The organism is Peribacillus glennii, from assembly GCF_003429105.1.
Classification (GTDB): domain Bacteria; phylum Bacillota; class Bacilli; order Bacillales; family DSM-1321; genus Peribacillus; species Peribacillus glennii.
Window position 1 is genome coordinate 173,015 of the sequence record NZ_QVTD01000008.1, and the last position, 57,155, is coordinate 230,169.

Annotated in this window: 62 protein-coding genes, 2 pseudogenes and 1 riboswitch (2 of these 65 running past the window's edge); of the genes and pseudogenes, 48 read left to right on the plus strand and 16 right to left on the minus strand. The window is 43.1% G+C overall.

The window, feature by feature from the left end; all coding sequences use genetic code 11:
• The 4 genes from D0466_RS13515 to D0466_RS23330 all read left to right on the plus strand — a co-directional run.
• On the plus strand, positions 1 to 979 hold the 3' portion of the coding sequence (locus D0466_RS13515; protein WP_117323086.1) for a XylR N-terminal domain-containing protein. 821 nt of this gene lie to the left of the window's left edge; 979 of the gene's 1,800 nt are visible here — the last part of the coding sequence; its start codon lies off the left edge, out of view; the stop codon is at positions 977 to 979.
• Between the two features lie 382 nt (positions 980 to 1,361).
• A complete protein-coding gene (locus tag D0466_RS13520) occupies positions 1,362 to 2,909 on the plus strand; it encodes a 4-hydroxyphenylacetate 3-hydroxylase family protein (protein WP_117323087.1) in 1,548 nt (515 codons plus the stop codon).
• A gap of 147 nt (positions 2,910 to 3,056) precedes the next feature.
• Complete coding sequence (locus D0466_RS13525) at positions 3,057 to 3,602, plus strand: FAD synthetase (protein ID WP_117323088.1); 546 nt, start codon at positions 3,057 to 3,059, stop codon at positions 3,600 to 3,602.
• A 31-nt stretch (positions 3,603 to 3,633) separates the two neighbouring features.
• Positions 3,634 to 3,768, plus strand: a complete 135-nt coding sequence (locus D0466_RS23330; RefSeq protein ID WP_267897390.1) for a hypothetical protein — start codon at positions 3,634 to 3,636, stop codon at positions 3,766 to 3,768.
• A 191-nt stretch (positions 3,769 to 3,959) separates the two neighbouring features.
• Here the strand turns inward: D0466_RS23330 and D0466_RS13530 are convergent, their stop codons facing one another.
• Positions 3,960 to 4,766: an IclR family transcriptional regulator gene (locus D0466_RS13530; protein ID WP_117323089.1), complete on the minus strand. Its 807-nt coding sequence runs from the start codon at positions 4,764 to 4,766 to the stop codon at positions 3,960 to 3,962.
• A 208-nt stretch (positions 4,767 to 4,974) separates the two neighbouring features.
• Here D0466_RS13530 and D0466_RS13535 point away from each other — a divergent pair, with 208 nt between their 5' ends.
• The 7 genes from D0466_RS13535 (at position 4,975) to D0466_RS13565 (ending at position 11,246) form a co-directional block, all read left to right on the plus strand.
• Positions 4,975 to 5,748 carry a dioxygenase family protein gene (locus D0466_RS13535; RefSeq protein WP_117323090.1) on the plus strand — a complete coding sequence of 258 codons (774 nt, stop codon included), beginning with the start codon at positions 4,975 to 4,977 and terminating at the stop codon, positions 5,746 to 5,748.
• 203 nt (positions 5,749 to 5,951) lie between these two features.
• On the plus strand, positions 5,952 to 6,791 hold the full coding sequence (locus D0466_RS13540) for an alpha/beta fold hydrolase (protein ID WP_117323091.1): 840 nt from the start codon (positions 5,952 to 5,954) through the stop codon (positions 6,789 to 6,791).
• Between the two features lie 42 nt (positions 6,792 to 6,833).
• Positions 6,834 to 7,556 (plus strand): carboxymuconolactone decarboxylase family protein, encoded by a 723-nt coding sequence (locus D0466_RS13545; RefSeq protein WP_117323155.1) that lies wholly within the window; start codon positions 6,834 to 6,836, stop codon positions 7,554 to 7,556.
• Between the two features lie 21 nt (positions 7,557 to 7,577).
• A complete protein-coding gene (locus tag D0466_RS13550) occupies positions 7,578 to 8,264 on the plus strand; it encodes a CoA transferase subunit A (RefSeq protein ID WP_117323092.1) in 687 nt (228 codons plus the stop codon).
• Positions 8,261 to 8,902: a 3-oxoacid CoA-transferase subunit B gene (locus D0466_RS13555; RefSeq protein ID WP_117323093.1), complete on the plus strand. Its 642-nt coding sequence runs from the start codon at positions 8,261 to 8,263 to the stop codon at positions 8,900 to 8,902. The genes D0466_RS13550 and D0466_RS13555 overlap by 4 nt, the downstream gene beginning before the upstream one ends.
• 13 nt (positions 8,903 to 8,915) lie before the next feature.
• On the plus strand, positions 8,916 to 10,028 hold the full coding sequence (locus D0466_RS13560; protein ID WP_117323094.1) for a muconate cycloisomerase family protein: 1,113 nt from the start codon (positions 8,916 to 8,918) through the stop codon (positions 10,026 to 10,028).
• A gap of 24 nt (positions 10,029 to 10,052) precedes the next feature.
• Positions 10,053 to 11,246: a thiolase family protein gene (locus D0466_RS13565; RefSeq protein ID WP_117323095.1), complete on the plus strand. Its 1,194-nt coding sequence runs from the start codon at positions 10,053 to 10,055 to the stop codon at positions 11,244 to 11,246.
• A 112-nt stretch (positions 11,247 to 11,358) separates the two neighbouring features.
• Here D0466_RS13565 and D0466_RS23760 read toward each other — a convergent pair.
• The 3 genes and pseudogenes from D0466_RS23760 to D0466_RS13575 all read right to left on the minus strand — a co-directional run.
• Positions 11,359 to 11,605 (minus strand): annotated as a pseudogene (locus D0466_RS23760) (transposase); the annotation flags it as partial.
• 213 nt (positions 11,606 to 11,818) lie between these two features.
• The gene (locus D0466_RS13570) at positions 11,819 to 12,607 is read right to left on the minus strand and encodes a HipA family kinase (protein WP_117323096.1); all 789 of its coding nucleotides are present in this window, start codon (positions 12,605 to 12,607) and stop codon (positions 11,819 to 11,821) included.
• A 99-nt stretch (positions 12,608 to 12,706) separates the two neighbouring features.
• Positions 12,707 to 13,324 carry a polysaccharide deacetylase family protein gene (locus D0466_RS13575; protein ID WP_117323097.1) on the minus strand — a complete coding sequence of 206 codons (618 nt, stop codon included), beginning with the start codon at positions 13,322 to 13,324 and terminating at the stop codon, positions 12,707 to 12,709.
• 276 nt (positions 13,325 to 13,600) lie between these two features.
• Here D0466_RS13575 and D0466_RS13580 point away from each other — a divergent pair, with 276 nt between their 5' ends.
• From D0466_RS13580 to D0466_RS13600, 4 genes are all read left to right on the plus strand, one after another.
• Positions 13,601 to 14,329: a glycosyltransferase gene (locus D0466_RS13580; RefSeq protein ID WP_117323098.1), complete on the plus strand. Its 729-nt coding sequence runs from the start codon at positions 13,601 to 13,603 to the stop codon at positions 14,327 to 14,329.
• Positions 14,330 to 14,863: 534 nt separating this feature from the next.
• Positions 14,864 to 15,043, plus strand: coding sequence for a tautomerase family protein (locus D0466_RS13585; RefSeq protein ID WP_117323099.1), 180 nt, complete (start codon positions 14,864 to 14,866; stop codon positions 15,041 to 15,043).
• Between the two features lie 148 nt (positions 15,044 to 15,191).
• Positions 15,192 to 15,635 (plus strand): hypothetical protein, encoded by a 444-nt coding sequence (locus tag D0466_RS13590; protein WP_117323100.1) that lies wholly within the window; start codon positions 15,192 to 15,194, stop codon positions 15,633 to 15,635.
• 632 nt (positions 15,636 to 16,267) lie between these two features.
• On the plus strand, positions 16,268 to 16,603 hold the full coding sequence (locus D0466_RS13600) for an alcohol dehydrogenase catalytic domain-containing protein (RefSeq protein WP_117323102.1): 336 nt from the start codon (positions 16,268 to 16,270) through the stop codon (positions 16,601 to 16,603).
• Positions 16,604 to 16,715: 112 nt separating this feature from the next.
• Here D0466_RS13600 and D0466_RS22240 read toward each other — a convergent pair whose 3' ends face one another.
• Complete coding sequence (locus tag D0466_RS22240) at positions 16,716 to 16,886, minus strand: hypothetical protein (RefSeq protein ID WP_158555908.1); 171 nt, start codon at positions 16,884 to 16,886, stop codon at positions 16,716 to 16,718.
• 281 nt (positions 16,887 to 17,167) lie between these two features.
• On the opposite strand from D0466_RS22240, the gene D0466_RS13605 reads away from it, so the two are divergent.
• The 15 genes and pseudogenes from D0466_RS13605 (at position 17,168) to D0466_RS13670 (ending at position 31,021) form a co-directional block, all read left to right on the plus strand.
• Positions 17,168 to 17,797, plus strand: coding sequence for a protein kinase family protein (locus D0466_RS13605; RefSeq protein ID WP_117323103.1), 630 nt, complete (start codon positions 17,168 to 17,170; stop codon positions 17,795 to 17,797).
• Between the two features lie 30 nt (positions 17,798 to 17,827).
• On the plus strand, positions 17,828 to 18,274 hold the full coding sequence (locus tag D0466_RS13610) for a DUF6376 family protein (RefSeq protein WP_117323104.1): 447 nt from the start codon (positions 17,828 to 17,830) through the stop codon (positions 18,272 to 18,274).
• Between the two features lie 156 nt (positions 18,275 to 18,430).
• The gene (locus tag D0466_RS13615; RefSeq protein ID WP_117323105.1) at positions 18,431 to 18,814 is read left to right on the plus strand and encodes a MerR family transcriptional regulator; all 384 of its coding nucleotides are present in this window, start codon (positions 18,431 to 18,433) and stop codon (positions 18,812 to 18,814) included.
• Positions 18,811 to 18,948, plus strand: coding sequence for a hypothetical protein (locus D0466_RS22245; RefSeq protein ID WP_158555909.1), 138 nt, complete (start codon positions 18,811 to 18,813; stop codon positions 18,946 to 18,948). Before D0466_RS13615 ends, D0466_RS22245 begins: the two co-directional genes overlap by 4 nt.
• A 4-nt stretch (positions 18,949 to 18,952) precedes the next feature.
• Complete coding sequence (locus tag D0466_RS13620; protein ID WP_117323106.1) at positions 18,953 to 20,626, plus strand: acyl-CoA dehydrogenase family protein; 1,674 nt, start codon at positions 18,953 to 18,955, stop codon at positions 20,624 to 20,626.
• Positions 20,627 to 20,717: 91 nt separating this feature from the next.
• The gene (locus tag D0466_RS13625; RefSeq protein WP_325048726.1) at positions 20,718 to 22,127 is read left to right on the plus strand and encodes a Gfo/Idh/MocA family protein; all 1,410 of its coding nucleotides are present in this window, start codon (positions 20,718 to 20,720) and stop codon (positions 22,125 to 22,127) included.
• 27 nt (positions 22,128 to 22,154) lie between these two features.
• On the plus strand, positions 22,155 to 23,123 hold the full coding sequence (locus D0466_RS13630; protein WP_117323107.1) for a sugar phosphate isomerase/epimerase family protein: 969 nt from the start codon (positions 22,155 to 22,157) through the stop codon (positions 23,121 to 23,123).
• Between the two features lie 249 nt (positions 23,124 to 23,372).
• Positions 23,373 to 23,942: a hypothetical protein gene (locus D0466_RS13635; protein WP_117323108.1), complete on the plus strand. Its 570-nt coding sequence runs from the start codon at positions 23,373 to 23,375 to the stop codon at positions 23,940 to 23,942.
• Positions 23,943 to 24,045: 103 nt separating this feature from the next.
• Positions 24,046 to 24,954, plus strand: a complete 909-nt coding sequence (locus D0466_RS13640) for an HD domain-containing phosphohydrolase (protein ID WP_117323109.1) — start codon at positions 24,046 to 24,048, stop codon at positions 24,952 to 24,954.
• 197 nt (positions 24,955 to 25,151) lie between these two features.
• Complete coding sequence (locus tag D0466_RS13645; protein WP_117323110.1) at positions 25,152 to 25,919, plus strand: 3-hydroxyacyl-CoA dehydrogenase; 768 nt, start codon at positions 25,152 to 25,154, stop codon at positions 25,917 to 25,919.
• 37 nt (positions 25,920 to 25,956) lie between these two features.
• The gene (locus D0466_RS13650; protein WP_117323111.1) at positions 25,957 to 27,102 is read left to right on the plus strand and encodes an acyl-CoA dehydrogenase family protein; all 1,146 of its coding nucleotides are present in this window, start codon (positions 25,957 to 25,959) and stop codon (positions 27,100 to 27,102) included.
• Between the two features lie 29 nt (positions 27,103 to 27,131).
• On the plus strand, positions 27,132 to 28,283 hold the full coding sequence (locus D0466_RS13655) for a thiolase family protein (RefSeq protein WP_117323112.1): 1,152 nt from the start codon (positions 27,132 to 27,134) through the stop codon (positions 28,281 to 28,283).
• Between the two features lie 76 nt (positions 28,284 to 28,359).
• Complete coding sequence (locus D0466_RS13660; RefSeq protein WP_117323113.1) at positions 28,360 to 29,919, plus strand: fatty acid--CoA ligase; 1,560 nt, start codon at positions 28,360 to 28,362, stop codon at positions 29,917 to 29,919.
• Between the two features lie 160 nt (positions 29,920 to 30,079).
• Positions 30,080 to 30,274: a hypothetical protein gene (locus D0466_RS13665; protein ID WP_117323114.1), complete on the plus strand. Its 195-nt coding sequence runs from the start codon at positions 30,080 to 30,082 to the stop codon at positions 30,272 to 30,274.
• A gap of 276 nt (positions 30,275 to 30,550) precedes the next feature.
• Positions 30,551 to 31,021 (plus strand): annotated as a pseudogene (locus D0466_RS13670) (DoxX family membrane protein).
• Positions 31,022 to 31,084: 63 nt separating this feature from the next.
• On the opposite strand, the gene D0466_RS13675 reads toward D0466_RS13670, so the two are convergent.
• The 3 genes from D0466_RS13675 to D0466_RS13685 form a co-directional block, all read right to left on the minus strand.
• Positions 31,085 to 31,276 carry a YfhD family protein gene (locus D0466_RS13675; RefSeq protein ID WP_117323115.1) on the minus strand — a complete coding sequence of 64 codons (192 nt, stop codon included), beginning with the start codon at positions 31,274 to 31,276 and terminating at the stop codon, positions 31,085 to 31,087.
• Positions 31,277 to 31,375: 99 nt separating this feature from the next.
• Positions 31,376 to 31,513, minus strand: a complete 138-nt coding sequence (locus tag D0466_RS13680) for a YfhE family protein (RefSeq protein WP_117323116.1) — start codon at positions 31,511 to 31,513, stop codon at positions 31,376 to 31,378.
• 106 nt (positions 31,514 to 31,619) lie between these two features.
• Positions 31,620 to 32,525, minus strand: a complete 906-nt coding sequence (locus D0466_RS13685) for a TIGR01777 family oxidoreductase (RefSeq protein WP_117323117.1) — start codon at positions 32,523 to 32,525, stop codon at positions 31,620 to 31,622.
• An 89-nt stretch (positions 32,526 to 32,614) separates the two neighbouring features.
• On the opposite strand from D0466_RS13685, the gene recX reads away from it, so the two are divergent.
• Positions 32,615 to 33,427: a recombination regulator RecX gene (gene recX / locus D0466_RS13690; protein ID WP_117323118.1), complete on the plus strand. Its 813-nt coding sequence runs from the start codon at positions 32,615 to 32,617 to the stop codon at positions 33,425 to 33,427.
• A 55-nt stretch (positions 33,428 to 33,482) separates the two neighbouring features.
• Here recX and D0466_RS23640 read toward each other — a convergent pair whose 3' ends face one another.
• Positions 33,483 to 33,641 carry an SDR family NAD(P)-dependent oxidoreductase gene (locus D0466_RS23640; protein ID WP_117323157.1) on the minus strand — a complete coding sequence of 53 codons (159 nt, stop codon included), beginning with the start codon at positions 33,639 to 33,641 and terminating at the stop codon, positions 33,483 to 33,485.
• 197 nt (positions 33,642 to 33,838) lie between these two features.
• Between D0466_RS23640 and D0466_RS13700 the strand changes: the two genes are divergently transcribed.
• Complete coding sequence (locus D0466_RS13700) at positions 33,839 to 34,159, plus strand: YfhH family protein (protein ID WP_117323119.1); 321 nt, start codon at positions 33,839 to 33,841, stop codon at positions 34,157 to 34,159.
• A gap of 111 nt (positions 34,160 to 34,270) precedes the next feature.
• Here the strand turns inward: D0466_RS13700 and D0466_RS13705 are convergent, their stop codons facing one another.
• Positions 34,271 to 34,435 (minus strand): small, acid-soluble spore protein K, encoded by a 165-nt coding sequence (locus D0466_RS13705; protein ID WP_117323120.1) that lies wholly within the window; start codon positions 34,433 to 34,435, stop codon positions 34,271 to 34,273.
• A gap of 119 nt (positions 34,436 to 34,554) precedes the next feature.
• Here D0466_RS13705 and D0466_RS13710 point away from each other — a divergent pair, with 119 nt between their 5' ends.
• Positions 34,555 to 34,821, plus strand: a complete 267-nt coding sequence (locus D0466_RS13710) for a YfhJ family protein (RefSeq protein ID WP_117323121.1) — start codon at positions 34,555 to 34,557, stop codon at positions 34,819 to 34,821.
• 89 nt (positions 34,822 to 34,910) lie between these two features.
• Here D0466_RS13710 and D0466_RS13715 read toward each other — a convergent pair whose 3' ends face one another.
• The gene (locus D0466_RS13715; RefSeq protein WP_117323122.1) at positions 34,911 to 35,891 is read right to left on the minus strand and encodes a metal-dependent hydrolase; all 981 of its coding nucleotides are present in this window, start codon (positions 35,889 to 35,891) and stop codon (positions 34,911 to 34,913) included.
• Between the two features lie 260 nt (positions 35,892 to 36,151).
• Between D0466_RS13715 and mutY the strand changes: the two genes are divergently transcribed.
• Entirely contained in the window at positions 36,152 to 37,267 is a 1,116-nt protein-coding gene (gene mutY / locus D0466_RS13720) for an A/G-specific adenine glycosylase (protein WP_117323123.1), read from the plus strand.
• Between the two features lie 71 nt (positions 37,268 to 37,338).
• Here the strand turns inward: mutY and D0466_RS13725 are convergent, their stop codons facing one another.
• Positions 37,339 to 37,563: a hypothetical protein gene (locus D0466_RS13725; RefSeq protein WP_117323124.1), complete on the minus strand. Its 225-nt coding sequence runs from the start codon at positions 37,561 to 37,563 to the stop codon at positions 37,339 to 37,341.
• A gap of 91 nt (positions 37,564 to 37,654) precedes the next feature.
• On the opposite strand from D0466_RS13725, the gene fabL reads away from it, so the two are divergent.
• The 5 genes from fabL (at position 37,655) to D0466_RS13750 (ending at position 42,779) form a co-directional block, all read left to right on the plus strand.
• Entirely contained in the window at positions 37,655 to 38,404 is a 750-nt protein-coding gene (gene fabL / locus D0466_RS13730; RefSeq protein WP_117323125.1) for an enoyl-[acyl-carrier-protein] reductase FabL, read from the plus strand.
• Positions 38,405 to 38,481: 77 nt separating this feature from the next.
• On the plus strand, positions 38,482 to 39,042 hold the full coding sequence (locus D0466_RS23335) for a gamma-type small acid-soluble spore protein (RefSeq protein ID WP_117323126.1): 561 nt from the start codon (positions 38,482 to 38,484) through the stop codon (positions 39,040 to 39,042).
• Between the two features lie 758 nt (positions 39,043 to 39,800).
• Positions 39,801 to 40,055 carry a YgaB family protein gene (locus tag D0466_RS13740; protein ID WP_117323127.1) on the plus strand — a complete coding sequence of 85 codons (255 nt, stop codon included), beginning with the start codon at positions 39,801 to 39,803 and terminating at the stop codon, positions 40,053 to 40,055.
• Positions 40,056 to 40,336: 281 nt separating this feature from the next.
• Positions 40,337 to 40,864, plus strand: coding sequence for a nucleoside tri-diphosphate phosphatase (gene ntdP / locus D0466_RS13745; RefSeq protein ID WP_117323128.1), 528 nt, complete (start codon positions 40,337 to 40,339; stop codon positions 40,862 to 40,864).
• 166 nt (positions 40,865 to 41,030) lie between these two features.
• The gene (locus tag D0466_RS13750) at positions 41,031 to 42,779 is read left to right on the plus strand and encodes an ABC transporter ATP-binding protein (protein ID WP_117323129.1); all 1,749 of its coding nucleotides are present in this window, start codon (positions 41,031 to 41,033) and stop codon (positions 42,777 to 42,779) included.
• Between the two features lie 137 nt (positions 42,780 to 42,916).
• On the opposite strand, the gene D0466_RS13755 is transcribed toward D0466_RS13750, so the two are convergent.
• The 3 genes from D0466_RS13755 to D0466_RS13770 all read right to left on the minus strand — a co-directional run bounded on the left by D0466_RS13755 (position 42,917) and on the right by D0466_RS13770 (position 50,405).
• Positions 42,917 to 43,999 (minus strand): FUSC family protein, encoded by a 1,083-nt coding sequence (locus D0466_RS13755; protein ID WP_117323158.1) that lies wholly within the window; start codon positions 43,997 to 43,999, stop codon positions 42,917 to 42,919.
• A gap of 272 nt (positions 44,000 to 44,271) precedes the next feature.
• On the minus strand, positions 44,272 to 48,744 hold the full coding sequence (locus D0466_RS13760; RefSeq protein WP_117323130.1) for a glutamate synthase-related protein: 4,473 nt from the start codon (positions 48,742 to 48,744) through the stop codon (positions 44,272 to 44,274).
• Positions 48,745 to 49,097: 353 nt separating this feature from the next.
• Positions 49,098 to 50,405: a glutamate-1-semialdehyde 2,1-aminomutase gene (locus tag D0466_RS13770; RefSeq protein ID WP_117323132.1), complete on the minus strand. Its 1,308-nt coding sequence runs from the start codon at positions 50,403 to 50,405 to the stop codon at positions 49,098 to 49,100.
• Between the two features lie 168 nt (positions 50,406 to 50,573).
• Between D0466_RS13770 and D0466_RS13775 the strand changes: the two genes are divergently transcribed.
• The 5 genes from D0466_RS13775 (at position 50,574) to D0466_RS13795 (ending at position 54,428) form a co-directional block, all read left to right on the plus strand.
• Positions 50,574 to 51,599 (plus strand): ABC transporter ATP-binding protein, encoded by a 1,026-nt coding sequence (locus tag D0466_RS13775; RefSeq protein WP_117323133.1) that lies wholly within the window; start codon positions 50,574 to 50,576, stop codon positions 51,597 to 51,599.
• Positions 51,600 to 51,772: 173 nt separating this feature from the next.
• Positions 51,773 to 52,564 carry an ABC transporter permease gene (locus tag D0466_RS13780; protein WP_117323134.1) on the plus strand — a complete coding sequence of 264 codons (792 nt, stop codon included), beginning with the start codon at positions 51,773 to 51,775 and terminating at the stop codon, positions 52,562 to 52,564.
• Positions 52,565 to 52,568: 4 nt separating this feature from the next.
• Positions 52,569 to 53,354: an ABC transporter permease gene (locus D0466_RS13785; protein WP_117323135.1), complete on the plus strand. Its 786-nt coding sequence runs from the start codon at positions 52,569 to 52,571 to the stop codon at positions 53,352 to 53,354.
• A gap of 251 nt (positions 53,355 to 53,605) precedes the next feature.
• Positions 53,606 to 53,705: riboswitch (guanidine-I (ykkC/yxkD leader) on the plus strand.
• A 64-nt stretch (positions 53,706 to 53,769) separates the two neighbouring features.
• The gene (locus tag D0466_RS13790; RefSeq protein ID WP_117323136.1) at positions 53,770 to 54,114 is read left to right on the plus strand and encodes a DMT family transporter; all 345 of its coding nucleotides are present in this window, start codon (positions 53,770 to 53,772) and stop codon (positions 54,112 to 54,114) included.
• The gene (locus D0466_RS13795) at positions 54,114 to 54,428 is read left to right on the plus strand and encodes a DMT family transporter (RefSeq protein ID WP_117323137.1); all 315 of its coding nucleotides are present in this window, start codon (positions 54,114 to 54,116) and stop codon (positions 54,426 to 54,428) included. Before D0466_RS13790 ends, D0466_RS13795 begins: the two co-directional genes overlap by 1 nt.
• On the opposite strand, the gene D0466_RS13800 is transcribed toward D0466_RS13795, so the two are convergent.
• Positions 54,411 to 54,560, minus strand: coding sequence for a response regulator (locus tag D0466_RS13800; RefSeq protein WP_117323138.1), 150 nt, complete (start codon positions 54,558 to 54,560; stop codon positions 54,411 to 54,413). The genes D0466_RS13795 and D0466_RS13800 overlap by 18 nt on opposite strands.
• A 179-nt stretch (positions 54,561 to 54,739) precedes the next feature.
• Here D0466_RS13800 and D0466_RS13805 point away from each other — a divergent pair, with 179 nt between their 5' ends.
• The 4 genes from D0466_RS13805 to D0466_RS13820 form a co-directional block, all read left to right on the plus strand.
• Positions 54,740 to 55,114, plus strand: a complete 375-nt coding sequence (locus tag D0466_RS13805) for a potassium channel family protein (protein ID WP_233522652.1) — start codon at positions 54,740 to 54,742, stop codon at positions 55,112 to 55,114.
• A gap of 63 nt (positions 55,115 to 55,177) precedes the next feature.
• On the plus strand, positions 55,178 to 55,642 hold the full coding sequence (gene bcp, locus D0466_RS13810; protein WP_117323140.1) for a thioredoxin-dependent thiol peroxidase: 465 nt from the start codon (positions 55,178 to 55,180) through the stop codon (positions 55,640 to 55,642).
• Positions 55,643 to 56,136: 494 nt separating this feature from the next.
• Positions 56,137 to 57,087, plus strand: a complete 951-nt coding sequence (locus D0466_RS13815) for a D-2-hydroxyacid dehydrogenase (protein ID WP_117323141.1) — start codon at positions 56,137 to 56,139, stop codon at positions 57,085 to 57,087.
• A 2-nt stretch (positions 57,088 to 57,089) separates the two neighbouring features.
• Positions 57,090 to 57,155, plus strand: the 5' portion of a protein-coding gene (locus tag D0466_RS13820) for a cob(I)yrinic acid a,c-diamide adenosyltransferase (protein WP_117323142.1). Its footprint extends 492 nt past the window's final position; 66 of the gene's 558 nt are visible here — the first part of the coding sequence; the start codon lies at positions 57,090 to 57,092; its stop codon lies off the right edge, out of view.

Below are 57,155 nucleotides of genomic sequence, written 5' to 3' on the forward strand. Positions count from 1 at the left end.
GAGATGGATCAAAAGTGAGGGCCGGTATGAAGCGTTAGATACATACATTGATACATTCCCCATCCGGACTCATGATGTGAACCTAGGAAGAATGGTTGTCATAGGTGATAAACCACTTAGTAAAAGGGAACAAATGATTATTAAAAGATCAGTTACTGTATGTACTGTTCAATTGTATCACCAGAGGAAAATCACGCAATCTATATGGAGAAAACGGGAGGATTTCTTTGATGAATTATTAAATAACAAAATTGATGAAAACACTCTTCAACGACATATGCCTGTATTTGACTTTGATCCCCGGGAACCAAACCGCATCCTCACATTGAAGATAGAACCTTTTGATAATAAGAAAGATATTCTTCAATACATAGGTTTAATTTATCCAGATATTGACGCTTTCATAAAAGATCAATATATCGTTCTTCTATTAACAGAGAAAGAAATTGAGATAGAAACCTTTACATCGAAACTCCAGAAAGTTATTCAGGAAGAATTCAAACATATAAAAACCTATATTAGTGTCGGGCGCATAGCAAAAAATCTCAAAGATTTAGCAAAAAGCTATAAAGACGCATGCCGCATATGTGATTTTATACAGCTTGCCTATCCCACTGACAGCAGGGCTTCTTATTACGAAGAATTGGAACCTGTCATTATGTTCCTTAAAGGGATCGATCAGGAGGAATTGATTGATTTTTGTAAAGAAACCATCGGTAAATTGGTTGAATATGACGATACAAACCAAGGGAATTTAGTTATTACATTGAAGTCTTATTTGGATCATAACGGGAATCTTCAGCAAACTGCAGATGACCTGCATCTTTCCATTGCGGGTTTGCGTTACCGGATAGAAAAGATAGAATCTTTTTGCAAGGCTGACTTAAAAACGGGAACTGGACGTTTTAAATACCAGTTGGCTATTCGCATTTATTTCGCGATGCAAATCATTAACAATAGACCAGCTTTGACAACCTAAACTTCTAATCATTTTAAAACAAGAGTTTGGATGTTTTTTACTGCTATGTTTATACCGTTTTGTAAAGATCATGAAATGAAGCGGCTTCCATTGCTTCTTTAGTGGTCTTTTTTTAATGATCCATACAAATTTTTAAGGATATCTGCTTAAACCAATCTGTAAACAATAGGCTGTTTCTTATAGTGATTCCATACGACTCATTACTAAAGAGTCTAACATCCGGGATTCATAAAGCCCAATTGACGCGGAGGAGTAATACCGCAAAAACATAAAATAGAACGATATTTGTCAGTATATTTTTGCAGTTCAAAAAATTTAAAAAACTATTCATAATAAAAATATGAAATGAAAGCGCTTCAAAAACATTCAAGGAGGCTAGAAAATGAAAGTTGATCAAAAAGTATTAACAAAACGGCCATTAACTGGACAAGAATATTTGGAAAGCCTGAGGGACGGCCGAGAGGTTTGGATTCATGGCGAGAAGGTGGAAGACGTTACCACTCATCCGGCTTTCCGGAATTCTGCACGTTCCATTGCAAGGCTTTATGACGCTTTGCATGATGAAAAAACGAAGGATATTCTAACGGTACAAACTGATACAGGAAATGGAGGTTATACCCAAAAGTTCTTCCAATTTGATCAAAGTGCCGAGGATTTGTTGAAATCCCGTAATGCGATTGCACAATGGGCCAAATTAACATATGGGCAAATGGGCAGATCACCAGATTATAAAGCCGCCTTCCTGGCTACGCTCGGCGCAGATCCTGATTACTATGCGCCATATCAAGATAATGCAAGAAGATGGTATAAGGAAGCTCAGGAAAACAATTGGTTTTTCAACCATGCGATCATCAACCCGCCGGTAGACCGACATAAACCATTGGAAGCCGTGTCAGATATTTTTATTAGGGCTGTAGGGGAAACCGAGGAAGGAGTAATTGTAAGTGGTGCCAAGATGGTTGCCACCGGATCGGCCCTCACGAATTACAACTTTGTCGCCCACTATGGTGCAGCTCCAATCAAGAAAGAGGAATTTGCCCTTTGCTTTATAGCCCCAATGAATACTCCAGGCGTAAAGCTTGTTAGCCGAGCTTCGTATGAAATGAACGCGGCCGTAATGGGCAGTCCGTTCGACTACCCTTTAAGCAGCAGGTTCGATGAAAATGATGCTGTTCTTATCTTTGATGAAGCTTTGATTCCATGGGAAAATATCTTGATTTATAAAGACGTCGAGAAAATCAATAATTTCTTTGCTGAAACTGGTTTCCTAAATCGCTTTACATTCCATGGAGTAACAAGATTGGCCGTCAAGCTGGATTTTGTGTCAGGTCTACTTTTAAAAGCTGTAAAGGTGAATGGGACAGATCAATTCCGGGGAGTACAGGTTAACGTAGGAGAAGTTTTGGCATGGAAGAATATGTTTTGGGCTTTAAGTGATGCTATGGCACTTAACCCTAACGAGGGAAGAAATGGAACAGTCCTGCCAAATTTAAATTATGGATTAGCCTATAGGGTCTTTATGTCAGAGGGCTGGCCAAAGGTGAAAGAAATCATTGAAAACGTGGTGGCAGGCAGTTTGATTGTCCAGCCTTCCAGCTCACTCGACTTTAAAAATCCGGAGCTTCGTCCTTTTCTTGATAAGCTGTACAGGGGGTCCAATGGTGTTGAGTCAGTGGACAAGATCAAGCTTATCAAGCTGCTGTGGGATGTTGTAGGTACGGAATACGGCGGCAGGCATGAACTGTATGAACGGAATTATTCAGGAAATCATGAAAACATTCGTCTTGAAAACCTTATCGTAGCGAATCAGAATGGGCAAGCAGAAGAGTTTGAGAAATTCGTGGAAGAATGCCTGAGCGACTATGACCTGAACGGGTGGACAAATGATACATGGATCAATCCAGATGATATCAGCTATTTTTCTAAATAAATAGATTCTCACTGCACCACACAAAATGCAGGGTCATTCGTTCTTAAAAAATGGCCCTGTACTCTAAATTCACAGTTATTAAAGTCGAATGTGTTACGGGATTTGCAAATTCCCTTATGAAAATTCACATTAGCTGGAGGACTCACCATGAAAGTAATCAGAAATGGTATATTGTCGCTTAAACACTCCGTCCTAACTATCGGTGCTTTTGATGGCATTCACCTTGGGCACCAGTCATTGATAGTCAAAACTGTGAATCGTGCTCGTGAACTAGCTGTCCCGTCTGTCGTCTATACATTTGATCCACCGCCCCGAGTGTATTTCCAAAAGCAAATGTTGTTGACTACTGTTCAAGAAAAGCTGGTTTTCCTCCGGAAACTGGGGGTGGATTATACAGTCATAGCTAATTTTGACACTTACTTTCTTTCAAAAAGTGCAGCGGAATTTATTGAAGAGTTGAAGAGTTTAGCACCACATGAGATATGGATAGGCCCAGACTTTCAGTTCGGGAAAGGAAAGACAGGTTCGATAAAAGATCTTTCAGAACAGTTTAACACCTATACATTTCCGGTTGTGAAGTGTTCCAAGGGGGAAATCATTTCCTCCACCCGCATTAGGAAATTGCTCGGAAATCAGCAACAACAGCTTGCACATGAGCTGCTTGGAAGAAACAGGTTGCAGAAAATCGATTAGGAACTTAGGGGATATACAAAAGGGGGATTACATGTTTTCCATAGACCCTGCGACATTAAGTGAGAGAGAAATCTACAAGCTGCTCATTGGAAGTATCATTCAGTACCCTTTCAAAGCTGAAGTATATGAAAAATGGAAAATCAGACATGAGGACTCTCTGCTGTAAGCCGGTTAGCCGATGATAACTATGCAGTAGTCGGACATGTATTTTCTCTAAAAAGACCGGTTTAGTGCGGAAAAATACGCCGAAGTGATACTCCCTTCTGGATTAATTCTCTAGCTCGTCTTGCCATAAGAAAACAATCTTTCTTTTCCTATGACAAGATACATTAGTAACAAAGGATTTAAGCCCTATTACTAATACTGCGCTGAGTTATAAGCAGCGGTAATAGTCCGGCTGATTTTTTCTGCAGTTTCAAATAAGAGTGGCAGAAATTCTTCCCGGACCGTGTTTTCACTAATACGACCGGCGTGGGCGGAACAGTTAATCGCAGCTATTACATTTCCTTCTCCATTTTGGATTGGTACAGCGATGGAACGGAGTCCTTCCTCGAATTGCTGGTCAACACCGCCCCACCCATTTTCCTGAACGGTTGCTAACACCTTTTTTAATTGTTCTTTATCGGTGATGGTATTGTTTGTAAATTGTTTGAAGCTTACTTTGTTTAAATAATCTTCAAGTTCGTCCTTTGGTAAAAACGCCAGCAATACATGGCCCATTGATGTGGCATAGGCGGGCAGGCGGGATCCGACTTCGAGATTGATCGTCATGATCCTTTTTGTATGAACACGAGCGACATATAAAATATCGGTACCATCCAGTATCGAAATAGAGCAGGATTCACCCGTTTTTGCGACAAATTCCCTCATGATCGGTTGGGCAATGTTCCATATGTTTTTGGAGGAGATATATGCATAGCCCAACGTAAGAGCGCGAGCTGCCAGTGAGAAACGGCCATTGTTTGATTCTACGAAGCCCAAGTATTCGAGTGTGAGCAGTATTCTTCTTGCAGTCGGTCTGCTAAGCCCGGTAATCTTAGCTGCTTCACTTATAGTGAGCGAAGGTGTTTCCTGTGAAAAAGCCTGAATCACTTTGAGTCCGCGGTCAAGGGATTGAATATAATCACCAGACTGTTCGAAAATGTCGGAATTTTTTATTGACAAAATTAGAACCCCCTATGATAAAATAAAGTTGTGTACGAATACTATAATATTGTACGTATATCGTACAACATCTTAAGGGATCTTGCAATCACATAAACAGAATGAGGCCTTAATCGCTAACCCTAACTATTCGTTAAAATGTATGCGATTACATAAGCTTATTGTGCCTCAGCAACTATTTTAAACTAGTAAAAAATAGGAGGAATTGATGATGGTAGAAACTCAAGTAAAGAATCAACGTGTATTGGAAGTGTACGAAAGCTTTGTCAAACACTTGAAAAACTTTTTGGATGAACAGCAGCTTAACCATGAAGAGTACTCGAATTTCGTGAAATGGGCAGACCGTCTTGGTCGAAGCGGTGAGGTTCCCCTGTTTTTAGATGTGTTCGTTGAAACCCATGTACTGGAATCCAAGTACAAGGATGCGCCTGGAACTCAGCCATCACTGCTTGGGCCATACTTTGTGGAAGGAACCCAGTTATTGGAACAAAAACCATTTGTAATTCCGCAGCGTCCGGATGAAGCGGGAGATAAGCTAATTTTTCGGGGCAATGTTACCTCAGTGGATGGAAAGCCATTAGCCAATACAAAGGTTGAATGGTGGCAGGATGATAATGACGGATTGTATTCAAATTTCGACTCCCCTGCACCTGCATTTAACCTTAGAGGCCATTTTTATACAGATGAGAATGGGGATTTTGAGGTCCATTCCATCGTTCCGATTCCTTATCAGATTCCGACGAATGGGCCGACAGGCGAGTTCGTCCGTGCGGCAGGTTACCACGCGTACCGCCCGGCTCATATTCATATGATGTTTATCCAGGAGGGGTATGAAACACTGATTACCCAAGTGTTCTTTGAAGGGGATCAGTGGCTGGAAACTGATGTAGCGAAGGGTGTCCGTTCTTCGTTATTAACCAAGCTCCATCAAGTTGGTGACCACAAAGAAGCTTCACTGGATTTCGTCCTTCGCCCTTTATAAAAAATAATATACTAGGACCGTCGGGAAATATCCCGATGGTCTTTGTTTTCAGCCATTAAAAACTGGTTGACGATTTATTATGTGAAATATCTCATTTTAATAGATTAATTTTATTGTAACGTAGTATACGAATAAAGTAACAAGGTAAGTTTTACGTACAAATGGTTGGGTTAGTCATTAACTAAAGCGGGGTGTTATTGTAAATGGAACTCTGTAAGTTGAGAGTTAATGGTAATGATATTCAAATCGCAGATTATTACGGAACAAAAGGCACTATCATTGCTATTCATGGATTAACAGGTACACATAAAAATATGCATTATTACGCGGAGAAGTTTAAAGGGGACTACCGTATTATTGCGGTCGACCTAAGAGGGCGAGGCAATAGTGCGGAAACAGATAGGGAAACTTCGATATTCAAACATGCTGAGGATATCATTGCTTTGATAAAGGAACTTCAAATTGAAAATCCGATTTTGTTGGGGCATTCAATGGGTGCTTTTATCTCCGCTATTATCGCTAGTAAATTAGCTTCTGTTAAAGCAGTGATATTACTCGATGGTGCTGCCAAAATGTCTGATAACCAGCGGGCCATTGTCCAGCCTTCACTCGGACGTCTCAGCAAGGAATATGAATCCAGGGAGCACTACGTGGCTGAGATTAAAAGCATTTATCATAATTTAGGCATTGTTTGGAATGAAACGCTCCAGCAAACAGTCGAATATGAGGTGGGGCCTGTCGGTGGCCACTGGGAAAATAAATCTAATGAGGAAAGAATACTTGCAGATTTTAACAGCTTTTATACATACAATCCTCAAGAAATCAGCTCACGGATTGAATGTCCTGTTCTGCTTGTTTATGCCAAAGGAAATATCGGGGCAATGCCGCCTCTGTTTAATTTAAGTGATTATGAAGAAACACAGGAATATACAAAGCATCTGAAAACCGTTGTGTCAGACTGCAATCATTACACCATGGTATTCGAGAATAGAGACGATATTAATCAATATATCGAAACGTTTTTAAGTGAAATTGAAAATTAATAGAGTTACAAATGCAGACAACAAGAAAGGTGGATGATGGAAGTGAGTAAGGGATTGGCTTATTTTAAAGAAGTTTATGATGAAGTGCCAGGCTGGGTACAGAAAATGCATGATTATAGTCCAGGCGTATTGGATCATTATACGGGAATTCGCAGTGAAATCATGCAGGATGGTACTCTCTCCAGAAAAGAAAAAGACGTCCTCATTGCCGTGATGAACGCTGCGAGACTCTATCCACGCAGCATGCTCTACCATACCAAGGGGGCTATTGATTTTGGCTCAACGATTCCAGAGCTCGCTGAGTATTTTCTGATGTCCTATTTGTACGGGGGAATCTCTTCCCTTAAAGTATCGCTTCAGGCCCTTTCATACGCCCTTGAACTTAAAGGCACGGCCGTACAGCAACCCGCAACGGAGCCACAGACAATCAATGAGGTGCTGAACATCATGATCGATTGGATGGGCGATGAAGATAGCAGCTTTGTGAAGGACGCTTTGGAAGTGATCCAGACGAATGATCCTGCCAAGATTGAAAAAAAGCTCCTTTCTGACGGCAACGTATCAACGAGACTGAAACACCTTAGCATGGTGGGTAACTATATAGCACAGCTAAGGGGGGAAGAAGCGGTTGAATGGATTGAAAAGGCGAGACAGGCTGGAGCAACAGAAGCAGATTTGGCAGACATTGGCTATATCTGCATTTTAACAGCAGGAATTCCTTCTTGGTTTGAGCTTAGTGACTCATTAAAACAGGCTGGGCAATAATCTTCGAATGGAGGGAAAGGTATGTCTAAAATTAAACAACAAGTTGAAGATGCGTTATTATGCGTGAAATCAGGCCAAACCATCTTAGTTGGGGGCTTTGGCCTGATTGGCGCCCCGCTAACACTGATTGACGGCCTTACCAAAAAGGATGTTAAGGAACTTACCATTGTTAGCAATAATTTGGGTGAATCAGGTAAGGGACTGGGAATCCTGCTCAATCAAAATAAAATCAAAAAAGGGATCGGTTCCTATTTTACAAGCAATCGGGATGTTGGTGACAAATACCAAAAAGGTGAAATTCAGCTAGAATTGCTCCCGCAAGGAACCTTGGCAGAATCACTGCGGGCAGGCGGCGCTGGACTGGGTGGTTATTACACCACCACTGGAGTGGGAACCAATCTGGCAAATGGAAAGGAAGAACGTGATATAGATGGTGTGACCTATCTATTTGAAAAAGCAATACGTGGGGATGTCGCGTTGATCCGTGCCCATAAAGCAGACCGGTTGGGGAATCTCGTTTACTATAAAACAGCACGCAATTTCAATCCGCTTATGGCAACGGCCGCAAAAACGGTTATAGTCGAGGTTGATGAAATTGTTGAACCAGGTCAGCTGGACCCTGAAGAAATTGTCACTCCACACCTTTATATCGATTCCATCATTTTGGCTCAACAAATCCTTACAAAGGAAGGAGTGGTAGCGAGATGAGTACACAATTAAGCAAACAGGAATTACAGCATCTTATTGCAAAGCGTGTTGCCAAGGAGCTTAAGGGGCCTTGTACCGTTAATTTGGGAATTGGAATTCCGACCCTTGTCGCTGAATATCTGGATGATGACCAGGTCTATCTTCATACAGAGAACGGACTGCTTGGTGTCATGGATGTTGAAGAGGATAAAATTGACCCCAATCTCGTAAATGCTGGAAAGTTGCCCGTAGGCGAAGCAATCGGTTCATCATTTTTCAATAGTGCGGATTCGTTTGCGATGATTCGCGGAGGGCATGTGGACGTTGCCATATTGGGAGCCCTTCAGGTAGATGAAAGGGGGATTATTGCCAATTGGGCCGTTCCAGGAAAGAACATTATGGGTGTCGGCGGTGCGATGGATTTACTGGTGGGGGCCAAAAAGGTGATAGTGACTATGAATCATACTTCTAAGGACGGTCAAAGCAAGATTTTAAAAGAATGTACCTATCCGATCACTTCAACCCGATCCGTCGATATGATCATTACCGAATTAGCTGTATTCAAGGTTGAGGATAAACAACTAAAGCTGGTTGAACTTATGCCAGGGGCCAGCATTGAAGAGGTACGGGAGAAAACAGAGGCCAATTTTATCGAGTAGGGAGCAGTTGATAATGAAAATCCATTCAGTTGATGTTTTTATAGTAGATTTACCAACAGTCCGTCCGCATCAGCTTGCCATGCATACCATTGTCACACAAACAATTGTTGTCGCCCGCTTAAAGGATGACGAGGGGCGTGAAGGCTGGTCAGAGGTAGCGACGATTGGGGGGGCTTCTTATGGGGAATCGACTCCGGAAGCGATAAAAGTAAATATCGACAGGTACATTACTCCGATTGTGATAGGCAAGGAGCCGGTTCACTTTGACAAAATCATGTACGAGGTTAGCAAACATGTAAGAGGTAATTATTTTGCCAAAGCATTAATCGAAGCGGCCATTATTGACTTGGCAGCGAGGGCCAAAGAGGTTCCAGCGTATGAGTTGTTTGGCGGGAAAATTCACTCCTCCTTACCAGTCGCATGGACGCTGGCAAGCGGAGATACAGAAAAGGACATTGAAGAAGCAAAAGAATTACTTGGTCAGAGACGCCATAACATTTTCAAGTTGAAGATTGGAAAAGGTGACCCTAATAAAAATGTTGAACATGTTTTAAAGATTAATAGTGCAGTTGGAAACGAGGCAAGGATTACGGTAGATGTGAATCAGGCATGGGATGAGGATACGGCAAATTACTGCATTGCTGCCTTGCAGGATGGCGGAATCTCGATGGTAGAACAGCCTCTGCCGACATGGAACCATGAAGGAATGGCACGCCTTACGAGCCGCTTTCGAGTTCCCATTATGGCAGATGAAGCCGCGAATACAGTTCAGGATGTTTTCCAAATTGCCAAACACCGGGCTGGAAATTCCATTGCATTGAAGGTATGCAAAGCGGGCGGACTGACGCAGACAAAAAAAGTAGCTGCCATTGCTGAAGGCTCAGGGCTTGGATTGTATGGAGGCACAATGATTGAATCAAGCCTTGGGACAGCAATTTGCGCCCAGCTTTATTCCACACTTCCAGAGCTGAAATTTGGAACAGAGTTATTCGGACCGCTGCTTTTTAAAGACAACCTGACATTGAATAACATTACATACGAGAACTTCGAGATCGTCATCCCGGATGGTCCTGGATTCGGCATGGAAGTCGATAAAGAAAAACTAAAGCACTATACAAGGGAATAATGTTTGGATAAGGGAGAGATAAAAGTGAAAAACGTGGTAATTGTCGATTCCGTTCGTACAGCAATTGGCAAGCTTGGCGGCAGCCTGGGAAATGAAACAGCCGATTATCTCGGATCCCATGTCATCGGTGAATTGCTTCAACGTACTGGATTAAACGCAAATGAAGTGGAAGAAGTGATTTTGGGCCAGGCAAAACAAAGCGCTGATGCGTCTAACTTAGCGAGGGTTTCCATGCTCCGTGCGGGCATACCGGAAACCGTTCCCGGCTATACCATTCACAGGCAATGCGGCTCAGGCGTTCAGGCAGTTAATTCTGCCGCCCAGCAAATTCAAGCTGGCATTTCCGATATCATTATTGCTGGGGGAGCGGAATCTATGAGCACCGCTCCATATTACGTAAATGCTGTGCGCTTCGGAACGAAATCGGGAGATGTGTCTTTGAAGGATCCGAATACGGCCAGCCAGCCAGGTTCCCAGCCGAGGGAAATCTATGGGGAGTTAAATATGGGAACCACGGCAGAAAACGTGGCAGAAAAATATAAGATTTCGCGTGAGGAACAGGATGAATTTGCCTTAAGAAGCCAGGAAAAAGCCAAAGCTGCCACATCCAAGGGTTACTTTGAAAAAGAAATCACAGCGTATACATTAAAGTCCAGAAAAGGGAATGTTGAATTCAAAGTTGATGAACATCCACGTGAAACAAACATGGAGAAATTATCAGCATTAAGACCAGTGTTTAAACAAGGAGGAACGGTGACCGCCGGGAATGCGAGCGGAAGGAATGACGGCGCTGCCGCCTTGCTGGTCATGTCGGAAGATGAAGCATTAAAACGAGGATACAAACCAAAAGCACGCATCGTTGCCCAGGCTGCAGCCGGCTGTTCACCTGAGTTGATGGGAATGGGGCCGGTTAATGCAACTTTGAAGGCATTGAAGCAAGCGAATTTAAAGATAAATGATCTGGATGTTGTAGAATTGAATGAAGCATTTGCTTCACAAGCAATTGCTTGTATCAATGAACTACACCTGGATATAAATAAAGTGAATCCTAACGGTGGAGCCATCGCTATGGGACATCCTATTGGTGCAACAGGTGCCATCCTTTTTACAAAACTGGTACATGAGCTTGAAAGGACCGGAAAAAAATACGGGCTTATTACCTTATGCATCGCAGGTGGAATGGGGATAGCGACCATTATTGAAAATATCCAAGTATAATACAGATGTATCTACATAAAACGCAGAGCAGAAGATTAACACGTTATTTGTGACTTCTGCTTTTTGTTTTTTTATTTCAGGCCGCATAGTTGCTAAAGGCAGCATAAGACGGGTCCATAAACACTTTTAGCCCTGCATTTCCAAACTTGGTTTTAACTATTTTTTGGCTATATCCATTTCGGCTATTTCCGGAATGGTCACCTTCATTGCTTCTTGTAGCCCAAGTGAATGTCAATTTCAGCTTTAAATACAAGTTGAATGGTACCTTTGGAACAGATCCTTCAACTTTTCCCGAATGTCTTCACCGTCCGACAATCTTTTGCTAATTCTTTAGCCAGCAAGTTTGTTTCGTTTTGCATAAATGACCACTCCTTAATGGCAATTTTAACCATCCGCACAAAACTTCTTACATCCTCCTTCTCCCTAACAAGTTCCTTAACATCTTGTTCGTTTTTTCAGGACTGCCTCCCCATATTCCTGCTGGGTAATAATTTCACTCGCAAGCAACTGTATAGCCTCAATTTCTGTTGTTCTATTTTGGTGATATGTTGACTTACAGAATACGAAATTCATCAGGGGTTTACATGACCTTTCATCATTTCAACAACTTTGGGTAAAACCTGTTTCGCTTCTATTATATCCGTGTAAAATTCCTTTTTTACTTCATCGGAAATTCCCCAATCATCTGGTATCGAGTATATTAATTCCCTAACCAAATCATTATTGAAGTTTACGATTTTATTAAGATAAAATGTTAGTTCCTCTTTATCATCCAACATAGACATACACCAATTATGAACAACTGAAAGTTTTAACCTCTTAGGGTTATTTATAATTTCCAATAATGTGCTTTTGCGTGGGTAGCAATTTCCATGGTCTATCATATGGATATAAAAATTAGGCTTTGGACTAGGCTGTAATAAAATATTGCTTGCATCTCTATCCTCATTTCTCAGCCAAAAGTCAAATACAACAATGCCTGCCAGCATTTCTCGGTTTATTACTTGTTCTTTATTTGGTTGAAACCATAACCCTGAACAATTCTCTATATACAAACTTGCAAACTGGTTGCCATGTTTAAATTGAAAACTATCCAGCTTGTTTTCGGTAATAAATTCCTTCGGTACATAAACAATTTCAAAAGGAATAGTCGGAAGACCTAAATGCTGGGCCAGCAAGGTACCAACATATTCAGACATTAACATTCTGTTACCTTGTGGATTATTTTTAAATTTCACCAAATACTCTTTGCCGTTATTCATAAATATTATTTGAGGCTGTGATTGGGCAATCTCACTGCGCCCTTTTTTATTTACAGGCCTCATATACTTTATGGGAGAAAGCTTATTTTCGTTTGACATGAGATCTCCTTAAAGATTTTTTGACTTAAATAACGTTAATCTTTTTGTGTAATATTCGAGCGAAAACATTTGTTACTTTCCTGAAATAAATTTAATTGATTACCATTTTTCTATAGTAAAACACTGTTTATGAAATTCAGGAATTGTTAGGAAAAAATAACCTGATTGCATTAAACTCTCAATTATATTAGGGATGGAGTGAACAGTAGCATCTCTCGGGCCACTTCCAAATTTATCACCGTCATGCAGTAGTACGATGCTATCAGTCATTGTGTTTTTTAGAACACGGCTTTCAATCAACTTTTTTTCAGGTAAAGACCAGTCCAAGCTATCCACAGTCCATAATACCGACTTCATCCCGGAATCCTGAATAACCCTAAAGGAATGGTCATCTATCTTTCCATACGGCGCACGAAAGATTATTGGTTCTTCGCCGATTATATCTTTTATGACCAAGCTGGTTTTTTGGATCTGGCTAGACAGCTCTTTTGCTGGTATATCGGTAATTACAGGATGATTCCACGTATGGTTTCCTATTACATGGTTTTGACTATTTATCCGTTTGACGATTTCAGGATAGTTTTTTACTGCTTCACCCACAACAAAAAAGGTCGCTTTAATATTATAGGTCCCCAAGATGTCAAGAATCTGATTTGTGTATGGGGAGGGGCCATCATCAAAGGTAAGTGAGACGAATTTAGGTTTACTGTTTACCATTATAAACACCCTGTCTTTGCAAAATTAATATCTATCCTATGCTTGTTATTTCTTTTTTGAAACAGCATTTATCACGACTTCCATGCAACATGTACATAGTCATATGTTTGTTTTTCTAAAACTACATAACTGTTGCTTGCATAAAAAAAGGGTGAATTACAGTGGGAAACATAGTGGCCGGTTCTACCTTCAATACATAAGCTATATATATGTAAAACCATGTCATTGGTAAAAAAACACGGATGAGCACGGGGAATAAAATAAATCTCACACTTTATGATGATTTTAAATTTGAATGAAAGGAGAAATGTGATGGTATCGATAATCACATGCACGAAAAGGCCACAGTTCATTGACAATGTCTTTGAAAATTACCAAGCACAGGAGTGGAAGGATAAAGAATTGATCGTCATTTTAAACAATGACGAAATGAACCTTGGGGAATGGTCAGCAAAAGCTCAATTATATGAAAACACCACTGTATATCAATTGCCAGAAACCACGTCGTTGGGGGCTTGTCTGAACTTGGGAATAGAAAAATCCAAGTATGATTATATAGCAAAATTCGATGATGATGACTATTATTCTCCAAGTTTCCTTACTGAGGCTTTGGATGCGTTGCTCAAGACTCAATCCGATGTTGTAGGTAAATTATCTTCTTATATGTTTTTTGAGGATAAACAACTGATCACGGTTCATATGCCTGGTTATGAGAATATGTATCTTCCGAAGGATCAGAATCTGAAAGGTGGAACTCTTGTTTTTAGGAAAGCTGTTTATCAGAAGGTAAAATTTTTAGACTTAAACTGTGATGAAGATGATCATTTTACAGAGGATTGCAGGAGACATGGGTTTAAGTTATATGTCACTGACAAAAACCATTTCGCCTATATACGAAGGGATAATCCGAATCATCATACTTGGAAACAAGAATTTGATCAAATAATAAAACATTGCAGCGAGCTAATACCAACTACCGATTATAAAAGAATCGTTTCCCCATAAAATAAAGAGCCTTAAACAGAATGCCCGCTCCCCCATTTCTCGATGTAACGCCTCAGATTGGTAAAAAGGGACAAGAATGATGAATTTGTTATTTGTATAGCAAATTTATAACCCTATCAAAATAAATATGTAAAAATCCCCTTAACTAATTTGAAAAACAGACATTATTTTCTGACAATACATCCGGAAATTTATTCTATCTGGACTAATTGATTTAATTGTCATCAAACAATTCCGCTAGCTATGTTATGAATTATAATAAAGAAGGACTGTAACCGGAGTCGTGTTCGACCTAGCCGATGGCATAAAACCAGAGGGGGCGGCCCATAAATAATCTATTCCGATTTTGGGACTTTTTTTTGGAGCTTACTCCTGACAATCCGCACTTTACTGAAAGAATTAAGTAGCAATAACAAACAAACCCTTTACGTCAAAATACCAGGTTCCGTGAGACTCGTTTAGTGGAAGGTCATATGCTCAAATGGATTATAATGTTAGAGGAAACCACAACGTATATTATTAGGGGCATAAGTTATGCCCGTAATAACTGTGAAATTGGCAAAAGGTAGAACCGTTGAACAAAAACAGCAGTTTGTTGAAGCAATCACATTAGAAACAGTTAAAACATTGAACGTAAAAAAAGAATGGGTAACGGTTATATTTGATGAATATGAAGGGGGAAATTGGGCATCAAGCGGGAGTTGCATTCCATAAAGTTTCGTGAAGGATTTGGCAAGCAGGATACAGAGCAAAAATAATTCCTCTATCACGCGCCAATATCTTTTTTTGGATTTCGGGAGGATTTTCCCCTTGAATACATAATTCAATTAATAAGATGGAAAAGTGCCCGGGGGAGAGTAAAATGAGAGATGGCGGACTGAATTGGTGGGTCTTAACTCTGGTCATCATAGCCGGAGTGGGGGTGGGGCTAAATATAAATTCACCTCATATGGCTTTTACACAACAAAGAACAATGATTTCTCCCGAAGAACCAAAAAGCCAGGATCTGGATACATATGCCAAACAAGTACTTGATGAACTGATGTATGAGTCATTTGGAGGGGGAGTTATTGATTACGAAGCCAGTTGGTATGATAGTATCGCGGAAAGTGGAATAATTGACAAAAATGGTGAAAGGGTTGTTGTTCTCCGGTCACGAGGGGATGGGTATGATAAACAAGCAGAAAAATATGCCCTGACCGTAAGGGAGCAGTTCTTGGATGATCCGAAGATAAATGGCTCCAAAGTGGTCTTAATTAAAAGGGCAGGTTCTGAAATAATACTTGAACTTGACCGAGAGGACTAATAATGTTTAACCATAAACAGAAGTTGATTTTTCCTGCGAGTTTTTGGTAATTCATAGACAGATAGGCCCTTCCGAACGATTCCCAACCCGGTTTCGAAAGAGCAACCTGTCCCTTCCGAATGATTCGAAACTTGGTTTCGAAAGGGAGCTGCCCTTCCGAATGATTCGTAACCATGTATCGAAAGGGTACCCTGGCAGTTCCGAACATTTCGGAAGGTCCATCCGAAGCAGCTCTCTTTTTAATGATCAATTTGAAAATTTAATAGTAAGTTCAACAATCTCAGATTGGCTTCCAATTTGCAACGGAGGACCCCAGAAACCATACCCGGAACACGCGATGGAGTGCAAGCTTCCCTTCTTTGCATATCCCCAGTCATTCTCATAAATCCATTTGGTCATTGTGAAAAAGGTTTTTTTCGCGATAGGAGTGTAGGATAATCTGGGCGTAGGCGGCATCCATGGCGGCCCGCTTGATATCCTTCCGCTAAATGCAACCCAAAAGACAGCCAACAAAGAGCCTTCAGGAATAATCTTGGAGGCTCTTTTACTGGGTGAGGTATGATTTGGATAGGGCTTGGAACCTCAAAACGAACATACTAATCATGATAATTTCGGAAACAGGAGGATTCAGTATGGAAACAAAAGCGGCCATAACGTTTTGGAACGGGGAGCCTTTTGAAATTACGGAAATAAAAATTGATGAACCTAAAGCAGGTGAGGTGTTAATCCGGCTTGTTGGCACAGGAATTTTCCATACGGATATTCTTGCACAAAACCAAGCTTATCCTGTCCCTCTTCCAGCTGTTTTGGGGCATGAAGGTGGCGGTGTGGTAGAGAAAGTCGGGTTAGGGATCACACACATTGAACCTGGTGATGATGTGGATCTCGATACAATCCTCTTCGAAAGAAACCTGAATGGGTTTCTGATGGGAGAAGGGGTACCGCAAATTTATATATCCCTAAGTTGATTGAACTTTACAAGAAAGGGAAATCACCCTTTTGACAAATTAATTAATTACTATACCCTGAATCAAATAAATGAAGCAATCGAGGATATGAAAAAGGAAACCACGATTAAACCTATTCTAAAGATTGGGCATTAAATTGGACAATTACCTTTACTGGCTGGATGCTGTACAAGGTATTGGACGCAAAATCAGAAACTTCCAACCTTTCTGTTTTCTGACAATCACGGGCGCTTGCAAACAGTTCTTCTTTTATAAGTACAAGCATATGATAAATTGTATTCATATGATCATGTAAATCCGCTTCAATTGACGGTGAAAGTTCTGTGCCATATAATGAATATATAATATGAATGTTTCCATTAAGGGGAGTAGCTGATACAGCAAAGTCGTCAGTCCGGGATGTTAATCCTCGGCTTTGTTGGCAACTCAGGTTGTTAGCGAGACCTTGCCGTTTATTTGGCTAGGTCTTTTATTCGTCTAGGGACGTTATGGCCAGGAAAACGGTTGTAACGTCCCTTTGTGTTTATTTCAAATTGCATTCCTATGTGAAAGGAGCTGGGATATATGCTTGGATATAACATCCTGGCAGAAAGTGTTAAAATGAGCTTGGACAAAAACAGAGTTACTCTTACGGCATTTGATGAGTCTTTAGAGTTAATCGGGAAGGGAAGAAGCGCCTATGTTTTCAGAATTCGCAAAACCGATAAAGCCTTAAAGGTGTTTTTCCCGCACCATACCAATGTGGCACGTGAAGAAGCTGAAATCTATAAAATGCTCCAGGACATTTCTTATTATCCGACTCTCTATGATTCAGGAAGAAATTACTTAGTCATCGACTTCATAGAAGGACAAACGCTTTTTGAATGCCTGGTTAACGGTACACATGTCAGCCAGGATCAGATTAAAGAAATCGACCATGCCTTACATTTAGCGCGACAAAAAGGCCTTAATCCTTCAGATATCCATTTGCGGAATATTTTTATCACTTCAGAACAAGAAATCAAAGTCATTGATGTGGCAAGGTTCAGGCAGACAAAGCAATGCAGGCAATGGAAAGACCTTAAATCGGCTTTTTACAAAGCCTATGTGAAACCGTTCTTCCCGAAAAAAATACCTGCATCTGTACTAAATCTGATTGCGGCTTTGTATAAGAAGAGCCTGAATCCGAATGTCGCCCTTGGAGATTCTAAGTAATCAAAAATTATAAATGGGAGGAAGTTCTCGATGAAAAGGATCTTGACCATGTTTGGATTATTATCAATGCTTTTGTTGGGTGGATGCGCGATTCTTGAGGAGGCCAACAATTCATTGGATTATGCGGATAAAGCGACCACGTATCTAGATAAGGCAAGCAAATTTGCCGAGGATGTACCACAGATGGCAGAGGATGCCGTTACAAATCAGGAAGCCAGGAAAAACCTGGAGACTGAACTTATCGCCATGAAAGAGGAAATCAAAACCTTTAATGAAACAAAAGCCCCGTCCATCGCAGAAGACATTCATAATCAAATAACCGAGTATAATGAAAAATTAAACAGCGGCATCGATTCTTATTTGAAAAACATCGAAAACGGCAAGTGGGATCCGGCCCTCCTGCAGGATTCCGAGATTATGAAGACAGTGAATGAACTGACAAGCCTTATAGACAAGATTGAGAATCTGGGGTCATAGACCGAAGCAAACAATCACTTCTTTTTTAGGAAGTGATTTTTTTTGGCACAAAAGAAGTCTATGCAAGCGAATTTAATAAAACAATCTTGAAGTTTACGTTAACGTAAATGCTAATATGTAATTAAAATAACTCGGTAATGGTGGGTTTACGCATTCATGTATACAATTTCAGAATTGGCAAAAGAGTTTAACCTGACAACAAGGACAATCCGTTATTATGAAGAGCTTGGGCTGATAAACCCCAAGCGTTCAGAAAGCGGCAATCGAATATATACGAGGAAGCACCATGCACAGCTGAAGCTGGTCCTGCGGGGCAAGCGTTTTGGATTTTCTTTGGATGAAATTAAAGAAATGGTCCTTCTGTTTGACAAAGACCGGACCGGAGAGAAGCAGCTGCAACGCACGATTGAATATGGGAACCAAAAATTGGGGGAGGTGAACCAGCGGATAAAAGAACTGAATGAAATAAAAGCAGAAATTGAGGAACTCTTGGCCGATTTTACGATGAAACTTGATTCCATAAGGAGTGTAAAGAAATGAATATTTCTGGGCTCGATGGGAAACTGGCACCTTATAAGATTCCGAAGCTTTATGAAAAGGTCGATGCCTTGCCTCGCAATGCGACCGGGAAAATTCTTAAGCAAGTGTTGCGAAATCCGAAGCAGGAGGTGTAACCATATGAATTTTTATAAAGAAGACAAGCAGCTGCAGGAATTGTTGAAGGAATTATTGGATGGCGATTTTTTTCAATATGCTGATCGGGAGCTTGGGGAATTCGGGGAAAAGTGTGCGGGGGAAATTGATGAGCGTGCAAGGTTTACCGACAGGGAAGGCCAGCCGAAGCTAATCAAGTATAATGCCTACGGGGAGGATATTTCGGAGATTTGGGTGAATGAAGGGTACCGGAAAACAGTGCAGCAAACATACAATACCGGAATAGTCGGCTTTGTGCATAAAGTGATTCCGGAGCTTCAGAAAAAGGGGAATTATATATACTCTTATGCCCAGGGTTATCTGCTTTCCCAAACTGAACCGGGGTTTTACTGTCCGGTTACCTTAACGATGGCTACGGCCTATTTGTTGGATCAGTATGCTGATGATGAAGTGAAAAATCGTTTCCTGCCGCATGTTGCTTCAACAGGAGAGGTGCCTCTTTATGAAGGGGCAACATTTTTAACAGAGCGGCAGGGAGGTTCGGATGTAGGTGCCAATGAAACAAAAGCTGTCTTTAATGGTTCCGGATATCGGCTGTTTGGCGAAAAATATTTTGCTTCCAATGCCGGGATGTGCGGCGTTGCGATGGTATTGGCAAGAAAGGAAGGAGCGCCTGGCGGAACCAAAGGGCTGACTCTTTTTGCCGTTCCATGGCGAAAGGAAGATGGAAGCCTGAACGGGATCAAAATACGCCGGTTGAAGGATAAGCTGGGGGTTCGGGCTGTTCCATCTGCAGAGGTCGAGTTTGAAGGGGCAGAAGCGTTTGTTGTCGGGGACCCCGCTAAAGGCTTTTACTACATGATGGAAGCTCTTAATCTGTCCCGTGTCTGTAATACAATAGCTTCCCTGGGCATCATGCGCCGGGCATTGCAGGAAGCGAAACACTATGCGTCCAATCGAAGCTCATTTGGCCATAAGCTTACTGATTTCCCGATGGTAAAGGATACATTGTCCAGGCTTGCGGTTAAACATGAAATTGAAACACGGACTGTTTTTAAGTACCTTCCGTTATTTGAGAAAGTCATGAATAGCCGTGATTCCGTCAGCAAAGAAGAGGAAGTGCTGAATCGGTTATATATCGCACTCTTGAAAAAGGAGACGGCAGAGCAGGCCATTACCTTCTCGCATGAAGCCATCGAAATGCACGGGGGCAATGGCTACATTGAAGACTTCATTGTTCCCCGGCTGCTCCGTGACGCCCAGGTGCTGACGGTTTGGGAAGGTACCGCCAATATTCTAGGATTGGAAGTTTTCAGGCTTATCCAAAAATTTAACGCACATGAATTGTTTATTATGGAGATGACGGAACGCCTTCAGGCAGTAACCCAGAATTATGAAGGCTGGACCACTCCGGTTGAAAATGGCATCCATGAACTGAAAGTATTGTTATCGTTCCTGGGGAAGGCATCCTCAAACCATCAGACCTTCCATTCAAAAAAAACGGCGAAACTTATGGTGGACATTCTGGAAAGTATCGTAGCCCTGGAATATGCCGCTTCTGGAAATGAGCGGGCCCGAAAGGTAATGGAGGTTTTCATCGAAGAAACATGGGGCGAATCACATATATTTAATGATAGAATGCGTACAGTTGAATACTTTGGCCAAATAGTCATGAATCATATTGAAATACCGAATTGATATTTGTGAAAGGGCTGTTTTTAAGTTAACTTTAGACTTGAGACAGCCTTTTTATCCTCTATTATGTCGATTCCCCAACTTTCTCTCGATTTTGAAAACCCTCTTATTATTACATGTCATAAATCATTGCCATGAGCAGTATTTTATTATAGGGACGCTTGCTGCAAGCTGGACGTATGTAGGAAGCGAAGATAATTCGACCATCATTTACGGAGAAAAAGTAATCCTGCGGCTGGAAGAACATCCCGACTATTCGTTGGTTGTACAATATAAAAATGGTGAAACCGTAAACTATGAATTAGGGAAAATCCAATCAAATGATGAGGGCGGGCAGAGCAGTTCCCGCGTTATCGACGAGTTTGTCGCAAGCATCGTCCGCGCTAGAAGCGAACGAAACAAAATCCATTGTCCATGTCGACGTGGAAGAAGTATCTCTTTCATAAAAAGTGAGGTGCCGGGCATGAATAAATTGCGGATAGGCCTGATAGGTGTAGGTGGAATTGCCACGACTAGGCACATTCCCACCTTGCTGAAACTGGCCGACCGAGTAACAATTGTGGCTGTAAGTGATATTGATGCCAATAGGGCAAGTTCGGTTGCAGCCGCGTTTAACATTCCGAAAGCCTATCAAAACTATGAAGAAATGTTTCATGAGATTGATGCCGTTTTTATTAGTACACCTAATAAATTCCATGCAGAGATAACAATTGCGGCCATGACCGCGGGGCTTCATGTATTCTGTGAAAAACCCATGGCGCTTACAAGTGCTGAATGCGAAGCGATGGTTTCTGCTTCAAAGCAGGCAGGGAAAATTTTATCAATCGGTTATCATTACCGGTTTATGAAGGAACCCAAAGGTGCAAAAAGAATCATGGCGTCTGGAGCAGTTGGTAATCCTCTTGTAGTCAGGGTCCAGGCGATTAGACGGAGAAAGGTTCCTGGATGGGGAGTGTTTACGAATAAGGAGCTTCAGGGTGGAGGCAGTTTAATCGATTATGGATGCCATCTATTGGACCTTTCCCTTTGGCTGATAGGCCACCCCGAGCCGGTAGAAGTAATGGGAACTGCCTACAATGCCTTAAGCCGCTCGCCGGGACAGGTTAATCAATGGGGGAGCTTTAATCCGGACACCTTTGAGGTAGACGACCATGTGACCGCATATATTAAATTTGCCGGCGGGACTTCGCTGTTACTGGAAACTTCATGGTCCAATAATATTAAAGAGGATGTTATCGAAAATGTAAGCATTTCCGGGGAAAAGGGAGGACTTGATGTTTTTCCGTTGACTGTCAACTATGCAAAGGAAGGAATGCTTTTTAATAGCGAAGCTGCCTGGATTCCAGGAGAGGAAGACCCGAGTCTTCCACAGGCAGAAAACTTCATTAATGCTTGCCAGGGTTTGGAAGAGCAGCTCGTAAAGCCGGAGGAAGCGTGGAAGGTTAGTGCCATCATTGAAAAAATTTATGAAAGCACCAATCTTGGTACAAGTGTAAGGTTTTAAACGATGGGGAAGGATGATTGATCTACGATGAAACTAGGAGTTTTTACAGTCTTATTTGCGGACAAACCCTTTGAAGAAATGCTGGATTATGTGAAAGCTGCCGGTGTTGCTGCAGTAGAAATTGGAACCGGCAACTATCCTGGAAATGCGCATTGTGACCTTGATGGCTTGCTTTCAAGCAAAGACAAGCGTGATGAATATATGGATAAAATCACGTCGCGCGGCTTGGCCATCAGCGCTTTTAGCTGCCATGGGAATCCACTTTCTCCCGACAGGGATTTCGCCAAGACATCCCACGAGACCTTTGTAAAGACCGTGCAGCTTGCAGAGCTGTTACAGGTCCCTGTAGTCAACTGCTTTTCGGGAACGGCCGGTGACCATGAAGGTGCTAAATATCCGAACTGGCCTGTTACCCCCTGGCCAAACGAATATGGAGATGTGCTGAAATGGCAATGGGAAGAAAAACTGATTCCCTATTGGAAAGAATGGGGGCAGTATGCTAAGGATCGTAATGTGAAAATCGGGTTAGAGCTGCACGGAGGATTTTTGGTCCATACGCCGTATACCCTTTTGAAACTTAGGGAACAGACTTGTGATGCGATAGGAGCAAACCTGGACCCGAGCCATTTATGGTGGCAAGGGATCGATCCGGTTGCCGCAATTAAAATACTTGGAAAAGAAAATGCAATCCATCATTTCCATGCGAAAGATACATATATCGATCAGGAAAACGTCAATATGTACGGATTAACCGATATGCAGCCATATGGGGAAGTGAAAACCAGGGCTTGGACATTCCGGTCTGTCGGCTGCGGCCATAGCAACCAGGAATGGTCCAATATGATGAGCGCCCTGCGTACTTTTGGGTACGACTATGTAGTAAGCATTGAGCATGAAGACCCGTTAATGTCGATTGAAGAGGGCTTCAAACGCGCGGTGGCTAATCTGCAATCGGTTCTAATTCACCAACAGCCATCCTCCATGTGGTGGGTCTAATATAATCAGGTTTAAGTAAGGAGGGTTCCCAATTTCGGAAACCCTTCTTTTATTTTAAATTTTTCCATTAGGATTTTTTGTTAAATAACCGTAAAAATCTTTGATTCTATCACATCCTGTAGAAAAATAGTAAAGGAAAGTATATAATGGAAAAAAATACATAAAGGTTCAGGCTTTTATACTACTCAATGAAAATAACAGTTATCAACTTTTGCACCATGGCCTGAGCTCCGCAATAGGGGGAGAATAATGAAGAAAAGTATCGTTTTATTGTTTACTATTTTTCTGACATTGGCATTTGGCTCAGGGGCATTTGCTTCTGAAAATGGCGATGTTGAAGAGGCATTAATGATCATTGATGAAACCAACGCTACAATAGATGCCGAAATCGATAAGGCAGTTGCAGAAGCTGATCAACTTCAACAGGAATATTTTGAAGACATTCAATCTGTTGAAGGTGCGGATGTGATTATTTCATTAAGAGAAGAACAAACAAGCCTAGAAGCACAGCTGTCAACTGAAACAGATGCTGATGCAACGGCAGTTATCAAGGAAAGATTAGCTGCCATTGACGCACAAGTAATCGAGGAAGAAAACAAATTGAGTGAGCAATCCGACTACTTTACGGAACGAACTGCTGAATTCCATACTGAGTTAGACCAGCTTATCCATGAATTGGATATCCTTACAAGAAACATGACCGCTAAAGCAATTGAAAAAGCAGCTGAACTTGGAGTTACCGCTGAGTGTGAATGGAAGTTGGTTAAGATTGCACATCAGTGGGTTTGGATTGATCCGATTAGGGTGGTAGGAGCTTAAAAATACTTATGACAGTATTTTCTTTATAAGTTATAATATAGAAAAAAAGGATTCTTTTCGATGGAGAATCCTTTTTTTATTTCCGACATAAGGAGAATATTAAGTGGAAGGACTAACAATTTCAAAAAAAGGAAGCCCTTTAGATATAGTTCACCAATATTCTAATGAGCTTAGTTTATTGGCACGTGACAACGGAGTAGATATCATGTTGCAAACTGTCTATAAAGATAAGCTGTTTTATGTTTATCCTAGTGAAAAGGCCGAAGTGTTTGAATTTATTTTTATTTTAAACGGAGAAATGGAATATGAACACAACGGGCAAAAAACAACACTTGTAGCCCATGACTCCTTCACCGTTAAAGGGTTAAAAGAACCAATTTACTTTTCAGCTAAAACAGATGTAACCTACCTGTGGGTAATTACAGAACCGATATTTCAACATTTAAGTCAAGATCACCAAAATTTAACCCATATAGCGAAACAGGTGGAGAGTAAGGACCGTTATACATTTAAACATAGTGAAAGGGTTGCTACTCTTTCAGTTAAAATAGCGAAACTTCTAAAGTTACAGTCTAGTCTGGTTGAACAACTATTTCTAGCTGCTGAACTGCATGATATCGGTAAAATCAATGTACCTGTTGAGATATTAAACAAACCTGGAAAGTTAACGAAAGAAGAGTTTGACATAATCAAAAGACACCCGAGGGACGGAGCGGACATGCTAAGAGGAACGGTCTACAGCAATTTAGCAGAAATAATAGACCAGCATCATGAGCGCTTGGATGGATCGGGTTATCCCAAAGGACTCAAAGGCAATGAAATTTTACTGCCGGCAAAGATAATCGGAGTATGTGATTCCTTTGACGCAATGACTGACGATCGGGCATATCGAAAGGGGAAAACTGCACAATTCGCGATTGACGAGCTGAAAAGTTTAGCGGGAATAAAATATGATGTTGCACTAGTTAAAGCGCTTGAAAAGGTTTTAAAGGATGAAGGAAAGATAAAGTAGGATAATGATTTCCCCTACTAACCAAGACTTGCAGACGCCAAAAGGTTTCTGCTTTTTTTATTCCCCGAAGCCTGTTATTGATTATTCTTCCCCCCGAATTTCATAAATTTAAAAATGGTTTTACTAATTTTTCTGTTATAATAACTATATATTCAAAAAATTTAGATTTATAAAAATTGAGTTAAGGAGGTTGACTCTTGGAAATTTCAAATTCTATTGCCGTTGTTACTGGCGGGGCATCGGGGTTGGGGGAAGCCACGGCCAAAAATATCATCGGAAAAGGCGGCAAAGTCCTTATCGTGGATATGTCTGAAGAAAAAGGTAAGCGCTTGCAAGAGGAATTAGGACTGTCTGTTTTATTTGTGCGGGCTGATGTAACAAAAGGGGAAGATGTAGAAAATGCCTTAAATCAGGCCATTCAAAGATTTGGTTCCATAAACACCGTTGTAAATTGCGCAGGGATAGGGATTGCAAGAAAAGTGCTAAGCAAAAAAGGGCCGCATGACCTGGAGTCGTTTTCAAAAGTGATTTCGATCAATTTGATTGGCAGTTTCAATGTAATCCGTCTTGCTGCCGAAAAAATGGTACATAACGATGAAAATACAGAAGGGGAAAGGGGGGTAATCATCAATACGGCATCGGTTGCTGCCTTTGAAGGGCAAATTGGACAGGCGGCATACAGTGCATCCAAGGGTGGAATCGTAGGGATGACTTTGCCGATTGCAAGGGAGCTGGCCTCAAGCGGAATCAGGGTTATGTCCGTGGCCCCTGGATTATTTCACACGCCTATGTTTGACTCGCTGCCTGAAGAAGCACGGGTTTCACTTGGCAGAACTGTACCGTTTCCTTCAAGGCTTGGATATCCTGAAGAGTATGCAAAATTAGTGGAAAGCATTATTGGAAATCCGATGCTGAACGGGGAAACAATCCGCCTGGATGGGGCTATCCGCATGCAGCCAAGATAAATGAAATATCACAACCCGATGGTGAGGAGAATGTACAATGGGGCATCTGTTTTTAACCGAAGAGCATAATATTTTTCGCAAATCATTGAGGAAATTTCTTGATAAAGAAGCATATCCATTTTATGACCAATGGGAAAAAGAAAGGATGATTCCGCGCTCCTTCTGGGAAAAGCTTGGGGAACAGGGCTTTCTTTGTCCTGATATTGATGAACAGTATGGCGGGTCCGGTGTTGATTGGGGATTTGCCGCTGTCATTAATGAAGAGCTGGAGCGGGTAGGGTCCGGCCTTGTAGGTGTAGGCCTGCACAATGATATTGTCGTTCCATACATCACTGCGTATGGAACAGAAGAGCAAAAGCAGAGATGGCTTCCCAAGTGTGCGACCGGTGAGATCATTACAGCAATCGCCATGACAGAACCGGGTACAGGTTCGGATCTTGCCAGCATAAAAACAACCGCAATTCTTAATGGGGACCACTATATATTAAAAGGCCAAAAAACGTTCATCACAAACGGGATCCAGTCGGATTTAATCATTGTTGCCTGTAAAACAGATCCGAACGCGGTGCCTAAGCATAAAGGAGTAAGCCTGATTGCGGTCGAAAGGGATACACCTGGTTTTTCAAGGGGCCGGAAGCTGGATAAGGTAGGTTTGCATTGCCAGGATACGGCGGAATTGATTTTCGAGGATTGCCGCGTGCCAAAGGAAAACCTGATTGGTGCAGAAGGAAAAGGCTTTACATACCTTATGGAAAAACTTCAGCAGGAGCGCCTGGTCGTGGCAATTGCCGCCCAGGTTGCCGCGGAAGACATGCTGGAGATGACACTCGATTATGTAAAGTCGAGGGAAGCTTTCGGCAAACCGATTGGGAAATTCCAAAATACCCAGTTTAAAATAGCCGAAATGGCTACGGAAATTGAAATGGGGAGGGCGTTCCTGGATCAGCTCATTGCCAGCCATATTGCAGGGGAGGATATCGTGACCAAGGTTTCGATGGCAAAATGGAAGCTGACTGAGATGGCAAGGGAAGTGGCGGCACAGTGCATGCAGCTTCACGGTGGCTACGGATATATGGAAGAGTATAAGATTGCTAGAAGATATCGCGATATTCCCGTGGCAAGCATTTATGCGGGCACTAATGAAATCATGAAAACCATCATTGCCAAAAACCTTGGTTTGTAAAAACTATTGATAATAGAGAGGAAGATTCCATGCGTGAGGTAGTAATCGTTGAAGGGCTTCGTACACCTGTCGGGAGAAAGAACGGCGTCCTTAAAGACATCCGCCCTGACGATTTAGCGGCAGAGGTATTAAAAGAATTAGTGAATCGCACCGGAATCAAACCCGAAATAATCGATGATGTTATCCTTGGCTGCGTTAGCCAGACAGGTGAACAGGCGGGTGACATTGCGAGGGTGGCAGCATTAATAGCCGGATATCCGATTGAGGTTCCGGGAACTACTGTGGACCGCCAGTGCGGGTCAAGCCAGCAGGCAGTCCATTTTGCGGCACAGGCCATCCTTTCCGGCGATATGGATGTTGTCGTGGCAGGCGGTGTAGAAAGTATGACCCGTGTTCCGATCGGATCCTCCTATCAAGGAGCTGGATTAAGTGAAAAATTGACAAACCAGTATGAAATGATCCATCAAGGCGTGTCAGCCGAACGAATAGCCGAAAAGTACGGTATTACCCGACAAGAATGTGACCAATTCTCCTTGGAAAGCCATCAAAAAGCCTTGCGTGCGCAAGCGGAAGGATATTTTGACCGGGAAATCATACCGGTAACCGGAACACTTGCTGATGGCAGTTCTGCTGAAATACGCCAAGATTCCGGACCTAGGAAGGAGACTTCCCTTGAAGCACTGGCCGGGCTAAAGACGGTATTTAAAGAAGACGGGCTTATTCATGCAGGCAATTCCAGCCAGATCAGCGACGGGGCAGCAGCCCTTTTATTGATGGAACGAAAGAAGGCGGAAGAGCTTGGATTGAAGCCGCGTTTTAAGGTGCATACAAGAGTGGTGGTCGGTTCAGATCCAACTTTGATGTTGACAGGACCGATTCCGGCCACAAAGAAGGCGCTCGAAAAGTCAGGGTTGAGTATTGATGATATCGATATTTTTGAAGTGAATGAGGCGTTTGCGCCAGTGGCCCTCGCCTGGATTCAAGAGTTAGGTGTGGACCGTGAAAAGCTCAACCCCAATGGAGGTGCCATAGCGCTAGGACATCCGCTTGGCGGCAGCGGTGCTCGTTTAATGGTCACGATGATGCATGAATTGGAACGGACAGGAGGGCGTTATGGACTGCAAACGATGTGTGAAGGGCATGGCATGGCCAATGCGACCATTATCGAACGTATAGGGTAAACAATGTGCATACAGGGGGAAACAGTACCTTCCCCCTTTGCCTTTAAAGTGAATAAATTGTTTAGGAGGAACCTGCATGTCAACGACAATCGGAAAGATTTTTGATTTGACGGTAAAAAAATTCCCCAACAAAGAAGCGCTTTATGATGAACGCAGAAATGCCCGCTTTACGTTCCTGCAATGGAATGAAAGAGTACACTCCCTGGCAAATGCTTTATTGGCAGACGGAGTGAAGAAAGGCGACCGTGTTTCCACCTATCTATACAACAATGAAGAGCTTGCGACAGCTTTTTTTGCTTGTGCCAAAATAGGTGCCGTTTTTAATCCGATCAACTTCCGGCTTATGGCCGAAGAGCTGGCCTACATATTGAGCGACGCGAAACCGAAGGTGGTTCTATTTGAAGAGGCACTGAAGCCTGCTGTTGCGGATATCGAACAGCGTTTTCCTGAAATCGGATTTTGGTTTATCGACGAAAATACTCCTTCTTTTGCGGCAAACTACCACGAAAAAACCGCTGCAGCAGCCCAAACGGAAATAAAAGCTGATATAGAAGAAACAGACCTCTATGCAATCATGTATACAAGCGGCACCACAGGAAGGCCCAAAGGAGTCATGCACAAGCATCGGGATATGGTCGAGCAAAGCATGCTCTTGATAAATGGCTGTAAATGGGGCAGCTCTGACGTAGGGTTGATAACGGCCCCGATGTTCCATTGTGCCGAATTGCATTGCACGTTCCTTCCACGCGTTCATGTAGGTGCCAAAAATGTGATTCTCCATCAATTTAATCCTAAAAAAGCACTTCAAGTAATCGAGTCAGAGGGGATTACTAAGTTTTTCGCTGCCCCGACGATGTGGAATATGCTCCTGCAAGAAAACCTTGATGATTATAATATTAAGAGCCTGAAGCTTGGACTGTATGGAGCTGCCCCTATGGCTCCTGCGCTTGTGAAAGCCTGCCAGGAAAAATTGGGCATTTCCCTGGTTCAGGCGTACGGAATGACGGAAATGGGCCCGGCGATAACCCTTCTGTCCGAGGAAGACCAAATCAGAAAAGCCGGGTCTGCAGGACAGGCATGCCTAAACCATGAAATCGTAATAGCGCGGCCAAGGGAAGACGGACCTTCTGACCCCGACGATCTCATGCCTGCTGGGCAAAACGGCGAGATCCTCGTCAAGGGGCCTTGTATGATGAGCGGTTATTTTGGGCGAGAAGAGGCGAATGAAAAGGCCTTATATAAAGGCTGGTACCATTCAGGGGATATTGGCTACCTGGACGAAGATGGCTATCTATGGGTAAAGGACCGGGTCGATGACATGATTATCAGCGGAGGGGAGAATGTCTATCCGAGAGAGGTGGAAGACACTCTGTACGAGCATGATGGAGTGCTGGATTGTGCGGTGCTTGGACAACCGGATGACCATTGGGGAGAGACAGTCACAGCTTTCATCGTGGCGAAAGATTCATCATTGACTGAAGGAGAACTTGAGGAATGGTGCAAAAACAGCAAAACCCTTGCAAACTATAAACGCCCGAGGAAATATATTTTCTGTGACGAGCTTCCAAGAAACGCGAGCGGCAAGATTCAAAAGTTCATGCTGCGAAAGCAATTGCAGGATATGTTTTCTGTATAGAGCAGAGGCTCTCCCTGTGCCAACAAACCGATGCTGTATAAATTCGCTTTAAGAATCCGATATAAAAAAGGAAGGCTTCAAAATCCCTTATCCATCCTTCACTTTTTTTTCACGGATAGGAAGGACAGCATTCGAAGTTTGCACCCGGAGGGCAATCAATATGGAAAAACACTATCGGATATCATGGTACACTTTTGTGGAAAATGATGAGCTTTTTGAGGGCAGGAGCCTGATTAAAGCAGAGGATGAGGCAGATGCCGCGCAAAAATTGATCATGGAAAAGGCGTATGAATATAAACTAAAGCCGCAACTCATCCGTATTTATTCATTGCATGAGCTCTTAAGAAATGAATAATGAAATAGCGCAGCCCGCCGTGCGATAGGGCTGCTTTTTTTATATGTTTTATCCACAACCGCAACTACTGGTTGTGAAAGGGTTTTATGAACTTACCCACAGTATCCACAGACTTATCCATAAGTGCGGTAATATTTTTGGGGATATCTAAGTAGAGTTAACCCCCCGAGTTTAATATTGTTGGTTGGGAATATCCACATTATCAACATGCCTGTTGATAACTTGTTATGAGTATTATGGTTGGAGACAGAAATAGGAGATGAATTAATTGAGTAAATATTGCGAATCTGGCTGGAAGTACAATGGTTAGAGGAAGGATGGCATAAGGTCAAAGGCGGTTTTGATGCAGCAGGATTTATGAAAGGGTGCAATTGCACAGACGAGCGGAGAACATCCAACGGTGGCGGGCTGGTACGCAGCATTCCTTGAAAATATCTCTCTTCCGAATGCCGGAGTCTTTACTTTCCTTGTCGCATGGGGAGAACTACTGGTGGGTATTGGCTTGATTCTTGGCGCAGCTACCATTTCAGCGTTATTAGCCGGAGCCTTCATGCACTTGAACACTTTATGCCAGCGGGTACAATTAGCACTAACCCGGTGCTTTATACAGCGGCAATCATTCTTCTATTCGCAGGCGCATACTACTATGGTGCAGACAGATATGCAATCCCTTATATCAAAGAACATCTCGGTAATCGTAAAGGTAAAACAACGCAAAAATTCCCTCACAAGGCAGCAGCTTACTAAACGACAGCGAACAACAGGAGTGATTTTAAAACAGGGAGAAAAAAGTATCTCCCTGTTTTTATTTTATCTGTTTCTTTGTCTATTTCTTGCGCGTTCATCAGCTGCCCTGGAACGGGCTTGCGCTTCTATATCCTCATGATCGGCAAGCTCACTAGAATATTCTACATCCAATCCGTCCCTTTTTAAGTTCTTCGGGACTTGCGGAAGTTTTTGCTTGTTTTTATCACGATTATGGTGAATGCTATTCCTTCCCATCGTCAGCCGCCTCCCAAGAAATATATCGAATGGCATACAGTTATGGCCATTACAGACTTATTTTTAACAATGGGAAATGGCAATATGTATGGGAATCATTTAACTTAATCGGGTTCTGCCCCTCTTTTCTGTATATCCGGCTGCACGGTCGGCCATTTTGAATTCATGTGCATAGAGGACTTCCTGGGTACTGGTAAGTGTGCTTTTCATCTTTTCTTTTTTCTTATTTTCCAACATAAATCATCTCCTTCGTTTCTTTGTATCCCATTTTTTCCTTACCTGGCTGCATCCATACGGCTGAAAATGAAAAAACCCGCCATTGTTGTTATTATATTTTTGTGGATTATCTAAAAAGATCCTCTAACGCAGGTTTTAATTCAGGATACGCAAACGTAAAGCCGTGGCTCACCAATTTCTCCGGTACGATCTTTTGACCTTCCAGCACCAGCACGCTCATTTCACCGAGTACCGTTTTTAACAAGAATGACGGAACAGGAAACCAGTGGGGTTTATGCAGTACTTCTGCAACATTACGGCCAAAGCTGTCCATTTTTGTTGGGGTAGGGGCAACAAAGTTCACTGGACCCTGTATGTCTTTATCATTAATGCAAAACATAAGGGCGCGCACCACATCTTCGATATGGATCCATGACATCCATTGCCGGCCGCTTCCTATCTTTCCGCCTGCAAAAAGCTTATAAGGCATGGCAATACGCGGCAATGCCCCTTCTTTTTTACCCAGGATGACACCAAAACGGGCCAGAACAAGCCTTGATGTAAAGGGCTTGACCTTGCTCGCTTCTTTCTCCCATAGATTCACCGTGCGCGCCAAGAAATCATTGCCTGGAGAATTTGTATCCTCTGTAAATTCCTCCACTTCAGAAGTCCCGTAAAAACCGATTGCACTGGCATTAATTACTGTTTCGGGTTGCTTTTCGAGCAAAGAAAGAATACGGGCGATTTCATTTACAGATTGAACACGGCTTTCGACAATCCTGCGTTTTCTTTCAGATGTCCATCTGCCGCTGTTCAAAGATTCACCGGCCAGATTAATAAAAACATCAAGGCCTTCCAGATGTGCTTCCGGCTTTGCAGCATCGGCCAGCCATTGCACGTATTGGACCGATTTACTTGAATTCTTCCTATCTGGATTCCTGGTCAGGATAAAAAGTTCATGTTTTTCCTTAAGCAATGCTTTTGTCAGCGCAGTACCAATAAACCCGCTTCCTCCTGAAATCGCAATTTTCATGGTCAGCCCCCCTCCATACAATATTTCTGTTCTTTTTTCATAAATCCTTTTACCCGGATGTGTTACAGTAATAACAGAGGTGATTTTTCATGCCGCAAATTACAAAAATAACGACCCAGAAAAAACATACAGACCGATATAACATTTTTATCGATTACGGCAAAGGGGAAGAATATGCATTCAGTGTCGATGAAGAAGTCTTACTAAAGTTTCAGTTAAAAAAAGGAAAAGACATTGATGATTTCGACTTGGCTGATATTCAATATCACGATGACATACAAAAAGCATTTACACTGGCGTTGAATTTTTTATCATATCGTATGAGATCTGAGGCGGAGGTCCGTGCCTATTTAAAGAAAAAAGAAATCGATGGGCCGATCGTACAAGAAGCAGTCCATAAACTTTATCAATACAAATACCTGGATGACCTGGAATTTGCAAAGGCATTTGTAAGAACGCAGATGAACAGTGGTCAGAAAGGGCCGGTTACCGTCCGGATGGAGTTGAAGGAAAAGGGGATTGACGATAAAAAAATTGAAGACGCGCTGCCGCTTTACACATTTGAACTTCAGGAAGAGCACGCAAGAAGGCTGGCCGAAAAATCAATCGCCAAAGAGAAAAATATTTCAGAACGCGCATTAAAGCAAAAGCTTGAACAAACTTTGCTGCGTAAAGGATTTTCTACTGATGTTATTGTAGAAGCCTTGTTAAATGTGAACCTGGAGAAAGATAGTGATGAAGAATGGGGATCCCTCTGCCATCAAGCTGAAAAAGCCCACCGCAGGCTACAAAAGTATACAGGCTTTGAATATGAACAACGAATGAAACAAGCCCTTTTCCGCAAAGGATTTTCGATTGATTCGATCGAAAGGTACTTATCTGAATACGTTGACCAAGCTTAATCTTTCGATTTTCGCAGACAGGCATTCTGGATGATTTGAATGGATTTGCCCGTTTTTAACCGACGGGCGGATCGGCGTGAGTCACCTGGAATATGCCCAATACATTTGTATTCAGCATTTCTTTCGTTTCTCTTTTCCTGATTTTTTCAAATGGTCGGTAATGGTCAATGCCTGCACTATTGATTAAAATCGAAAAGGATTGACTGATTGTTATTTCGAATTAGTACTGCATGATCCGTCACAGCATGCTGAGGTGCCTGCAAGATGTTTCTAGTCAAATTAATTTTATCCAGATTCCGGCCCAGCAATAAAATATGATATCCCAGCCCTGACTCGGCTCCGGTTATGATAACAGAAGTCCTTTTTAGCCGTCTGCCAGTTTAAATAATGAAACCCGAGGTGCTATTTTTAATGAATGATAAAAGATACAGCAAAATGACACAACATGAATTAACCCAGGAAATTGCCTCCCTTAAAGAACAGGCGCGCAAAGCGGAACAACTCGGGATGGTGAACGAATTTGCCGTGCTTGAGCGCAAAGCCGTCATGGCCCAGGCTTATTTATTGAAACCTGAAGATTTTAAACCAGGGGAAATCTACCACATAGCAGGAGACCCGGGGACGTACTTTAAAGTGGAGTACCTAAACGGGGTATTTGCATGGGGATACCGCCTAAACGGAAATGGACAGGAAGAGGCACTTCCCATCTCAATGCTCACAAATGTGAAATAATATAAAATGTGTAAAAGGGGTCTGTCCAATGAGGAGCTGCGTTAAAGCGGTGGGGGACAGCCCCCAATGAGGAGCTGCGTTAAAGCCATTGGGGGATTGGCCCTGTCCTTGTTATCTGATTGTGTCTGAAACCCGTTGGTTCGATGCCCTCATTCGTTCCTGGGGGTGGGTGTTTATTGTGCCATCCGCGCGTTTCGAAGCGTATTCTGCTTTTGCCCGCGGTTCCCCTTCAAATCTATTGTTTAAATCAGGGAAATCTTTTGCTTTATTTCTCATTTGTTTCCCTCCTGAGAGCTACAGTATGAGCACGCGTTTCCGTGCATTATTAGTATGGGTAAAAGGATAATAAATATAATGGAGCAGCAGCCTCAAAATATGGCAGAGAGGTGATGGGGATGAACGAACATCAGGAAAAGCTTACTGACTTGCTTTTAGAAAAAAACCGCGAAATCAGCTTTGAGCAGGCCCGTACATGGATTGAGCTTTTATGGGAAGATTTTGAAGCGACGTACGCCAAGGCCGGGCATGAGTATGCCGGCCCGGAAATGACAGCCCGCATTGTAACTCAATGGGTGGAAAACCACGGCGATAGGCTTCATGACTTCTTTGCAAACAATCCTAAATATCGGCAACTATTAGACAAGAAAGATAATCTTCATTAATAAAGCAGGCCCCCGGCTTACATTCCCATTAGGGAAACACGCGTCGGGGGCCAGCTTATTTTTAGCGGTCGTTATGATCCCATAAACATTTAACCAGGCAAGATGTTTAATTTTTTTCGAAGCTTTGCTTCACTGAAAATCCAACCGGTATACGAATTCGTTATATTCAAATCCCTGTCAAGGTGCACAACAGCGACAAATGGATAATAACCGTTGCTCCTATACCTGAGGTCTATAAACCGTACCTCATGATAATTGTCCATACTTTCGATCTCCCAGCGGTAAACCGGGGAAAATGAAAGGAAAGCGGCCAGGTTCTTATCGTGTATTGCCGCATCTAAAATTTCGCTCTTAGGCAATGGAATACGTTCGAATTTATCCAATATCGTTACATAGCCATTATTTGCCCGGGCGACGTAAAAATGTTTATCCGTGATTACTGCAACCTTCCAGCTGTGATATCTCATCGTTGGTGACATAATGATTCTTTTGGCTTCAGGAATTTGGACTTTAACTGCTTTTTTGATGATCCGCTGTTCCCTGAACCGAGCAATATAGTAAATAATCAAGATGCCGTACATTGACAGGAACGTATACCCTGGAGGAAAACCGAACCCCCAAAGAATCAAGCAGGCAATATGGATGCCAAAAATGAACGGGTCAAACGTATTAATGATCCCTAAAGCAACCCATCTGGATGAAATCGGCCGGATCGCCTGTGTGCCATAAGCATTGAAGATGTCGACGAATACATGCAGAAACACAGCCAAAAAGGTCCACAGCCAAAGGTGAAGCAAATTCGAATCAGGAAAGAACAGAAATACAGCGCCGGCAACTAACAGCGGCCAGAGCACAATTGCGGGTAATGAATGCGTTAGCCCGCGGTGATTCCGGATATAAACGGCGTTGTTTCTTAATTTTAAAACTGTATCCACATCGGGAGCCTGGGAACCTAGGATTGTACCCACCATTACAGCTGAGGCAGTAATAGAACTGCCTGCTACTACGGGATCTAAAGTTGCAAGTCCGCCAAGCGCGATTCCCATGACAAAGTGAGTGCCAGTATCCAAAGAGCCTTACCTCCTTTGCACCATTTTTGGGGTGCAAAAACAGAATGGTTGATTTAATGTCTAATCATATCCTATTATTTCAAGCTGTCCAGTTGAATTTTTTTTGACTTATTTTTTTACGGAAATTACACTGAGATAGGAAAAACGTTGGGTGCTTGATATTAATTCTTATCGTGCCCTGCAATAATGTTTTGATAGCCATGGGGCTTATTAATATATTCCCTTCTCAGCAACGATTTTAACATCACGGAGGAGCAAATGTGAAAAATTATGAAATCGAAAGCTTATCAAAATTCAATACAGTTGGTTTCAGGAATGATTTAATATCCTGGTTTGAGAAGGAGCAGAGGGAATTGCCGTGGCGGAAGGATCAAGATCCATATAAAGTGTGGGTGTCGGAAATTATGCTGCAGCAAACCAGGGTGGAAACGGTGATCCCTTATTTCAACAGGTTCATTGAATGGTTCCCAACTCTTGAAGATTTTGCTGAGGCAGATGAGGAGAAGATCCTGAAGGCGTGGGAGGGATTGGGTTACTATTCCAGAGTGCGGAATTTGCACAGTGCAGTAAAAGAAGTGTGTGAAACATATAATGGAATGGTACCGGATACCCCTGAGGCAATTTCTAAATTAAAGGGAGTAGGCCCATATACAGCCGGAGCGGTTTTGAGCATCGCCTATGGAAAGCCTGAACCGGCCGTAGATGGTAACGTGATGCGGGTCCTGTCGAGGATCCTTTTGATAGAAGAGGATATCGCAAAGCCAAGAACCCGGAAAATTTTTGAAGAAGCTGTAAGAGAGCTGATTGACCATGGGAATGCCTCTTTTTTTAATCAGGCACTGATGGAGCTGGGAGCTTTGATCTGTACACCCGGCGTACCTGCTTGTTTGTTATGCCCGGTGCGGGAGCACTGTGTAGCCTTCGGGGAAGGCGTTCAGGCGCAGTTGCCTGTCAAAACAAAAAAGAAAAAAAGCAGGGCAGTCCAGCTTGTGGCCGCCATTTTAACGAATAATCAGGGGGACTTATTAATTCATAAACGGCCGGCAAATGGACTGCTGGCGAATCTCTGGGAATTCCCAAACTTTGAAATTCACAATCAGCTATTGCCAAAGCGGGAGGTATTTCAGCAGCAATTTTTAGATGCATATGGTGCAAAGCCCGAAATCGGCGAGGTTATCACCAAGATTGACCATGTATTCTCACACCTAGTTTGGAATGTAGATACATTTGCCGGAAAGCTTGATGAATCGATTGACCAACAAGTATTGGACAAACATCATTTAAAGTGGGTAAGCCAGCAGGAAATACAGGACTATGCTTTTTCGGTGTCCCACCAAAAAATGTTTGCGGCGTATACATCCGGGACAGGAATATAATATAGCAGGATTCTGGGCAAGGAACGCGCACTTCTGGACTGGACGTTTTCTTTCCCAAGAACCCCGCATGTTCAATCGTAGGTTATTTTGGTTCCGTGGGTGTAATCGGCTTCGTGACGAGCAAGCCCGCCGCGGTTTTCGATTTCTTGTACGATTTCCCGGTGTATTGCCTGTCCTTCCTGGTTCAAATAGGGTACCATTTGTTGCAGGGAGTGATGGAAAAAAGCAAGCTCGCTATCCTTCCAGTCTGTCCTTGAAAGCATGGATAGTTCGGTCATATCCCGGCCTACATACATAGTTGCACACACTCCTTTTCTTTTTATTTATTTTTCATAAGAAAAACGTTCTTTATGCATGTATTCCCACTATGGAAGGATGAATAAACACATGACCCAAAAAGTAGCATTAGTAACAGGATCAAGCCGTGGAATTGGAAAGCAGACAGCTTTGCGCCTTGCAAAACAGGGCTACGACATTGTTATCAATTATGCCCGCAGCAAGTCAAAAGCGATGGAGGTCGCTGAAGAAATTGAAGCGCTTGGCAGAAAGGTTCTAGTCGTTAAAGCCAATGTAGGTGATGTATCCAAGATTAAGGCGATGTTTGAACAAATTGACGAGGTCTTTGGGAGGCTCGATGTTTTTATTAACAATGCGGCATCCGGTGTATTGCGTCCAGCCATGGAATTACAGGAAACCCATTGGAACTGGACCATGGATATTAACAGCAAGGCATTTCTATTTAGCTCCCAGGAAGCCGCAAAATTGATGGAGAAAAACGGCGGAGGCAAAATGGTAAGCATAAGTTCTCTTGGCTCGATCCGCGTGCTTGAAAATTACACTGCGGTGGGGGTCTCCAAGGCGGCGTTGGAGGCGCTTACCAGATATCTTGCCGTCGAATTGTCGCCTAAGAATATTTGTGTAAATGCCGTATCTGGCGGCGCCATTGATACAGAAGCGTTGACTCATTTTCCTAACCGCGAAGAGCTATTGGCCGATGCAGCAAAACAAACACCCGCCGGGCGCATTGTGGAAATGGAAGATATGGTTAACGCGATCATGTTTTTGATTTCGGAACAATCAAACATGATCAGGGGACAGACAATTATCGTTGATGGTGGCCGTTCACTGCTTGTATAAGGAAAAAAGCTGCCTTTTATTAACTCAAATACCCTCCGCGCGATTCGGTTACATTAATAGCGTGGAGGTGATTAACAATGGGAAACAACAACAACCGAACACAAGCAGGCACTAACATCCAGCGTGTAAGGCAGCAAAACCAACAAGCTTCCGCTGGTATGAACCAAGCAGGCCAGGGCCAATTCGGCACTGAGTTTGCGAGCCAGAATACGGCTGCACAGGTAAGGCAGCAAAACCAACAAACTGCTGCTGGCGCAAATCAAGCAGGCCAGGGCCAATTTGGCACTGAGTTTGCGAGCCAGAATACTGCTGCACAACTAAGACAGCAGAATCAACAAACTGCTGCTGGTGCAAACCAAGCAGGCCAGGGCCAATTTGGCACTGAGTTTGCGAACCAGAATACTGCTGCACAACTAAGACAGCAAAACCAACAAACTGCTGCTGGTGCAAACCAAGCAGGCCAGGGCCAATTTGGCACAGAATTTGCGAGCCAAAATACGGCTGCACAGGTAAGGCAGCAAAATCAACAAACTGCCTCTGGTGCAAACCAAGCAGGCCAGGGCCAATTTGGCACTGAGTTTGCGAGCCAGAATACGGCTGCACAGGTGAGGCAGCAAAACCAACAGAAGAATCGCTAACAGATAGACGGCAGGGCCCATTTAGGTGCCCTGCCGTATTTTATAGCATCTGTTTATTGTGTCGGTGAGCAAAACGGCTGAAAAAGCAGGGATTTGGCTCAATGGTAAGATGACAGTTGAATCGAGGTGGAATACGTGGCTGGATTTTCATGTATTTTGGCTGAATGCAATAAGCAAACCGGCTGAATAAGCGGAAGTTTGGCTCAATTCGCAGCCAGCCGGTTTTATCGGACTAAATCATTCTTACAATCCAGATGTTCTACAACGTTATATTATTACACAATCTGATATCTGGAGAGGAGTTCACTGTCCAAACTGCTCTTTACTGGATATGGACAGATTACGTGGAAGTTGGATTTGTCCGCATTGTTCTTTTTCCTCAAAAAATGCGCATGCCAATTTACTGGAAGATTACGCCCTTCTTTTTAAAAAATGTATTACCAATCGCGAAGCCAGACTGTTTTAAATCTAACTTCCTGTTCAATAACGCATATATTATTTACCGGTTCACAGGTTCCGCGCATGGTACAACAAGGAGAAGAGAATACCGTATGCCCTTTCCGTAGTAATACTTATTTGAAGTTCGACAGGCATTTACTGATATATATGTAGATAACCTGCTGGTGTGATTAAACGCTAGCTTAGCTCCTACAACCATTCGACAAAACCTCCACCTCCTCAACAATAAAAGTCAAAGGATAAAAGGCGCCAAAAAAGAATACATAAACCATGATGACCAAAAGGGTGAGGTGCGCGGTATGAAGGAATTCGATCGGTTAATTAATGAACAGTTGAAAACGATGGAAAAGCTTTTGTTTTTGCAATCCGAAATAGAGCGGTGCCAGGAGATCGAACAGCAGCTGGGGCATTTGCAGGAACAAACTGAGCTGGATTCGATAAACGATGAAATAATAAGGATGAAGCAAGAGCTGTCTGGCATCCAGGATATGTTTGAGCAGCAAACGGAAGAAGTAATCCGTTTTTATCAGGAGAGCCAGGCGGCTCTTACTTAACGAAGAGATCGCACGTTAGTTGAGCATTATATAAATTTTAAAAGAGTTAACCAGACAGTGTGGCTTAAGCAGCCTGAAATGTTGGCGTTCCGTTTTTCATAAGGGGATACCACCTAAATTCAGGATGAGAGCAAATTTCACTGCCGGGTTAGCTCTCTTTTGTTTTAAATTTTCCAGGAAATCGCTATAATAAAGGAATATAAGTAAATTTTTGCACTGGACACCTTTATAGCAAAACATTTCAACTGGCAGTTTTACAGAGAAAGTAGGGGAAAAAAGACATGGGGATTCCCAATGAAGGAGGAAAAATCCAAATCCACAGCTATAAGCATGACGGGCACATCCACCGAGTCTGGGAAGAAACCACCGTATTAAAAGGGACACAGAATCTTCTTATAGCGGCAAATGATCGAACAATGGTAACGGAATCAGATGGAAGGACATGGATAACCAGGGAGCCGGCGATCTGTTACTTCCATTCTAAATATTGGTTCAACGTCATCGGAATGTTGAGGGAGGATGGCGTTTATTATTATTGCAATCTCAGCTCACCATTCATCTGTGATAAAGAGGCGCTAAAGTATATTGATTATGACCTGGATATTAAGGTGTTTCCGGATATGACTTTTCATTTATTGGATGAGGATGAATATGAACGGCATCGCAGGGAAATGAACTACCCGGATGTGATTGACCAGATTTTGAAACGGAATGTCGACCATTTGATTTATATGATCCGCCAGCGGAAAGGGCCTTTTTCGGCGGAATTCATTGATTCTTGGTATGAACGTTTTTTAACCTATCGTTAATATGAAAAAGGACAGGCCTGTTGAGACTCGCAACAGGTTTTTATTTGCCAGGCAGGCATACATTTGCATCAGTGTAAAACTGGCTCTATCTTTACCTCTAAGGAAATTAGCAAAATGCCGTTCGTTGCCAGGGGGAGAGCACTAATTTATAAATCGGGGGAATTATGTGGACAGCGTAAAGAGATACCTGCAATTTGTGAAACCGTATAAGTGGCAAATTATGGGAACTATCATTATTGGTTTGATAAAATTTGCCATCCCTCTTCTAATTCCTGTTTTAATCAAATATGTTGTGGATGATATCGTGGGAAATGACAGTATCTCAAAGGCGATAAAAGCTGATAAGCTATTTTGGATTATGGGCATCATGCTCGCAATATTTGTGGTGCTTCGGCCGCCGATTGAGTATTACAGGCAGTACTTTGCCCAATGGACAGGGACAAAAATTTTATATGATATCCGTAACCAGCTGTTTACCCATATCCAAAAGCTGAGCTTTAAATATTACTCAAATACCCGGGCCGGAGAGGTCATTTCAAGGGTGATCAACGACGTAGAACAGACAAAGAATTTTGTAATCACAGGGTTGATGAACCTCTGGCTTGATATTGCTACCATCATAATTGCCATTGCCATCATGTTTACAATGGATATTACCCTGACGATTGTGTCACTGATTTTGCTCCCATTTTATGCGATATCAGTAAATCACTTTTTCGGGAAATTAAGAGGAATGACAAGAGTCCGTTCGCAAGCGCTGGCTGACCTTCAGAGCCACCTTCACGAGCGTGTGCAGGGAATGCCGGTGATTAAGAGCTTTGCGATTGAAGATTATGAGCAGGAACGGTTTGATAAGCAAAATAAAAACTTTCTGGACAAGGCGCTCCGGCATACGAGCTGGAATGCGAAATCCTTTGCGGTAGTGAACACTATAACGGATATTTCCCCATTGATTGTAATAGGTTATGCAGGCTATCAGGTCATTCATGAGAATCTGACGATTGGGACCATGATGGCTTTTATCGGGTTCATTGACCGGCTTTATAACCCGCTCCGCAGGCTGGTCAACTCGTCAACGACAATGACCCAGACCTTGGCTTCGATGGACCGGGTGTTTGAATTCATCGATGAAAAATATGATATAGATGATAAGCCGGGTGCAAAGGAACTAACAGATGTGGAAGGCAGTATCCGTTTTGAAAATGTTACGTTTGCTTATGATGAAAAAGAAAAAGCGGTCCTGAAAAATGTCAGCCTTGATGTCCAAAAGGGCGAAACGATTGCGCTTGTAGGAATGAGCGGAGGGGGAAAGTCTTCGCTGATCAGCCTTCTTCCGCGTTTTTATGATGTGAACGAAGGCCGCATCATGCTTGATGGCACCGACATCCGTGATTATAAAGTCCGCAGCCTGCGGGATAAAATCGGTATGGTGCTACAGGATAACATTTTGTTCAGTGAATCCGTGATGTCAAATATTTTAATGGGGAATCCGGAAGCTTCGAAGGAAGAAGTAATCGAAGCTGCCAAAGCGGCCAATGCCCATGATTTCATCACGAACCTTCAGGAAGGTTATGACACGAAAGTTGGGGAGAGGGGCGTGAAGCTTTCAGGGGGGCAAAAACAGCGTGTAGCCATTGCCCGTGTGTTCCTGAAGAACCCTCCGATTCTTGTTATGGATGAAGCGACTTCTGCCCTTGACCTTGAGAGCGAGCACCTTATTCAGGAAGCGCTTGATATATTGGCAAGGGATCGAACGACATTCATAGTGGCCCATCGGTTATCAACCATTACCCATGCTGACCGAATTGTACTGATTGAGCATGGAGAAATCGCCGAAATTGGGACGCACGAAGAATTAATGCAAAAGCAGGGCCATTATTATGACTTATTCACGGTTCAGCAGCTTGATTCCTGAACATGAGTCTGACTTATAGGGGGTCAGCCACAAAAGCCAAACCTTAAAATAAAGGTTAGCCGAAACACATATAATGATGCATCAAAAAATGAAGGCAGTTCCATTAGCGGAACTGCCTTCATTTATATTGTTTTTCATCAACCTTCGTATTGGACAGATACTTCATTTTCGTCTCGATGGTAGGATTGAAAACTGATAATTAGTGTTTCAAGATGTTCCAATTGCTCATCATATTCAATGATGGCAGAAATCAAGGGTACAAGCCGTGTAGGAATCTCTTCCTCTTCATCGTTTTTCATTTGTTTTAACTTGGCAAAGAAAAACGATAAGAAATCCCGTCTGCTTAGGGAATGGCTGTCATGTTGCTCCACACAGCCCCCAGGTTTGATTTTACCGATAAATTTTAGCAGAAGCTGTTCATGGCGATGGATTAAAGAATCGAGCTGATGCTGGATTTGCGCCTGAAAATCCTCAGGCATTAATGAAATCTCATTTTCGAACTTATGGATCCGTTTCAAGGTTTCATAAGCTTTCTTTGAAGTAGCGATCATTTGCCTGTAAACAACGAGTTTTCTTGATTTTGCAAGTGTTTCCTTCTTAAAATAAGCGCGCTCCTCTTTATACATCGAATATATTTGCTCCAGCTTTAAGAGTTCATTTTTGATTACGCTTATGTCCTTTTTCAATAGAGTATGTTCAGAAGCATGCCTGGTGCTAATGCGGATCCATTTAAAAATATCCTCCGTGGTTCCGGAAATCCGGTTATAGAGCTTTATTTCATACTTTGGTGGGATAAAAACCAAATTTACTATAAAGGAACAGAGAATTCCGAGCAAAATGGATGAAAAGCGGATCATCGCAAATTGCAAAAAATCCCCTTGCTGGCTTTCCATGATGGCGATAACAGTGACAATGGAAAGAACCAGGCTTTTCTCCATCTTCAGTTTTAGGTTTATGGAGATGACAATCACAACGGCCAACCCGATGATAAAGTAATGATTGCCAAACAACAGTACGAACAACACGGCAATGATAGCACCAATCAAGTTTCCTTGAATTTGTTCCACAACTGATAAATAAGACCGGTAAATGGTCGGCTGGATAGCAAATATTGCCGCAATCCCCGCAAAAACAGGGGAGGGGAGTTGTAACAGCTCCGACAAGTACAGAGCAAAAACAATTGCGATTCCCGTTTTAAGTATGCGGGCACCTAACTTCATATAAAAATGTATCCTTTCTTTCGTATGATTGTATGCAATTTCAATCGTCGCGTTTTTTAAAATAAGATATGCCATAATATAGGCTGTGTATATGTACTTTACACTAATAAAATGGAAAGTAAACAATAATGTAATATACAGGGTTTGGCAGATAGTTTCAAGTGGAAATGGAATATTCAAGAATTTGTAAAATAAAAAATCCACTCGCGCCCCAAGGATGAAATAACAAAACAAGCTGACACCCATGGGTACCAGCTTGCTGCAATGTGTAATCATTCAGTGGAAACGGATGGATCGGCCTGTTCTTTAACAGGAATGATCTGGAGAAAATGCTGTTCCGGATTCGAAAGAAGCTGTTCCAATGACGAAGCTTCTTCTGTTTGACCCTGCTCCTTCAATAAGGAAACATATTTGCCAAGAAGCTCGCCAACATCCTTCACACCAGTTGTTGAAAGCGGCTTGATCGATACTTTTGCCCCTTTGGCAATCCTTCTTTCGATGGCTTCTTTCGTCAATCCCGCTTCAGGCTGATGGCGCAAATAAACCGCACCGCCTGTCATTCCCGCACAAATCCATGGTCCCGGATCTCCAAGAACCAATCCTCTTCCGTTCGTCATATATTCAAACGCGAAGCCTTTGATGTTTGAATGGACTGCCAGGTTTCCGGTTTCATTTTCCGGCAGCGGCTGTTTCAGCTGTCCGCCGATAATCATATCAGCACCGGAAAGCCTGATACCGGCCCGTGCATCAGCATCGCCCTGCGCAACCAAGAGGCCGTGCTGAGCTCCATATCCAAATCCTTTACCAACGGATCCATTATAAAACTTACCGTCTTTTCCAGGTGATTTAAAAATTAAAATATTGCCTCCGATAGATGTTTTGCCAGCGCCGTCCTGTGCGCCTCCATTTACACTGATCTCAATGCCTTCACTGTTATATGCGCCAAGGCCATTGCCGGGAATGGAGCCATCTTTATACTGAAGATGGACCGGAGGGAGCTTCTTATAGGACCCATCCAATCTTCCGCGGACACGATGGCAGGAAACCCTGCTTCCAAGTACACGCTGGTCGGATGTGATCGAGCTGTAAGCCCGTGATTCGTTAAGCTCATCAACCCGCGAATCCAGGTATTCTGCCCCGACAGCTACTTGCATAGCACCTTGAGAAAGGGAGGCAGCTGCTTCTTTATTGGAGAACTGGCCAATATCGAGCGTTTTCAATAGGTAGGTCAAATCCAGCAGTTCTTTTCCTTTATCTTGCACTAGTAAATCGGAACGGCCGACGATGTCCTGAAGGCTGCGTGCGCCAAGAGAGGCTGTCAAAGCCTTTAGTTCGTTGCCGAATGCATGGAACATATTCATTAATCCTTGTACGGCCAGGTCAAACTGCCGTGGTACGAATCGGCGTAACCCGTGTTCCTTTGCCTGTGCCTCGGATTCGATCTGAGTCGCTATGCCGACATGGCAGGTATCCAGGTGGCAGCCCCGGCAAGTGGTGCAGCCGACCGCAATCATGGATAATGTGCCGAAGCCGACCCGGTTTGCGCCAAGAAGCATTACCTTCATTACGTCCAAAGCACTTTTCAGGCCGCCATCTGCCCAAATTTCCACGTTTTGGCGGATGCCCGCTTCCAAAAGGGCATTGTGCGCGGCTTTTACCCCAATTTCCACTGGCAATCCGACGTGCTGCAGGGCATGTATACGGGCAGCACCCGTACCACCGTCGAAGCCTGACAGAGTGATAATATCTGCCCCAGCTTTGGCTATGCCGACAGCAATTGTTCCGATGTTGGGTACGACAGGTACTTTAACGGCAACTTTTGCCTTATCGTTAGCCGTTTTCAATTCGTGAATCATCTGCGCCAAATCTTCAATTGAGTAGATATCATGGTTATTTGATGGTGAAATCAAATCCGAACCGATAGTCGCGTTCCTTGCTTCCGCAATTTTGGCGGTAACCTTTGAACCTGGGAGATGGCCTCCTTCGCCAGGTTTCGCTCCCTGGCCGATCTTTATTTCCAAAAGATTGGAGGAGTTTAGCAGCTCCGCGTTTACGCCGAAGCGTCCAGAGGCAATCTGCTGGCCGCGGGTTCTCGGGTATTTGCCCAGCATATCTTTAATTTCTCCACCCTCACCGTTCATGCTGACCATGTTTAAGCGGTCAGCTGCTTCGGCATAGGCGCGGAAGGCTGTTTCGTTTTGGGAACCAAATGACATGGATGCGATGACAAAAGGAAGGCTATGATCGCCGACCGAGATATCGACCTCATGGTTCGGAAGGGGATCATCCGTTTTCGTTAGGCTTGTTAAATGCCGGATGGTAGTAGGATTTGCCTCCTCCTGTTCCGTTATCTTTTCCCCATAGGAAGTATAGTCCCCGCTTGATGCGACATCCCCGATTGCTTTCCAGATTCTCGGGAACAGGTTAAACGTCTTCCCGATTCTTTCTTTATCATTGTTATAGTCGATCGATCGCTGCTTGGCGTCTTCTTTCAATTGCTCGAAATTATGGGTTAATCCGCTTCCGCCGAAGAAATTCACCACATTTAAATAGGTTCCGATTTCCTCATTGAGGCCGATGCTTGAGAACAATCGCCCGTAACCCCGTAGCTCATGGATTCCGATAGTCGAAATCACTTTTTCCAGGCCTTTTGTTAAAGCATTATATAAATTGATTGCCGGCACTGCTGTTTCATTGGAAAGGGAAAGGAACATATAATATGGGTTGATAAGATTCGATCCCAGGCCGTAAGCCACTACGATATCATGGAGTGAACGGATGGCAGCGGACCTCAGAAGCAAAGAACAATCCCGACGCTTCCCTGTAAGGACGAGTGCCTGATCAACAGCGGAAACTACCAAATGCGGGTCCATCCACAGGTTTCCGTTTTGATGGGCATCGGCATCGTCCAGGATAATTAGAGTTTTGCCAGCATCGACTGCAGAAATCGCTTCCCTTGCCAGTCTATCCAGCGCTTCCTTGATGCTTTCTGTTTCGGTAAATGTGGCTGATATGATGTGGGTAAGCTGCTGGTCCCCAAAATGCGCAACAAACTGGTCGTAACTTGGCTGGGATAAAGAGTCTTTACATTCAATGCCGATTGCTCCTTCTATCAAAATAGGCGTCAAAAGCTCGGTAACCCTGCCCGCTTTTTCTTTGCCGAATAAAGCAGGGCGCTTGCCGACGATTGTCCGTGTAGAAAAGTGTTCGGTTTCGCGGTCCCGGTCGATTGCCGGATTGGTTACGACTGCAACACTTTCCTTAATATAGTCGGCAATATTTTTCCTTTGCGGGTTCAAGGCCGCAAGCGGAGCGTCATGGCCAAGGGAACGGATCGGCTCGACTCCCTTTTCGGCCATTTGCTCTACGAGCTGGACATGGTCGCGCTCCCAGCCGAATGCTTTATATTGGCCATTGTGGATTCCTGCCGGCTCTGCGGTAACCACAGTCTTTTCAAAAACAGGAGGATTCAGGCGCACGCGGTCGTTTGAGAGCGTGAAACGCTGGCTGTATCTTTGATACACTTCCTCTTGATAGTTTTGATAATCAAATAGCTTGATAGAATCTCCTTCCCATTTCAGCCCCACTTTTTCCCCTGGCCCGAGCGGTTTTGGATCGCCTGTATACTCGGAAGAAGGGATAATGCCTGGTTCCGATGAAAATAAATAAGAAGTTTTCGTTTCAATATTCCAAAGAGGGCGCAGACCCAATGAATCTACCGAAAATACGGCCTCATCCCCATACCGTGAAATAATCCCAGCCGGGCCCTGTGCAAAATGGCCCCATGCCTCACGCAGATAGGTATATAAATTTTGAAGGTGCTCCGGGTAAACTTTCATTTCGTTAATGATGGGCGGAAATAATAGATCAACTGCTTCAAATAAGGAATAGCCGTGCCTTGCAATGAATGTTTCAATCGTACGGCTTAAATCCTGTGAATCGCTGCCGTCTTTTACAAGCGGGACACCTACCATTTTCGCTTCATCGCGTAGCTTGCTGATCGTATTGATTTCCCCGTTATGTCCAAGGACACTGAATGGCTGAACACGGAAAAAGCTTGATAGAGTGTTGGTTGAATAGCGATTATGCCCGAGTGTCATGGTAGATGCAGCGAGCGGATCCGCAAGGTCCGGGTAATAGTGGGGAAGAATGTCACCGGCACCCATCACTTTATATACAGCATGATATTGGCTTAAAGATGCGACGTGAATATTATCGTTTTCTTCAATCGCAGGCGTCAATTCAAACAGGATTTTCGATAATGCCTTTTGATCGGCAATTTCGGAAGTGCACGCAAATTGCCAAAAAACAGGGTTTTCCTGAATCGCAATCGGCCCAAGTGCTGAAGGATTGTAAGCCTTGTCACTTTCAAAAAGCAGGGTAAGGCCGTGCTGAAGCAATTTTTCCCTAATCTCAGTTTTCACCGCTTCTGTATCGGTCTTCCTGCTCAGGAATAGATGGCCTACAATAAATGTTTCATTGTCGGCGGCAGCAGGATCAATGCCTTCTGCTGTGAGCTTCTTTTTCCAAAGCTCCCTTGGGATATCGATGTGGATTCCAACACCATCGCCTTCACCGTTAATAAAACCGGCGCGGTGGTTCATTTTGACTAGAGCATCGATGCAGGAAAAAATATTTTCCCTTGTCGGGATTTTCTTTTTTTCAATACAGGCCACGATGCCGCATGCGTCATGCTCCTGTTTATAGAATTGTTCAAATAAGCTTGGGCTCCATTGTTTTGTCATTTTATCCGGCGGTTAATAAGGGTGCACCTTATTGCTGCCTCCACCTCCTAATGGTTGGTACATGATCTAAGAGTTTTTGCCGAGAGGAAGAACATTGATTATAATGCTGGGGTTGAGTTTCAAAAAAATGAGAATGAAGAAAATCTTGTTGATATAATTTTCCGAATAGTAACAATATATTACCATTTCAGAATACTAAAATCAATTATTTATACAGAAAGTTGGATAGGATGAGACATGCCGGAGAAGGATTTAACAGCATAGACATAATATTGAAAACGCTTCCACAATAATTGTTGTGAAAAAACCCCGGGAAGATGAGGGCCTCCCGGGAGTGTATATTCATTGAATTTTTATGCGGTTACCGATGGCGATCCTAAAGCCTTAAATGAATGTTCAACAGCGATTAGAGATTGATAGATGTCCTCTTCGGTATGGGCAATGGTTAGGAACCAAGCTTCATATTTCGAAGGGGCAAGATTGATTCCCTGGTTGAGCATTAGCTTAAAGAATTTGGCGAACAAATCGCCGTCCGTATCTTCGGCCTGTTCGTAGTTTTCCACTTTTTCAGTTGTAAAGTAAATTGTCAGGGCTCCTTTTAAGCGATTTACAGTAACCGGAACGTTATATTGCTCGGCTGCTTTAAGGATTCCTTTTTCGAGAATGGCCCCCAACCGGTCCATTTCTTCATACACGCCGTCCTGCTTCAGAATCTCAAGGCAAGCAATTCCGGAGAGGATGGACGCGGGATTTCCGGCCATTGTGCCAGCCTGGTAAGCAGGCCCCAGCGGCGCAACGGTTTCCATGATTTCCTTTTTACCGCCATAAGCACCAATTGGAAGGCCTCCGCCGATAATTTTGCCGAGGGCTGTCAAGTCGGGCTGAATTCCGAGCAAATCCTGTGCTCCGCCGTACATAAAACGGAATGCGGTGATGACCTCGTCGAAGATCACAAGTGAGCCGGCTTCATGGGTCAGTTCAACAACGGATTCAAGGAATCCCGGATTTGGTTCGACAATCCCAAAGTTACCTACGATCGGCTCGACAAGGACAGCTGCAATTTGGTCTCCCCATTTTGCCAGGGCTTCCTTAAATGGCTCGATATCATTGAAAGGGACCGTGATCACTTCCTGCGCGATGCTTTTTGGGACCCCTGCTGAATCGGGTGTACCCAATGTAGACGGGCCTGATCCTGCAGCGACGAGAACCAAGTCTGAGTGGCCATGGTAGCAGCCTGCAAATTTAATCACTTTGTCCCGCCCGGTGTATGCCCTGGCTACACGTATCGTAGTCATTACCGCTTCAGTTCCTGAATTTACAAACCGGACTTTGTCCATGAACGGCATGGCTTCTTTCAGCATCTTAGCAAACTTTACTTCATGCGGGGTGGGTGTTCCATAAAGAACCCCGGTCTGGGCTGCCCGCGTGATCGCCTCCGTAATATGGGGGTGTGCATGGCCCGTGATGATCGGCCCATACGCCGCCAGGTAATCGATATATTTGTTTCCATCCACATCCCAGAAATAGGCGCCTTCCGCGCGTTCCATCACAACCGGTGAACCGCCTCCTACCGCCTTGTACGAGCGGGAAGGGCTGTTGACGCCGCCAACGATATGTTCTAAAGCTTCCCTATGTAAAGTCTCTGAATTCGTAAACTTCATATTGCATTGCCTCCTATAAATCCTGCAAAATCACCAACATCCATTCTACCATCTTTTTAATGAAAAATCCGTATAAGGGGATTCGGGCATGCATATGGATTGTGTTCATGCCTATGATTGGATAAACTGTTTTCTTAGGGCAAGAAGAGTCTATGGAGGAATCGATGAATGAGCAATGCAATCGAAGTAAAGCAGCTCCGCAAGGAATTTAAAGTATTTTCAAGCCGCTCCGGATTAAAGGGTGCGTTTCGTGATTTGCTTACGAGAAAATATAAAGTCGTCCCGGCGGTAAATGATATAAATTTTACCGTAAAACAGGGGGAAATGGTTGCCTATATTGGGGAAAACGGGGCAGGGAAATCAACGACAATCAAAATGCTGACAGGCATCCTGACTCCCACCTCAGGAAGTGTCAGGGTGAATGGCATGGATCCTCACCGAGAAAGGGAAAAATTCGCCCGCACGATCGGCGTTGTTTTCGGGCAGCGTTCGCAACTATGGTGGGATATTGCCGTCCAGGAATCATTCCGGCTTCTGAAAAAGGTTTATAAGGTGCCGGATGAACAATATAACGAACATATGGCACATATTATCGAAACTCTTGATATCGGCCCGCTCCTTGATAAGCCGGTCCGCAAACTGTCGCTTGGGCAGCGCATGAGGTGTGAGCTTGCCGCGGCGTTAATCCATAATCCGCCCCTTTTGTTTCTTGATGAACCAACCATCGGTCTTGACGTGCTAGTGAAAGTGAAAATCCGCCAGTTTTTAAAGGACATTAATCAAAAATATAATACAACCATCCTGCTGACAACCCATGACCTTGCGGATATCGAGGCAGTGTGCGACAGGGTGGTCATGCTTGATGAAGGGAAAATCATCTACGACGGCGGATTGCAGAGCCTCAAAAATAATTGGGCGGAAGAAAAGGAAATCCATTTTCAGTTCCTGGAGGAAGTGCGGTTATCACAATTGGAGTCGTTGCCCCTATTGTTTGAGACGAGCTGGGATTACGATGAAAAAAATCAAACCTTTATCGCTTATATAAAAGAAGAAAGCGATAATATCTCACAGTTAATTTCAGCGGTTGTTTCCCATTTTAAAATTAAGGATGTAAATATATTGGAGACATCAATCGAGGAAATTGTCCGAAACATTTATGAACAAGGTATTTCTACTGCAGTGCGTGGAGTATGAGCATGGAATCGGGTTTCGCTTAATTAATGAATTTTTTTGCTTGATTGCAGTGACGAAGCGCTCAATTCATATTTTTTCGCTTAATTATTTTTATTATTGGTGTGAATTCAAACATTTACCGCTTAAATTATGTAAAGATACAATCGTGATTAGATAAGCAAGGAGAGAAGGCCATGGGAAAATATCTCGAAATGATCCGCATCCGGTTTTTAATGATGTTGGCCTACCGAACGGATTACTATACTGGAATCTTAATTTACAGCATCAATATCGGGGCTTACTATTTCCTGTGGAAAGCCATTTATGGCGAAAAGGGTTCGATCGAAGGATTATCGATCATGCAAATGACGACATATGTAACGATTGCTTGGATGGCCCGGGCTTTTTACTTTAATAATATCGACCGGGAAATCGCTGTTGATATCAAAGAAGGAAAGGTTGCCGTAGAATTAATCAGGCCTTATAACTATCTGGGGATGAAAACGATGCAGGGGCTCGGGGAAGGTATTTTCCGTTTCTTTTTCTTCTCGATTCCGGGCATGGTGCTGGTTTCGTTTATCTTTCCTGTTGATATTCCGAATGAACCGGCCTTATGGGGCTATTTTGGAGTATCATTGCTCTTTAGCTTCATCATCAATACGCAAATCAACCTGCTGACAGGCATCACTACATTTTTCTTCTATAATAATGCCGGCTTGATAAGGGCTAAAAGGGTGGTCATTGACCTTTTTTCAGGTTTGCTTTTGCCGATCAGCTTCTACCCGTTTTGGGCACAGGAGATTATGAAGTATCTGCCCTTTCAAGGAATCAGTTATATCCCAAGCATGATTTTCACAAATGGATTCGAGCATGCTGACATCCTGCGAGCCTTGTTGCAGCAAGCTATCTGGGTGCTGGTTTTACTGATCCCAATCCAATTCCTTTGGATCGTGGCTAAAAAGCAGCTCATTATTCAGGGAGGTTGATGCTGTGTTTTATGTATCGATGTTTTTTCAATATATGGGCCAGTATATGAAAACCCGGCTTCAATACCGGGCCGACCTTGTTGTCGAAATACTGTCCGATTTGCTGAACCAGGCTGTCAATCTGGTGTTTATACTGGTCGTGTTCGGCCACACACAGCTTCTTGCAGGGTGGAGCAAGGATGAAATTATTTTTATTTACGGATTTTTCTTAGTGCCTTATGCGATTTTTTCTTCTTTTTTTAACATTTGGGACTTTAATGACCGTTACATAGTTAAGGGAGAAATGGACAGGATCCTGACGAGGCCGATTCACAGCCTGTTCCAGATCATCCTCGAACGGATCGAATTGGAATCCCTTTTCGGTGCGGTGACTGGACTTATTGTCATTTTTTATGCGGGATCTTCGATAGGGCTGGAGATTGCCTGGTATGATCCGATCTTGTTTATTGTATTTGCCATAGGCGGTGCACTGGCATACGGTGCAATCTTTATTGCAATCGCGAGCATCGGATTTTGGTCGGACGCAAAAAATTCGATCATGCCGATGATGTACAATATCGGAAATTATGGGCGTTATCCGGTTGATATATATAACAAGGTAATCAGATTCGTGCTCACTTGGATTTTGCCGTTTGCCTTTGTCGGTGTCTATCCCGCGGCCTACTTTTTAGGCAAAAAAGAATGGTATGCCTTTTCCTTCGCTACTCCAATAATCGGGCTGATCTTCTTTATGATAGCGGTGGTGATTTGGAACCAGGGTGTTAAGAGGTACCGTGGCGCGGGGAATTAATGGGCTGGGTGACAGTTATGTGTGATGTCAATAAAGAAACTCGAATATCAACAAGTTCATGAAAGATGTCAACAAATGCAACGGGATATCAATAAATTTAAGTAGGGTTTCAATAAATAAAGCGGAAATAGCAACAAATCTAGAGTCCATATCACAATTTAAAATAAAATATCATTAAATTTCTTTTTTCCCTTGATAAAGTTAGTAAAAGTTGTATAATGGGCACGAATGCGGCGTCATTAATTAAATATTAAATAGTTTTCTAGGGTTCCGCGGCCGCCTGAGCCGGACTGGTCCAAGAGAAAACGGCAGCTTTTTGCTGTTCCACGGAAGGATAAAAGCCTGGGAGGTATACTGAAGCATGGTATTCTCCCGGGTTATTTTAATTGTGAGAATGGGAAGGTGAGTTACCAAAGTGAATTCGGATTGGCTGAAGGTTGTCACGGCGGCTTTCTTTGAGGTGCTATGGGTGATTGGATTGAAGCACGCTGATGGGTTTTGGTCATGGACCGGTACGGTTATTGCGATTATCATAAGTTTTTACGGAATGATCATGGCTGGAAAACGGCTTCCTGCAGGGACGGTTTATGCTGTATTCGTCGGTTTGGGGACGGCAGGCACGGTGATCTCTGAAATGATAATCTTTGGCGAGCCAGTAAAGCTTTCCAAAATCCTGTTAATATTGCTGCTTTTAGGGGGAGTGATAGGTTTAAAACTGGTTACAACAGAAGAGAAAAAAGTAGAAGGGGCTGGCCGGTGATGGAATGGGGGGTTTTGATCTTGGCAGGAATTTGCGAGATGTTTGGTGTAGCCATGATAAGCAAGTATCATAAAGAAAGGAACTGGCAATCGCTTGTCCTTCTTTCCAGCGGATTCGGGGCCAGTTTTTTGTTTCTTTCCCTTGCGATGGAATCCTTGCCAATGGGAACCGCTTATGCCATTTGGACTGGAATCGGAGCGTCAGGCGCAGCTATCTGGGGCATGATCCTTAATGGCGAGTCCAGGGATTGGCGGAGAGTTTTTTTCATTATAATGGTCCTGGGGGCTGCGGTGGGATTAAAACTCGCGGCCTAATCCTGCTCTTTGTTTTGGAAACTTATCTGCAAATCCATTTGCCAAAACAACCTTGTAATCGTATTTTTCAAGATGATCTTTTAAGAGTGCAGCAATTTTCGGATCGTCCTCACCAAGATAGATATTATACATAGTGAAACCGCCCATAATCTACCATTATCTTTTGTGTCCATATCAAACCTTAATTTTTGGTCTTTTCTACATATTAAGGATGGCAGGGGAGTACTAATAGGAGTAAACGAGCCTCCCGCGAAAGAAGGTAAAGAATGGTATTCTATCTCCTGATGACACTTATCGTTTATTGTATGGCCATGAGCATACGAACAATTTTTATAGAAGAAAAAGGCGAGCAAAAGTTTTCGTTAGAGAATCTCATATGGATTGCAAATCTTTACGGAACAATTTTGATTGGTTTCGCGATGATTTTTTTACTGTTTGAGCTTAACCATTATGCGGTGATACTCGATAGCGGCATGCGCGTCCCTGACGACTTCTTCAAACAGCTGGAGACATCCTTTTATTTCAGCGCCATGACGATGTTTTCAGTTGGATACGGTGATGTAAGCCCTATCGGGATAGGGAGGATCATCTCTGCGATAGAGGCTTTTATCGGCTACACCCTACCCGCGGCGTTTTTGATCCGGACCGTGATAGATTTCGAACAACAAGAACGGAAGGATGTTTGAAGGTTGTTTTTAACGTGATAATTGGGTAGTCTTACCTTGAAGAAAAGAAATGGGGTGGCCTGATTGTCAGCAATAGTTGGAGAGAAAGCGCCGGATTTTACCCTTTCAGGGGCAAATGGTGAAACGGTGAAGCTAGAGGAATTCAAAGGGAACTATATTGTGCTTTATTTTTATCCTAAGGATATGACACCGGGCTGCACAACGGAGGCATGCGATTTTCGGGACCAGCATGAAAAATTTCAGGAACTGGATGCGGTGATTGTCGGTGTCAGCCCGGATCCGGCTGAGAGGCATGCCAAGTTCATTGAAAAGCATGGATTGCCATTCATGCTTCTGGCTGATGTCGAACATGAAGCGGCAGAGAAGTATGGGGTTTGGAAGCTAAAGAAAACTTTTGGCAAGGAATACATGGGAATAGAGCGCTCGACTTTTTTAATTGATAAAGAGGGCGTGCTTATGAAAGAGTGGCGGAATGTGAAGGTTAAAGGGCATGTCAAGGAGGCGCTTGAATACTTGAAAGGTCTCTGATGACTAATAAAACCGTCCAAGACTGGGAAGGGGTTTTTGCCTTTTTTATGAGGGAAAGGCATTTGTCTAATGCAATTTATTCATAAAGGAATATGCTTTAAGTAAGGGAATACCTCCTCAAAGTTATTCTTCGCGCAGGCCTTGTGCTTGCGCTTTTTTCATTTTAAGAAAGTGGTAACTCACGCAGTCTCGATGGTTAGGCGACGCAGTGGCAAAGGTTATACGGGAGGGCAGTTTACCAACGCTGTACTGTGTTAAACCGTCAGGGGCATATCCTCGTAGCAGTGACATGTTTAACCAATGAAGTAGAACACAGGCTATGTACGCCCCACTATAGCAAGACTTGTGTGACCCACATACTGTGACCCTGAATTTCCCTGTACCTTCGCCCTTGCAAGTCTCTCCAACCGGCGGAGACTTCTATATTGTTGCAACAATTTAAAATGATAAGATGTTATTGAGACAATTACATAAATACATTGGAGGAAATATTTATGAAGATACTATCAACGCTTATTCCACCCAATTTTCTGCAGGCTGACATGCATGAGAAATTTCCATCACACCAATTCCACTACCAAAAAGGATTAACAATCGACGATGAGGGATTGATAGACACTGAGGTTCTCATTACATATGGAGAAGATTTAACGGATGCCCATATAAAGAAAGCAAAAAGCCTGAAATGGATTATGGTGATGTCTGCAGGCCTTGAAAAGATGCCATTTGAGATATTGGCAGAGAGAAATATCCTTGTCACAAACGCACGTGGAATTCACAAGATTCCAATGGCGGAATATACAATTGGCGTGCTTCTCCAATATGAAAAACAATTAAAGCTTCTTGCGAATAATGAAACCCTGGAAATTTGGGACCGCAGAATTGGTGTGGGAGAGGTGCACCAAAAGACCATACTTATCTTGGGGGCAGGGGCAATCGGAGGCGAAATAGCCCGGCTGGCTAAGGCCTTCAATATGAAAACACTTGGGGTTAACAGGAGCGGTAAGGATGTAGAATCTATTGATTCGATTCACGGTTTGGCGGAACTTCTTACTATTCTTCCGCAAGCGGACTATGTTGTTTCCGTCCTCCCCAGCACGAAAGAGACAAAGGGGTTGTTAAAGGCAGAACACTTCACGAAAATGAAGGATGAAGCTGTTTTTGTAAATATTGGACGAGGAGATCTTTATGACGAGGAAACATTATTAACGGCCTTGGGTAAACAGGAAATTGCCCATGCCGTGCTTGATGTTTTCCGTCAGGAACCACTTCCGGGAGGACACCCGTTTTGGTCCATGGAAAATGTCACCGTAACTCCGCATCTCTCAAGCAAAACAAAACAATACCTGCCAAGGTCGTTTGAAATATTCGAGCACAATTTTAAAGAATATATTGGTGGCAGTGAAAAGTATATTAATGTAATCGATCCAAAAAGGGGATATTGAGGATGAAGATTTATACAAAAACGGGAGACAAAGGAACTACATCACTTGTATACGGAAGCCGCGTTTTA

Coding starts and splice junctions, on each gene's coding strand:
- D0466_RS13520 (WP_117323087.1), top strand. CDS start 1,362: ATGAAAGTTGATCAAAAAGTATTAACAAAACGGCCATTAACTGGACAA.
- D0466_RS13525 (WP_117323088.1), top strand. CDS start 3,057: ATGAAAGTAATCAGAAATGGTATATTGTCGCTTAAACACTCCGTCCTA.
- D0466_RS23330 (WP_267897390.1), top strand. CDS start 3,634: ATGTTTTCCATAGACCCTGCGACATTAAGTGAGAGAGAAATCTACAAG.
- D0466_RS13535 (WP_117323090.1), top strand. CDS start 4,975: ATGATGGTAGAAACTCAAGTAAAGAATCAACGTGTATTGGAAGTGTAC.
- D0466_RS13540 (WP_117323091.1), top strand. CDS start 5,952: ATGGAACTCTGTAAGTTGAGAGTTAATGGTAATGATATTCAAATCGCA.
- D0466_RS13550 (WP_117323092.1), top strand. CDS start 7,578: ATGTCTAAAATTAAACAACAAGTTGAAGATGCGTTATTATGCGTGAAA.
- D0466_RS13555 (WP_117323093.1), top strand. CDS start 8,261: ATGAGTACACAATTAAGCAAACAGGAATTACAGCATCTTATTGCAAAG.
- D0466_RS13560 (WP_117323094.1), top strand. CDS start 8,916: ATGAAAATCCATTCAGTTGATGTTTTTATAGTAGATTTACCAACAGTC.
- D0466_RS13570 (WP_117323096.1), bottom strand. CDS start 12,607: ATGTCAAACGAAAATAAGCTTTCTCCCATAAAGTATATGAGGCCTGTA.
- D0466_RS13575 (WP_117323097.1), bottom strand. CDS start 13,324: ATGGTAAACAGTAAACCTAAATTCGTCTCACTTACCTTTGATGATGGC.
- D0466_RS13580 (WP_117323098.1), top strand. CDS start 13,601: ATGATGATTTTAAATTTGAATGAAAGGAGAAATGTGATGGTATCGATA.
- D0466_RS13585 (WP_117323099.1), top strand. CDS start 14,864: ATGCCCGTAATAACTGTGAAATTGGCAAAAGGTAGAACCGTTGAACAA.
- D0466_RS13590 (WP_117323100.1), top strand. CDS start 15,192: ATGAGAGATGGCGGACTGAATTGGTGGGTCTTAACTCTGGTCATCATA.
- D0466_RS13600 (WP_117323102.1), top strand. CDS start 16,268: ATGGAAACAAAAGCGGCCATAACGTTTTGGAACGGGGAGCCTTTTGAA.
- D0466_RS22240 (WP_158555908.1), bottom strand. CDS start 16,886: ATGAATACAATTTATCATATGCTTGTACTTATAAAAGAAGAACTGTTT.
- D0466_RS13605 (WP_117323103.1), top strand. CDS start 17,168: ATGCTTGGATATAACATCCTGGCAGAAAGTGTTAAAATGAGCTTGGAC.
- D0466_RS13610 (WP_117323104.1), top strand. CDS start 17,828: ATGAAAAGGATCTTGACCATGTTTGGATTATTATCAATGCTTTTGTTG.
- D0466_RS13615 (WP_117323105.1), top strand. CDS start 18,431: ATGTATACAATTTCAGAATTGGCAAAAGAGTTTAACCTGACAACAAGG.
- D0466_RS22245 (WP_158555909.1), top strand. CDS start 18,811: ATGAATATTTCTGGGCTCGATGGGAAACTGGCACCTTATAAGATTCCG.
- D0466_RS13620 (WP_117323106.1), top strand. CDS start 18,953: ATGAATTTTTATAAAGAAGACAAGCAGCTGCAGGAATTGTTGAAGGAA.
- D0466_RS13630 (WP_117323107.1), top strand. CDS start 22,155: ATGAAACTAGGAGTTTTTACAGTCTTATTTGCGGACAAACCCTTTGAA.
- D0466_RS13635 (WP_117323108.1), top strand. CDS start 23,373: ATGAAGAAAAGTATCGTTTTATTGTTTACTATTTTTCTGACATTGGCA.
- D0466_RS13650 (WP_117323111.1), top strand. CDS start 25,957: ATGGGGCATCTGTTTTTAACCGAAGAGCATAATATTTTTCGCAAATCA.
- D0466_RS13655 (WP_117323112.1), top strand. CDS start 27,132: ATGCGTGAGGTAGTAATCGTTGAAGGGCTTCGTACACCTGTCGGGAGA.
- D0466_RS13660 (WP_117323113.1), top strand. CDS start 28,360: ATGTCAACGACAATCGGAAAGATTTTTGATTTGACGGTAAAAAAATTC.
- D0466_RS13665 (WP_117323114.1), top strand. CDS start 30,080: ATGGAAAAACACTATCGGATATCATGGTACACTTTTGTGGAAAATGAT.
- D0466_RS13675 (WP_117323115.1), bottom strand. CDS start 31,276: ATGGGAAGGAATAGCATTCACCATAATCGTGATAAAAACAAGCAAAAA.
- D0466_RS13680 (WP_117323116.1), bottom strand. CDS start 31,513: ATGTTGGAAAATAAGAAAAAAGAAAAGATGAAAAGCACACTTACCAGT.
- D0466_RS13685 (WP_117323117.1), bottom strand. CDS start 32,525: ATGAAAATTGCGATTTCAGGAGGAAGCGGGTTTATTGGTACTGCGCTG.
- recX (WP_117323118.1), top strand. CDS start 32,615: ATGCCGCAAATTACAAAAATAACGACCCAGAAAAAACATACAGACCGA.
- D0466_RS13700 (WP_117323119.1), top strand. CDS start 33,839: ATGAATGATAAAAGATACAGCAAAATGACACAACATGAATTAACCCAG.
- D0466_RS13705 (WP_117323120.1), bottom strand. CDS start 34,435: ATGAGAAATAAAGCAAAAGATTTCCCTGATTTAAACAATAGATTTGAA.
- D0466_RS13710 (WP_117323121.1), top strand. CDS start 34,555: ATGAACGAACATCAGGAAAAGCTTACTGACTTGCTTTTAGAAAAAAAC.
- D0466_RS13725 (WP_117323124.1), bottom strand. CDS start 37,563: ATGTATGTAGGCCGGGATATGACCGAACTATCCATGCTTTCAAGGACA.
- fabL (WP_117323125.1), top strand. CDS start 37,655: ATGACCCAAAAAGTAGCATTAGTAACAGGATCAAGCCGTGGAATTGGA.
- D0466_RS23335 (WP_117323126.1), top strand. CDS start 38,482: ATGGGAAACAACAACAACCGAACACAAGCAGGCACTAACATCCAGCGT.
- D0466_RS13740 (WP_117323127.1), top strand. CDS start 39,801: ATGAAGGAATTCGATCGGTTAATTAATGAACAGTTGAAAACGATGGAA.
- ntdP (WP_117323128.1), top strand. CDS start 40,337: ATGGGGATTCCCAATGAAGGAGGAAAAATCCAAATCCACAGCTATAAG.
- D0466_RS13755 (WP_117323158.1), bottom strand. CDS start 43,999: ATGAAGTTAGGTGCCCGCATACTTAAAACGGGAATCGCAATTGTTTTT.
- D0466_RS13760 (WP_117323130.1), bottom strand. CDS start 48,744: ATGACAAAACAATGGAGCCCAAGCTTATTTGAACAATTCTATAAACAG.
- D0466_RS13770 (WP_117323132.1), bottom strand. CDS start 50,405: ATGAAGTTTACGAATTCAGAGACTTTACATAGGGAAGCTTTAGAACAT.
- D0466_RS13775 (WP_117323133.1), top strand. CDS start 50,574: ATGAGCAATGCAATCGAAGTAAAGCAGCTCCGCAAGGAATTTAAAGTA.
- D0466_RS13780 (WP_117323134.1), top strand. CDS start 51,773: ATGGGAAAATATCTCGAAATGATCCGCATCCGGTTTTTAATGATGTTG.
- D0466_RS13795 (WP_117323137.1), top strand. CDS start 54,114: ATGGAATGGGGGGTTTTGATCTTGGCAGGAATTTGCGAGATGTTTGGT.
- D0466_RS13800 (WP_117323138.1), bottom strand. CDS start 54,560: ATGTATAATATCTATCTTGGTGAGGACGATCCGAAAATTGCTGCACTC.
- D0466_RS13805 (WP_233522652.1), top strand. CDS start 54,740: ATGAGCATACGAACAATTTTTATAGAAGAAAAAGGCGAGCAAAAGTTT.
- D0466_RS13815 (WP_117323141.1), top strand. CDS start 56,137: ATGAAGATACTATCAACGCTTATTCCACCCAATTTTCTGCAGGCTGAC.